We start from the raw sequence: 57,671 nt of genomic DNA, 5'->3' as shown, positions 1-57,671 counted from the left end.
CGTAAGTCAGGATGGTTGGCAGAGTACGTGCGGTGAATGGTTCATACTCATCACCTAGAAACAATGGAATCTGCGAGGTTTGATAACCGTAGCAAAGACAGAAGAGTAGAAAGATCATTGCGCCGACGCGGTCACGACAGAGCAAGTACTCTTTGGTGAAAAAGTTGGTTGAACGAGGCATATTCAACTCCTAACAAAAGTAAAAAAGACCGCATATGGACGTCAATGAATAAACTAAACCATTAACAATTAAGCATTTCGCTGCTAGTCGAGCCGCTTTGGGTATATAAACAAAGGAGTGTGCATGCCGATTGTCGACAATGTCCATATGCGGTGAAACTTAGAGTGCAAATACATGGGGAAATACCAACCTATGTTATTCATTGAGGTTGGTATCTGAGGGACCCCAATTCGACTGTTACTTCAGGAAGCCTAACTCGCGCATTAAGTCACCCATCTGTTGCTCTTGATCTTCAAGAAACGCGAAGAATGCTTTATCCGCTTTATAGTTGTCGATCCAACCATTGCGGTCTCGAACGACTTGCCATTCGTCGGTGTTATACATTTTAGTAAATGCGGCATTCCATTCATCTAGCTTTTCTTGGCTTGTGCCTGGTGCTGCAAAGAATCCACGCCAGTTAGCAAAGACAGTTTCATTACCATATTCGGTGAGAGTTGGAATGTTAGGCGCAGCTTCTAAACGTTTTGGTGCTGTAATCGCTAACACTTTCACTTGCCCAGACTTAGACATTTCGAGTACTTCACCTAACCCTGTAGAGAGCAGTTGTGTTTCGCCTGAAAGTAGGGCAGCCATGGCTTTTCCACCTGCATCATAGGCAATGTAACGAACTTTGCGCGCATCAAAACCTTCACCTTTGAAAGCCGCTGCTATAACCAAATGATCCATAGAACCACGAGCAGAGCCACCAGCAACCTTCACTTTACGAGGGTTTTCTTTAAAAGCTTTAACGACATCTTCCCAAGAGCTGTAAGGAGAATCGGCTGATGTAACAATGGCGCCATAATCGGCAACCGTTGCGGCAACAGGAGTCAAGTCGCGGAAAGATTGTGGGAAGATCCCACTGAGCGAGCGAACGACGATCGGTGTTGAGTTCACCATGAGTGTATCTTCTTGACGATCAGCCGTTTCAATCAAATGTGCGATTGCTTTGCCACCGCCACCACCAGATAGGTTTTGAAATGATACGGTTTCGACGATGTCCGACTTTATTAATACATCACCAGTACCTCGGGCGGTCATGTCCCAACCGCCACCGGCACCTCCAGGGATAAGAAAGTGCATTTTTTCAATATCTGCAGCAAGAGCGTTGAATGAAAATGAAGCTGCGATGATTGAAGCGGCGAGCGTTGGTTTGAGTACCTTTAACATGTTCACGTTCCTTATGTTAGCGACTCTATTTAGTTGAGCCTTATTGTTTTTGCTCAGTTGTCATGCCTTGTAAGCGTTAAAGCTGAACTTGGTGTAAAGGTTAATTAAGTGTTAAATATCTGTCTGTAAAAGAGATATAAAGAGAATATTGAGCATTTCGGTTATTTTGTTCATAAAGTTCACGGCGAGAAGTTGGTGTTAGGTCACGCGGCTTTACGCTTTGGTAGGCCATAATAAAATGACGGAAAATGAACGAGGAAAAGAGAATGAAAGGGACGTGTTTGTGCGGCGCAATTGAAGTCATCGCTGAGGTTAAAAATGAGGTTAGCCTGTGCCATTGCTCTATGTGTCGAAAATGGTCGAGTGGCGCACTTCATGCGGTGCATTGTGGGCCTAACGTGACGTTTAAAGGTGGCGAACCTAAACGTTATCAGTCGTCAGACTGGGCTGTGAGGGGGTTTTGCGGTGAGTGTGGCACAAACCTTTTCTACCATTTGTTGCCGACAGGTGAGTACATTCTTTCCGCTGGTTTGTTCGATAACCCAGATTTCAAACTCACTTTAGAGATTTTTACCGATGAAAAGCCAGCTTATTATGACCTCAATTCCGCTTCACAAAAGATGACTTCGCAACAAGTATTTGATCAATTTGCACCTAAAGAATAGTTTTTTATCCGATTATTGTTCGACAACTGAGCTTTTAGTTTTTAGATCATAAGCTTAAAGGTTTATAAGTTGTCGACAATATGAGTTCCCCATTCTTTATTTCTGCTAAAAATGGCACTTAATAGGCATTTTAGGCCCATTTAAATTACGACCTTAGTCTAAATTGTCGACAATTTACTTGATTGTCGACACTTTGATCGACTACTTTATATTCAGGTTAAGAAATTGTAGACATTTCGATGTCGGTAACAAGAGTATCTGAATATGAACTCTGAGTTGAAAGCTCGTTATAAAGTGCTGGGTTCTGAGAAAGAACACACCAAATCCGAAACGCTGACCGAAACACTCATTGAAGTCATTGTTAATGGCGACGTGAAGCCTGGCCATAAGATATCAGAGCCTGAGCTAGCAAAGAGATATCGAGTCAGTCGTGGGCCTTTGCGTGAAGCATTGATGCGCTTAGAGGGGCTAGGGCTCATCGAGCGAATTCCTCATGTTGGGGCTAGAGTGACCACTTTTTCTCCGGAAAAGCTGATAGAACTTTATGCCGTTCGAGAAGCATTGGAAGGCATGGCGGCAAGGTTAGCTGCGCGACACATTACGCAAGAAGAGCTCTTAAGCTTGGAAATGCTATTGTCGACACATTCCAAGCATATAGACCAAATGGAAGGCGCGTCTTACTTCCATCAACATGGTGACTTTGATTTTCACTATCGCATCATCCAAGCGAGCAGAAACAGTAAGTTAATATCTCTGCTGTGTGATGAACTCTATCACTTATTACGGATGTATCGTTACCAGTCGCCACGTGCGCAATCTCGCCCGAATGAGGCGCTCACCGAACACAAATTCATTTTGGAAGCCATTCGCAATCGCGATGAAGAGCTTGCAGAAATGTTGATGAGAAGACACATATCAGGAAGTCGAAAGCTCATCCAATCTCAAATTATACATACAGAAAGTTTAGACAAAGACTAGAAGGAATTCGTCATGAGCTTAACACCGGGAGCGAAATTCAGACTCGCCATTGAACAAAATAATCCACTACAAATTGTCGGCACTATAAACCCGTATTGCGCCATGATGGCAAAAAACTTGGGTCACCAAGCGATTTACTTGTCTGGTGGCGGTATCGCAAATGCGTCATACGGATTGCCGGATCTCGGTATCACAACATTAAACGACGTTTTGGTTGACGTTGACCGCATCACTAACGCATGTGATTTGCCTCTTTTGGTTGATATCGACACGGGTTTTGGCGGTGCATTTAACATTGCTCGCACGATCAAAGCGATGGAAAAAGCAGGCGCGGCAGCGGTGCACATGGAAGACCAAGTCGCACAGAAACGTTGTGGTCATCGTCCGAACAAAGCAATAGTCAGCCAGCAAGAGATGGTTGATCGTGTAAAAGCCGCGGTTGATGCACGCAATGATGAAAGTTTCGTGATTATGGCTCGTACTGACGCGTTAGCTGTTGAAGGCATGGACAGCGCAATCGAGCGCGCGATTGCGTGTGTGGAAGCTGGCGCAGACATGATCTTCCCCGAAGCGATGAACAAGCTGGACCAGTACCTTCAGTTTTCAAATGCGCTTGAGCAAGCGACCGGAAAGCACGTTCCTATTCTGGCTAATATTACAGAGTTTGGCGCGACACCGCTTTATGGCTGCGATGAGCTAGCGAAAGCAAAAGTGGACATGGTGCTTTATCCATTAAGTGCGTTCCGTGCCATGAACAAAGCTGCTGAAACGGTCTACAAACATTTGCTAGAAGTGGGTAATCAGGAAGCACTGGTTGATTCGATGCAAACACGTAAAGAGTTGTATCAGCACCTGAATTACCACGACTATGAAGACAAACTTGACCAGTTATTCTCTGAAGGGAAATAGCGGGGAAAAGCAAAAATAGACGGAAGCCCAAGAAAAAGATAATCGGAATTTATCTCATCTAATAACGTGAAATTCGTTTGGCTAAAAACACCCCAGAGAGGGAAAAGTCAGACAGAAAAGGAGTTCAAACAATGTCTCAAACTGCAGAAAAGAAAGCAGAATTAGGTGGCGCAGGCCTTCGTGGTCAAAGCGCAGGAAGCACAGCTTTATGTACTGTCGGAAAAACGGGAACTGGTCTAACTTATCGTGGATACGATATTACTGATCTTGCGAACAACGCACAGTTTGAAGAAGTTGCTCACCTTCTGTTACGCGGTCACTTACCGAATCAACAAGAACTTGATGCGTACAAGACACATCTACTCAGCCTTAGAGGTTTGCCAGCCGAGCTAAAACAAGCTTTAGAGTTGATTCCTGCAAGCGCACACCCAATGGACGTAATGCGCACGGGTTGTTCTGTATTGGGTAACCTAGAGCAGGAAATGAGCTTCGAGGAGCAACTGAAAGCAACCGAACGTATGCTTGCCTTGTTCCCTGCCATCATCTGTTACTGGTACCGCTTTAGTCATGATGGCGTGCGTATCAACACCGAGGATCAGACTGAAGATTGCATCGGTGGTTACTTCTTGCGATTACTTACAGACAAAGCACCATCTGCGCTGCACAAACAAGTGATGCATTGCTCGCTTATTCTTTATGCTGAACATGAGTTTAATGCTTCTACATTCGCAGCACGCGTTTGTGCATCAACGTTGTCAGACATTCATTCTTGTATCACGGCGGCAATCGGTACGCTTCGTGGGCCACTTCACGGCGGTGCGAACGAAGCGGCGATGGAAATGATTGAAGATTGGCAAACGCCCGACGAGGCGGAAGCGAACATCATGAAAATGCTAGCCAATAAAGACAAGATCATGGGCTTCGGTCATGCGATTTATCGTGAAAGTGACCCTCGCAACGCCTTAATAAAACGCTGGTCCAAAGAGCTATCGAAACAAGTTGGTGATACACATCTATATGCGGTTTCTGAGCGTGTTGAATCAGTGATGAAGCGAGAGAAAGGTCTGTTCTGTAATGCGGACTTCTTCCATGCATCGGCTTACCACTTCATGGACATTCCAACCAAACTATTCACCCCAATCTTTGTGATGAGTCGTTTAACGGGCTGGGCTGCACACGTTTATGAACAGCGTGCCAATAACCGTATTATTCGCCCAAGTGCCGATTATACGGGCCCAGATCATCAAGAATGGGTGCCTATCGAGAATCGCTAGCGCGAAGGTCAACGAGGGCATTATATGCTTTGGTTGACCACCTCCTTCCTTTGTCATTCTCTCTAACAGAGGAAGGAGAACCTCTCATCACTGTGTTTCTGGAGCAATGGAAAACCTTGATGAAGGCAAGATGTAAAGACTGAATGGAAGCAAACCATGAACACAAATATTAATACCCAATATCGTAAGCCGCTTCCGGGAACTCAACTGGATTATTTTGATGCACGCGAAGCCGTCAATGCCATTTCTCCTGGAGCCTATGAAACACTCCCTTATACCTCTCGCGTGCTAGCTGAGCAACTGGTCCGTCGCTGTGACCCGAACACATTGACAGATAGCCTGAAACAGTTAATCGAACGCAAACGCGATCTTGATTTTCCTTGGTATCCAGCACGCGTTGTTTGTCATGACATTCTTGGTCAGACCGCTCTAGTCGATTTAGCGGGTCTGCGCGATGCCATTTCAGATCAGGGCGGTGATCCTGCAAAAGTGAACCCAGTGGTTGAGACACAATTGATCGTTGACCACTCTTTAGCGGTTGAACATGCGGGCTTTGACCCTGATGCCTTCGACAAAAACCGCGCGATTGAAGAGCGCCGTAATGAAGACCGATTCCACTTTATTGAGTGGTGTAAAACAGCGTTTGAAAACGTCAGCGTGATTCCAGCTGGGAATGGCATCATGCACCAAATCAACTTGGAAAAAATGTCTCCTGTGGTACAAGCAAAGCAGGGCATTGCCTACCCTGACACCTGTGTGGGTACGGACAGTCACACGCCTCACGTAGACGCTCTTGGTGTTATTGCAATAGGTGTCGGTGGTCTGGAAGCAGAAACCGTCATGCTTGGCCGACCATCAATGATGCGTCTACCAGATATTGTCGGTGTCAAACTGACGGGTAAACGTCAACCGGGCATTACCGCAACGGATATTGTCCTCGCGATTACTGAGTTTCTTCGTAATGAGCGTGTGGTATCTTCATATCTTGAATTCTTTGGAGAAGGCGCACGTGATCTAACGATCGGAGACCGCGCAACGATTTCAAACATGACACCAGAATACGGCGCAACAGCTGGCATGTTTTATATTGATGAGCAGACCATCAATTACTTGAAACTAACTGGTCGAGATGAAGAACAAGTTGCTTTAGTAGAAAATTACGCAAAACAAACCGGTCTTTGGGCAGACGATCTTGATAGCGCAGTTTACGAGCGCGTACTTGAGTTCGATTTATCATCAGTTAGCCGTAACTTGGCTGGTCCGTCAAACCCTCATCGTCGTTTACCAACTTCTGAGTTGGCACAGCGCGGCATTTCTGGAGCGTGGGAAGAGAAAGAAGGCGAGTTGCCAGATGGTGCAGTGATCATCGCTGCTATTACCTCATGTACGAATACCAGTAACCCAAGAAACGTGGTTGCTGCTGGCCTTGTGGCGAAGAAAGCCAACGAACTTGGTCTTGTACGTAAACCGTGGGTGAAATCGTCTTTTGCTCCGGGTTCTAAAGTTGCACGCTTGTATCTGGAAGAAGCGGGCTTATTACCAGAGCTAGAGAAGCTTGGCTTTGGCATTGTTGGTTACGCATGTACAACTTGTAACGGTATGAGTGGTGCGCTGGATCCAAAAATCCAACAAGAGATCATCGACCGTGATTTATATGCAACAGCGGTGCTTTCTGGTAACCGTAACTTTGATGGTCGAATCCATCCGTACGCCAAACAAGCTTTCTTGGCTTCACCACCATTGGTTGTCGCTTATGCACTAGCCGGTACCATTCGTTTTGATATCGAGCGCGATGCGCTTGGCACGGACCAAAACGGCAAACCAATTTATCTCAATGATTTGTGGCCAAGCGATGAAGAGATCGATGCAGTTGTCGGTACTCATGTTAAACCAGAGCAGTTTAAGCAAGTTTACATTCAGATGTTTAAGCTGAATGATCAAGAGCAAAATCCCAACCCGCTGTACGACTGGCGTCCGATGAGTACCTATATCCGCCGACCACCGTACTGGGAAGGTGCGCTAGCGGGAGAAAGAACATTGTCTGGTATGCGTCCATTGGCGATTCTGGGCGACAACATCACCACTGATCACTTATCACCATCCAACGCGATTCTCGCAAGCAGCGCAGCAGGTGAATACTTAGCGAAAATGGGTGTGCCAGAAGAAGATTTCAACTCTTACGCGACTCACCGTGGTGACCACTTAACGGCGCAACGCGCGACCTTTGCTAACCCGAAACTATTTAACGAAATGGTGAAAGAGAACGGTGAAGTGGTTCAGGGTTCTCTGGCGCGAATCGAGCCGGAAGGTCAGGTTGTACGCATGTGGGAAGCGATTGAGACCTACATGAACCGCAAGCAACCACTGATTGTTGTTGCAGGTGCTGACTATGGTCAGGGTTCATCTCGTGACTGGGCAGCAAAAGGCGTTCGATTGGCTGGTGTAGAAGCAATCGTTGCAGAAGGCTTTGAGCGTATTCACCGAACTAACTTGGTTGGCATGGGCGTGTTACCACTGCAATTTAAGCCGGGTGTTAATCGCAATACATTAGAACTGGATGGTACTGAACTGTATGACGTGGTTGGTGAAATCAAGCCGGGTGCAGATTTAGCCTTGGTTATTACACGTAGCAATGGTGAGAAAGTCGATGTTCCGGTCACCTGTCGCTTAGATACCGCTGACGAAGTTCACGTGTACAACGCGGGCGGTGTTCTGCAGCGTTTCGCGCAAGATTTCTTGGCACAATAAGGAGTGCGTATGTCAAATAATACTCCGAATCAAACAAGCCAAATAAAAGTGCCCGCGACGTACATGCGTGGCGGCACGAGTAAAGGTGTCTTTTTCAACCTAGAGGATTTACCTCAAGAAGCGCAAGTGGCTGGAGCCGCACGTGACAAACTGTTGCTACGCGTTATTGGCAGCCCTGATCCTTACGCGAAGCAAATTGATGGCATGGGGGGCGCGACGTCAAGCACCAGTAAAACAGTGATTGTTTCGCGCAGCAGCAGAGCCGATCACGATGTTGACTACTTATTTGGCCAAGTGTCGATCGACAAACCATTCGTCGATTGGAGTGGTAACTGCGGCAACTTGTCTGCCGCTGTCGGTCCTTTCGCCATTCATGCTGGTCTGATCCCACAAGACCGTATTCCAGAAAATGGCATTGTGACGGTGCGTGTTTGGCAGGTGAACATAAGCAAAACGATTTTGATTCACGTGCCAATCGTCAATGGTTTCGTCCAAGAAACCGGAGAGTTTGAACTCGATGGTGTCACGTTTCCAGCGGCAGAGATTCAAGTGGATTTTGTTGATCCTTCCGATGGCGAAGGAAGTATGTTCCCAACGGGCAACTTAGTTGATGATTTGGTGGTGCCGGATGTGGGTACGTTCAACGCGACCTTTATTAACGCGGGCATACCAACCATTTTTATTGATGCTGAATCGATAGGATATCAGGGCACCGAGCTGCAAGACGATGTCAACAACGATGACACAGCATTAGCGATGTTCGAATCCATCCGCGCATATGGCGCGTTAAAAATGGGCCTGATTTCTGATTTAGAAGAAGCTCAAACACGCCAACATACGCCGAAAATAGCGTTTGTTTCTAAACCGAAAAGTTACCTGTCTTCAAGTGGTAAAGCCGTTAATGAGTCGGATATTGATGTGCTCGTTCGCGCGCTGTCGATGGGCAAGCTACATCATGCAATGATGGGAACAGCAGCCGTTGCTATTGCTTCTGCTGCGTGTGTGCCCGGAACGTTAGTGAATTTAGCCGCTGGTGGCGGTGAAAAAGAGTCCGTGACTTTTGGTCACCCGTCAGGAACGTTAAAAGTTGGGGCACAAGCGAAGCAAACTGAGCAGGGCTGGGTGGTGCAAAAAGCCATTATGAGCCGAAGTGCGAGAATACTGATGGAGGGATTTGTGCGTGTACCCTTCTATGTCTTCGATTAAAAGAGACGATCTTTGGATTAAAAGAGCGATCTTTGAGTAGAACGAGAGCAATGTCAGGACATACTGGAGGAAGCAATATGTCTTCATACGAAAAAGAATACTTATGGGCGAAGAATGAACCGGAGAGTTTTTGGCGCGCTCAAGCGGAGAATCTCGATTGGTTTGAATCTCCTAAAACTATCTTGAAATCTGATGAAAACGGCATAGAACGTTGGTTTCCAGATGGTGTAATGAATACGTGCTGGTTAGCATTAGATTACCATTGCGAGCAAGGACGCGGTGATAATACTGCACTCATTTATGACTCGCCAGTGACAGGTCGTAAAGCCACGTACACCTATAGCGATCTACGTGACCAAGTAGCAAAAATTGCTGGCATGCTGTCTGCTCAAGGTGTTGAAAAAGGCGACCGAGTCGTTATTTATATGCCGATGATCCCAGAAGCCGCAATGGCGATGCTTGCCTGCGCGCGTTTGGGGGCGATTCATTCCGTAGTATTCGGTGGTTTTGCACCTAATGAGCTTGCTGTACGAATTGAAGATGCAGAGCCGAAAGTGATCATGACGGCGTCGTGCGGGATTGAGATCAACAAAGTCATTCCATACAAACCAATGGTAGACAAAGCCATTATGGACAGCCGTTGGAAGCCTGAGAAAGTGTTTGTTTTCCAACGTCCAGAGTGCGACGCTGAGCTAAACCAAGAAAGAGACTTAGATTGGCAGCGAGAGTACAAACAAGCGCTGCCACATGGTTGTGTTCCGGTGTTAGCAACCGATCCGCTCTACATACTTTATACATCGGGCACGACAGGTAAGCCGAAAGGCGTTGTGCGTGATAACGGTGGCCATGCTGTCGCGATGAAGTACTCCATGAGCGCAATCTATAACATTCCTCAAGATGGCGTCTTTTGGGCGGCATCTGATGTGGGCTGGGTAGTAGGGCACTCTTACATTGTTTACGCCCCACTGATTCACGGTTGCACTACTATCCTATTCGAAGGCAAGCCTGTTCGAACACCGGATCCTGGCGCATTTTGGCGAGTGTGTGATGAATATAAAGTAGATGCGTTGTTCTCTGCACCAACGGCGTTTCGTGCGATTAAGAAAGAGGACCCGGAAGGCGAGCACTTAAAACAGTACGACTTGTCGAATCTGAAAAACATCTTTATGGCGGGAGAACGCCTTGACCCTCCGACACTGGAGTGGGTTCAGAGCAAAGCGGACAAGCCCGTTATTGACCACTGGTGGCAAACCGAGACGGGCTGGGCCATCGCTGGCAACCCGACAGGTGTCGAAATGATGCCAGTTAAAGCTGGTTCTTCGACGAAGCCCATTCCGGGTTATCAGGTCGAAATTCTGAATGAACTTGGAGAGGCTGTCGGGCCTAACCAACAAGGCTTTGTCGCATTAAAACGTCCGCTACCACCAAGTTGTCTGCCAACGGTTTGGCGTAATCATGACCGTTTTGAAACTGGTTATCTTAGCCAGTTCCCAGGCTACTACGTGTCTGGTGATGGTGGCTATCTGGATGAAGACGGTTACCTGTTTATTATGGGACGTATTGATGACGTGATTAATGTCGCGGGACACCGATTGTCGACAGGTGAAATGGAAGAAATAGTAGGAGGCCACCCAGCGATTGCAGAATGTGCGGTGGTCGGTATCCACGATGATCTAAAAGGTCAGCTTCCACTTGGTTTTGTTGTACTGAAAGACGGCGTCAAAGTGGATGAGCTAGACCTTGAAGGTGAGCTTGTTGGCAAAGTGCGTAGTGAGATAGGTGCAGTTGCTTGCTTCAAGCATGCGTTGGTTGTAGACCGTTTACCGAAAACACGTTCAGGTAAAATTTTGCGTCGAACTATACGTCAAATAGCTGATGGTGAAAAATACACCGTTCCGTCAACGATTGATGACCCAAGTAGCTTGAACGAAATTGAGCGAGTGCTACGACGCTGAGAAAAACTCAATTCTAACTAACCCCTGATCCTCGAACTCTGTTGGTTGGTTCTGCCTCTGTACGTTTATTAAGTGCAGGGGCCTTTTTGTTGTTCAAACAGTACAAACGTATCGTGAAAGCATTTGTGACTTGCCAATACGACGTTTTCCTCACAAACTACAGCCATTCCATTTTTAGTGACCCTTTGTATGACCACGTTTGCGATTAAACCTGCGTGTTTTAGCGACCTAGAGTTGCTCAACGATCTTATGTTCGAGCTTCATGATGAGCATCATCTTCAATCTCCTGAGCTTTTCAAAACGGCAGAGGAGATAGAACAAGAAAAAAGCATTGCTCGATATATTGACGACCCTGAGTGCCTTGTTTACGTAGCAAAACAAGGAGATGAAATTATTGGCTTTATCTCTGGTCACTTCTGTGAACTTATTTCTACCGTCAGCCAGCCAGTTATGATGGGAAGTGTGGATGAGCTCTATGTGCTGCCTGAATATCGAAAACAAGGTACGGCGCAGGCATTGATTAATAAAATTGAGTCAACGTTCTCTGATTACGGTGCAAAACAGATGTTTGTTGAAGTATGGCATTTTAACCAGGGCGCAATATCTTTGTATGAAAAACAAGGATTTGCACATCATATCCACTATTTAAGAAAACCGCTGAACGAATAATCGTATTTAACTTTAATATTGTGATTTAGGTTCATTCGAATTGAAATCATTCAGTTCGTCAATAGACTTTTCTCTATAAGTTGCTCGCAATGTTAATAAATTGATATGCACCCATATTGGTATCGGCGTTTTTGTCTGCTTGTTTATTAGTAGCACGAGGATCGTGCTTACAAAAACAAGAGGACAATATTTTGAAACTAACAAAATCGTTACTTGCTTTAGCCGTTTTGCCAATGTTCGCAAGTGCTGATGATTTGTCACAGACGCAAAATCACACTATCCAACCCCAGATCGTAGGCGGAGTAACTGCCGACCCACGTGACTGGAAATTCTACACCCAAATTGTTAGTCGTTATGGTAACCGATCGTATTGTGGGGCCAGTTATATCGGGAATGGTTACGTCCTGACTGCTGCACATTGTGTTGAGGGTGATTCTCCGAGTCAGATCGCGGTTAAAATCGGTGGCGTTGTTTATAACGGTAGTGATGGTGTTCGTGCAAACGTCAGTGAGATCCATATGCACCCGGCATATCGCCGCGCGACGCTTTCTCATGACCTCGCGGTATTGAAGCTCGACTCTGTGCCTCAAGGTGTTTCTTCAGTTGAGATTGCGAATGGTAGTCTAACGCAATACGCGAGCATCGGAGATTGGCTTAGTGTTGCTGGCTTAGGGCGAACTTCTGAAGGAGGAAGCTCTCCGTCTCGATTGCAAGAGGTTGACGTCCCACTTGTGTCGGATATGACTTGCCGTCAAGCCGGTGGCAACTACACAACGGTTGGAGAAGTGTCATTCTGTGCGGGTATTCCTCAAGGTGGGATAGATTCTTGTCAGGGAGATAGTGGAGGTCCAATCGTCATTAATCGCAGTGGTGTAATTACTCAACTTGGTGTGGTCAGTTGGGGAATAGGTTGTGCTCGTCCTGGTATGTATGGGGTTTATAGCGATATCGCTGCTATGCGCAATTTTGTCGATGGTGTTATCGGAACAGCAACACCACCAAAAGAGAATGTTTCTGTTGGATACACCACTGAACAGACACTGGCATCATTTTATGTTGGGGAGTTACAGCAACATAGCTTTGTTATCCAGAATTCAGGGAACACCACGTTCACTGTGGAAAATGTTCGCGCGTTTGCTTCGGGTGTTACTGATGCAGCTGTTATTGCCAATGATCAGTGCTCTCAGGCAACGTTAGCAATGAATGCAACTTGTCGTGTTGATGTTGAATTTGGTGCTACTCAGAGCGGAGAAGCAAGAGTGGCTTTGAACTTCAACGTTGATAAGACCAGCACACAATACCAAGCGTTAGTATCCTCTCAAGCGAAAACGGTGACAACGCCTCCCACAGATAGCTGTACAACTGTATGGCAAGCCAGCTTAGTGTATCTCAAAGGAGATACGGTTACTTGGAATGGTAAAGTTTGGCAAGCGCAGTGGTGGACTCAAGGTGATAATCCAGCAGACTCAGGGCCTTGGGGTGTTTGGCAAAAAGTAGGCGATGCGAATTGCAAGTCTAACTAACGATCGGGCCAGTGAATTTGATTCGTTGACCATGAGATAAGATTCATTCTTGGTTTCAACGATCAGTACATAGTTATTATAACAGGGGTTTATTGTTTGCGAATAATAAGCCCTTTTTTATTGTGTCAACTATGAGAACCCACAAAATGTGTATGACTTTGTCCTGACGTTATCTTTATATAACTGGCAGAATTGCGATCAACATTTTATGTTTTGTCTGATCTTTGTCAGGTTTGCATTAAATTATTCTCCAGTGAGCGTTGAGATCGGGTTTTACGCGATCAACTCAGTTTGGCATAACTCGTTACTTAATTTTTGTCGAAAAAGATAAGATTAACTGCCATGATTCATTGGTTATCATTATGTTTATTTAAGGTCATATTTTGTGTTGAGACAGCTGTTATTACTCATCCTTTATTTTATTTTGTTACCTGTTTCACCGATCTCTACGGCTAAAGCCACTGCGAGCGAAGTTAAAGGAGCGCTCTGTATTGTTCGCGCTGATGACAAGTTAGTGCTAGTTCATGAAGTATTAACGGATAAGATTTCTCTACCTGGCGGAACCATCATTGATGGTGAGTCTCCACAAGTTGCTGCTCAACGAGAAACGTGGGAAGAAACCGGTATAGTGGTTACGGTTGGAGAGGAGCTTGGCAGAACGGACACTGCGGTTTTTTACGACTGTATATCAGACTCTGACATTATCGCTTTTTCTATGAATAATTCTTTAGGTGGAAATGAACTGCCTATTTGGTTTGCCCCTCATTATGGAGTAGAAGTTGCGTCAGCGATGTTGCTTAGCCCATCTGAATTACCATCATCTTTATATCGTTATCCTGAGCAATGGCCACAAGCCACTCAGTTTTTTGATCAAGCTACCAAGCAATCAGTATCTTATGTGACTCAGTTGATCGAATCCGCGCCTTCATTTCGTCAGGTTGAATTGGCGTGGCTGATAGATTTACAGAGTTGGGTAGGGGCGTTGTCAGAAACGAGTTACGAGGTAGCTAGTCAGATCTCGAAACTGGTTATAGACCTGACAGAACCGACGGTACTACTCTTTCTATTTCCTTTTGCCATGATGCGCTTTGGTAGCCGGTTTGTGTACCGACTCTTTTTTGCAATTAGTGCAACGTCGCTTATGGTGCTTGTCGCTCAACAAGGCTTTTCGTTACCGCGCCCACATGTCTATATACCAATGATGGAGTTAACGCACAGCTTTGGCTTTAGTTTTCCTAGCTTGCCTATCGCTGTGTGGTTTTGTGTTCTGACGTTCTTGTTTCATAGAACCCAGTATTTCGGTTTGAATGGAACAACGGCAGTCTTCGTGTTCATCACTCTTACTGTGGTGTTAGGTAAGTTTTTCCTCGGCAGTGCCTTTATTTTAGATATGTTATTTGGCGCGCTGTTAGGCAGCTTGGTGGCTTGGCATGTTCTTCGACTGGAGACAAATCAAGATGTGAACGTTGATAAAGTTCTAAGCTCAAAAGGCGTCTGGTTCATTATGACTGCGGCAACATCGGTCATCTCTGTCATCTGGCCATTACCTGTGTTTGGTCGCTGGCTAGCAATTTTAATCACTGCATCAGCGTTGGTCATGACATTTAAAGAGTCGAAAGCACATTTAGATACTCGGCAGATGATCTTTGTAACGCTGGCATTGTTGCTTGTTGATCAACTCTATTTGTACTCGGCTAATATCGTATCGTTTAGCGGTTTGTGGTCATTAGTCTTGTCGACGTTACATTATCCATTATTAATGTTGTTATTTATGCTGCTTGCAAGGAAGCTGACTTGTGAAAACCAACCGAGCAAAACGTTGCTAGATTGATGGCTGTATTTGTTATCTATTAGTATTTGAGTAAAAACAAAGCCTTGCATTACAGCAAGGCTTTTACACGTTTAGTCTACGAACAACGCCGCTTGCCTATCTTGGACGGTTAGGGGTGTTAAACGTAAGAAGCTTAACGCAACAGACATGGCGGAAAGGGCTATGCATCGAGCACGAACTTTTCTATAGCTTTAGCGACACCGTGCTCATCATTACTTGCCGTAATGTAGTCAGCGATTTGCTTGGTTTCTTCCATTGCATTTGCCATCGCGATACCAAGGCCAGCGTATTTCAGCATGTGGTGGTCATTTTCTGCGTCACCCATACAGATAACTTCTTCCGGTTTAATTCCCAGATACTCGGCAATTGCGGCAACACCAATACCTTTGTTGCTCGCAGGGTTAAGAAACTCAAGGAAAAACGGAGCGCTTTGAACAACCGTAAACGCTTCGCGCATTTCAGCTGGCAGTGCTGCTATAACTTCTGTTAGTTTGCTTGGCTCTGCAACCATCATAGCTTTGATGATTGGATGATCGTCTTCTAGTGATTCGAAGTTCATCTCGGTGACATTTAAGCCATTTATCTTTGCTTCAATATCGGTGTAAGGGTTGTGTTCGTTGGTGATTAAACCATGAACTTGACTAAAAGCATGGACGTACGCACCTAGCTCTTCGGCTTTTCGCGCCACCAATTTTGCAGCTTTACCATCTATGATTTGCTGGTGGATGATGTCGTTTGTGCCTACGTTCTTGACCATCGAACCGTTGTAGTAAAGAACAAAATCTCGATCGGAATGGATATTCAGTTCGTCGAGCTTGTCTTGCATTCCTTCTAATGGGCGACCAGAAGCGAGAACGACAGTAACGCCTGCTTCTCGAGCTTTTGCGATCGCTTGTTTGTTTTCTTCAGAAATGGCTTTATCACTATTGAGTAGCGTGCCATCCATATCTAGTGCGATCAGTTTATACATCATTTCTTACCTTAAAGTTTTTTGGGAGCTGTCAGTGAATAAGGCTTGGTTTAACGTTAACCAGAAACCTATATTCATTACGCTATGAAACTACAAAATGGTCTATTTTAACAATTAATTTTTGGTTTAAATTGACCTAGACACGCGTGTCCATTATGGTCTTCGCCTCGAAATGTTATGAGTTGAGTGAGTTCTGCGTTGTATAAGCTAAATGAGATGTTTGAAACCATCCAAGGGGAAGGGGTTTTTACTGGAGTCCCTGCTGTTTTTGTTCGGCTTCAAGAGTGTCCGGTTGGTTGCTCATGGTGCGATACCAAACAAACGTGGTATGCAGATGAGAATGATCAACGTCAAATAGGCGATATTCTGGTGAAAACGGAAGACTCTCCGACGTGGTGTGTTGCATCTGCCGAGAACATCGTAGAGCAATATCAACAGCAAGGCTTTAATGCTAAGCATATCGTGATTACTGGTGGAGAGCCTTGTATTTATGATCTGCGCCCTTTAACAAAGGCGTTTGAAGATATGGGGTGCCAATGCCAAATTGAAACCAGTGGCACATCAGAAGTGATTACTTCAGAAAACACGTGGGTGACAGTGTCACCAAAAGTGGCAATGAAAGGTAAATTGCCAGTGCTTAATAGCGCGTTAGAGCGAGCAAATGAGATTAAGCATCCAGTCGGCACCCAGAAAGATATCGACCACCTTGATGACCTTTTAGCAAATGCGAACGTAGCGGCTGAGACTATCATTGCACTACAACCAATTAGCCAGAAGCCTCGTGCTACGCAATTGTGTATTGATACGTGCATTGCCCGCAATTGGCGTTTGTCTGTTCAAACTCATAAATATTTGAGTATTGCTTAGACGAGAGACTCGTCATCATTCGAGGTAGCTTTGCTATCGAAACATTGTCGATATATCTAAACAGTTTATAGCGTTGTAAAAGCTAAGAAGTGTTGACTGCTGTGGTGTGGTGCTATCTTTGGTTCGACAATCGTTTCGCATTTAATTGATGCCACCAATCTGGCGGCATCAAAATGAAGCTCTGTTGGCTGGAGTTTCACGCTGAGATAAAGCGTTTAGAAGCTAACGCAAAAGGTTTCATCCCACCGCTATTACCGCTAACAAAGACTATTTGCTCGCTAAGTATTCTTCTAAGCCGCTTTGTCGCAGTAGGCACGCTGGGCATTCACCACAGCCTTTACCAACGATTCCGTTGTAACATGTTAAAGTATTGTTTTGGACAAACTCCAACATATTGTGCTTATCAGCTAGAGCCCAGGTCTCGGCTTTAGTAAGCCACATTAAAGGAGTCTTAATATTGAAGGCTTTATCCATACCTAAGTTGCAAGAGAGATTTAGAGAGCGAATAAAGTTGTCTCGGCAGTCAGGGTAACCACTAAAGTCTGTTTCGCAAACTCCCGTAATGATGTCTTGAATGCCAAGCTGGTAAGCATGGATACATGCGTAAGTAAGAAAGAGAATGTTTCTCCCTGGAACGAATGTATTGGGTACGTTAGCGTCGCTTAAGTCATTAGATACCGGAATGTTGTCTCTTGTCAGCGAGCTTATCGCTAACTCATTAATTGATTTTACATCCAGGACTTTGTGGCTTTTGATGTTAAGTTGCTTACCTAATTCGATAGCGATATCTATTTCATCTGAATGACGCTGGCCATAATCAAATGTTATAGCATGAACCTCATCATATGTATTTAATGCATCGATTAAGCAGGTCGTAGAGTCCTGCCCACCGGAAAAAACCACAAGTGCTTTTGTTGTAGCCATGTTGAACCCTTAGTTATGCTCTTTGATTCTTTGGTATTGATACGTATTCTTAGGCGTTTAATCCCAATTACGTACTCGACTTCGTGGCGATTGCGTCCGCAATCAGCTGGGCTGTGCTCTCAAGCACTCTTTGCTTGTCATCATTTGACAGCTTGTGGAGATTCACCGCAAGTTCAGCGGTGATTTCATCTTCACAAAAAAAATAGTTTAGAGGCACGTTTAGCTCATCTGCGATAAGTTTGAGCGTTTTTACGTCGGGAGTATGGCGCTCCCTTTCGTATTGATTCATCCTTGCACTTGCAGAACTATCATCCATGCCGATACGGATGCCCAGTGCTTTTTGGGACAGATTCGCTTGTTTACGCGCATGCTTAAGGCGGGCTGGGAGTGGGTTATTAAACAACACTTAAAGTTCATACGAAGGACTTGGATGACTAAGATTATCTTAGTTTTTCTGATTTTTGTATACTAAGTAATGCTTAGTTATTGCCGAGGTCGCCAAGGCCGTGTCTGTATAACTAAAAAAGATTTCGCATCTTTAGGTTGATTAAGTGACGTTGAATCTACTTCTTCAAAAACTGCCGTATGAAGGAGCGGGAGGAGCGAGTAAGGGCACGAGAAACCGCAGCGATTTGTAGAGCAGAATTTGCTCTTCACATAAACGTAGTCGTCTAAGTTGAAGAGCAATATTGTTCTTGATGATCAACTATATACTTAAGTAAATAACTGTGTCGCACAATAGATCAGAGCTGCTGCTAAGCTCATATTGATGACTTTTCCATATCTCTGGAATTGCGATTGAAGTAGCTTTCCTGCAACGGCCCAAACTACGTTGCTAAGAAGTGCGATCAAAGCAAGAATGAGGCTAGTCGCTAAGATCCAGTAGATATTCTGAGTGTGGGGCAGTACGAACGTAGAAATAGAGGTAATTCCATAAAGAATGATTTTCACATTAACGAACTGCAAACCGAAACCTGTTAAGAAACTGATACCTTTAGAATTATCCGATGAAGTTTTGATCTCACTCGTAGCAAGCCCCCAAGCCAACCAAACAATATAAGCTGCTCCAATCCATGTTAGCCAAGGTGTAATCACGGGCAAGAGGCTGATCATGTTATACGTGAAAGCGCCACAAAGTAGCATCAAAACAACATAGCCACAAAACATCCCCGAAATCACTTTTGTTGAGCGTTTTAGTCCATATTGCGTCGCGATGCTGAGCGATAAAATGTTGTTTGGCCCTGGTGTAAATGAAGTAATGATTACGTAAGTAAAAAATGCGGTGTAGATCGCGGTCATCTCTATCTCTCCTGTTTTTACTGCACTATACTTCGCTACAATTGATTAAAAAATTGAATAAATTAAAACTTAGACTTTTAATTTATTGAACTGTTGGTTGTGGAGTCTAGTCATGAATCTAAAACGCTTTCTTACTTTTAAAGCTATTGTTGAAGAAGGATCGTTTCTAAAAGCGTCACAGAAGCTTTATTGCACGCAATCAACCGTCACCTTTCAAATCAAGCAGTTGGAACAAGATCTGTCTCTGCAGCTGTTCGAAAAAATAGGGCGTAAGATGGCTTTGACTCAAGCAGGAGAAAAGATACTGCCTTACGTCTATGAACTGGCGCGAGTGATGGAAAATATTGAGGGAACAGCACAGCAAGAAAACTCGGAGCCGACCGGTGAATTGAAAGTGCTGATTGCTGAGACTCAACTTGCTTATAAGATGGCTAATGTTTTAAAAGAGTTCAGGATCAGAGCGCCCAATGTCAGACTCTCTCTGCAATCACAAAATTGCTATCAGATTCGAGATGAGTTGATAGCGGATAAAGCTGATTTAGGTGTGTTTTATCGAGTAGGTAATGACGATACGCTCAAGGTCCACGAGTTTGAGCACGAGCCACTGGTATTGGTTGCTTCACCGCTTTTAAAAGGGCTAGATTTAAAGAAGAGAGAGCAACATATTGATTTAGGGTTTATAAGCAATGGCCCTAAGTGCCTTTTTCGACAGATGTTTGAGAGCATTATTCAAGAGCGTGATATTAGCATCGACAACATGATCGAACTTAGCAGTATTAATACGATCAAAAATTGCGTTGAGAGTAATATTGGTATCTCTTACTTACCTCGTTTTACGGTTGAAAAAGAGTTGCAAGAGGGCAGTTTACAAGAGCTTGAGTTCACCGAATTTTCACAGATGATCAAGCCACTCTGCGCTTATCATGCTGGGAAGTGTGTGACGCCGGCGATGGAAGTCTTTATTGATTGTATGCGTAACGAGTATGAACGGCTTTCTACTCAGAGTCGGTGATCTTTAATATGTTCTATCTGATATAGTTTCGTTTTTACTCCTTTTTATTTTTTAAGTGGCTACTTCTAATTTATTGATTTTTATTACTTTGTTTTGAATCCGACTGTTGTGGGATGATAAATGGGATCTGATGTGAAGAGCTATTTATTGACGGAAAGAGATAAGATATAAAAACGACGGCGTGTGATAACTAGATTAGATTACATAATTAACAGTGTAATAAATGCCATTCTTTATGGATTATTTTCAACGAGACTTAATTGTTACGGTTCGTTATTATTAACTCGTTAACGCATCCATTGCTAGGAAGTTAACTTACGCATATTGTTTTTTCATCATTTGCAGCAAATATAATTTGCTGCTTTTTTTTAGCCAAAAAAGTTCAAAGCTTGAACTACAAGCTATGAACTTTTATTTATACTTAGTGGTTTTCTACTTTAATAAGTAAAACACCGTTAAAAAGTATCGCGTAACCTAGTAACTCTAAGCTTTCTTCGACCAAGTTTTTCACGTCTCTATTGTATGAGTTCCCCATAAACTCGACCCAAAAATCACCATACCCTGCAAAGCGTGAGAATAAGAAAACAATGAAAAAGCCAATCGTTAATGTCGTGAAGCTAGAATGAGAAATGAAAAGTTTGACCTCATTTTTTATGTTAACTATGTTATTAAAACAAAAATAACAGACCGAGACTATTATAATCCAAGCAGGGTACTTCCATGAACCGTGAGAGAAATACTGCTCTATGTGGTAGTCCATTTCTCTAACGAATATAACCATAAAAAATGAAGACATTATTACTAATATGTGTTTGAGTTCAAGATACTCCTTAGATTTATACAAACACATTAACGATGAAAAAAGCACAAATGCTATTTGAGTCATTTCTATAAGAGAGTTCTCCGATGTGCTTTTGTCCATTTTTACGCTAAAATAAATCGTTGCTAACGTATAAATAACCAAAAAAATAAGATAAGATATTTTATATACTAACAAACTAGTGACCGAGGTGTGTTTTTCTTTAATATACATCGTAACTTGTATAGGTGATGGATTTGTTAGTATTATAAATCAAGAATTTTTTATATTTAGTGAATTAAGCGCCATTTAGAATGGAACTTAATTCACCTAACATTAAACTTCGATGGATCTTAAACATTTCTGTTTTAAATTATTGATTTTATTTGATTTTCTGTTAATTTTGATTAAATAGAATCAACTAGCTTTTATTGAAATGCTTTTCCCATATTGGTGGTATGCCAACTTCTTCTTGAACGATATCAATGAATGCCCTAACCAATGGTGATTGCTGACGGTGTGAGTACATGGCATAAATATCACCAAAATCTTGAGTTTCATATTCTGGTAAAAGTTGAACTAAATTAGAAGACTCTAGGTTGTTAGGAAGCATAAATTGACCTATAAGTGCAGCGCCCAGACCTGACTTTACGCTTTCAATTATTAGCTCAGCTTCATTTACCATGTATGACCCTGATATTGGGTATGTATCTAAACCATCTGATTTTGCTTTGTCGTAGAATTTAAGTTTATCGACAATAAAATTACCATTTGAATAAATAATAAAAGGTAGCTTAACTAACTCATCAGGCGTTTCTGGGTTACCATGTTTTTCAATTAAATTTCGAGAAGCAATGATTGCAGTCGTATTTTTTGCTAATTTTCTTGCTACCATTGATGAATCCCTCATAGGTCCGATTCGAAAAGCAATATCAAAATTACTTCTAATCACGTCTACATGAAGATCATCTAGCATTAGTTCAACACTTGCTTTTGGGTACTTATGTAAAAACTTCTCTATCGAAGGTTGTAGATAGAGTTTTCCAAATAATGTTGAGCTTGAAATTCGTACTTTCCCTGAAGGCTCAGTCTGAAAGTTCTCCGCTATTTGTTGAGTATCATCAAGGAGTTGAGATATTTGGTCTGCTTTTTCAACTATTTGCTTGCCGACTTGTGTTAATGAAAGAGAGCGAGTTGTTCTGTTTAATAGCCTAACGCCTAAGTGCTCTTCTAACTGCTTGATGTGTTTAGATAAAACAGAGCGGTCGATATTCATCCCATCTGCTGCTTTTGCAAAAGATCCAGCTTTAGAGACTTCTAAAAGCAGGTGTAGTTTATTTGCTAAATCCACAATGTTTATCCAAGTTAGATATTAGCGTATTAGTTTCATGTATAACTGCTGCTCTGTCTAGAAATTATTAATATACTTAATAACCAAAAGAAAAGGGAGCAATAGCTCCCTTTAGTATGAATTTAAATGAGTATTTATATTATGGTTATAGTGTTTGACGTTTTTTGTTTCGACTCACTAACATGTAAAAAACAGGTGTGAGTAGTAATCCAAATACCGTTACGCCTACCATACCCGAGAATACGGCAATACCCATTGCTTGTCGCATTTCCGCTCCGGCCCCTGTACCAATCATTAATGGAATAACACCAGCGGTAAATGCAATTGATGTCATTAGAATCGGTCGAAGACGTAAACGACATGCTTCCAAAATCGCTGATAAGGTATCTTGGCCATTGTCTTTAAGTTCTTTAGCGAACTCCACCATCAAGATGGCATTTTTACACGCTAGAGCCACAAGGACAATCAAAGCAATTTGTGTGAATATATTGTTGTCACCACCAATGAACCAAACACCTGCTAGTGCAGAAAAAATGGTCATAGGAACGATCAAAATGATAGCGAATGGCAGTTTTAAACTCTCGTACTGCGAAGCTAACACCATGAAAACTAACAAAACAACAAGTGGGAATATATACACCATCGTGTTACCAGCCAAAATCTGCTGGTAGGTTACATCAGTCCATTCATAAACCATTCCCTCTGCTAGGTTTTGATCCAGTACTTCCTCAATAGCCGTTTGGGCTTGGTCAGAGCTGTAACCAAAAGCAGGACTGCCGTTTAGTTCTGCACTAGGGTAGCCGTTATAGTGCATCACGCGGTCAGGCCCAATCGTGGGTATGATCTCCAGTACAGCGCCGAGAGGAACCATTTTTCCGGCAGCATTTCTTACTTTGTAATTAAGTATTTGGTCAGGTTCGAGACGATAGTTCATGTCTGCCTGGGCATTCACTTTGTATGTTCTACCAAACATATTGAAGTCATTGACGTATAATGATCCTAAATAAACTTGAAGCGCATCAAAAACCTGCTCTAGAGGAACACCTTGCAGCATCGCTTGTTCACGATCTATTTGGATGTCCATCTGCGGCACTTGTATACGAAATGTGGAATATAATCCCATCAGCTCGGGTCTTGTTGATGCCTCACTTATTACCAAGTTCAATTGCTTGAAGAGCTCATCAAACCCCTTGTTCGCACGGTCTTCGATTTGAAGTTTAAAGCCGCCAGTAGAGCCAAGTCCTTGGATTGGTGGTGGTGGAAAAATCGCAACGAAGGCTTCATCAATGATTGAAAAGCTCTTATTCAAAGATGCAACAATCGCATTTGCTCCGAGAGTTGGATCATTTCGTTTATCGAAGTCCTCAAGCGTAACAAAAACGATGCCACTATTCGGACTGTTAGTAAAACCATTGACCGATAAGCCTGGGAAAGAAATGGTTTGTGCTACGCCAGGTGTTGCCAGCGCGAGGTTTTCCATTTCTTTAATAACGGACTCTGTTCTATCTAAACTTGCTGCATCTGGAAGTTGGGCGATCGCAACTAAATACTGCTTATCTTGTTGAGGAATGAATCCTCCAGGAACCGCTTTGAATAGAGAAACCGTTCCCCCGAGTAAAGCAATGTATACCACCACAACAACAAGGCTAAAACGAATCAGCTTCTTGACCAGAGCTTGATATTGGTTCGAGCTATACTCAAAAATTCTATTGAATGGCGCAAAAACATACTTACCAAAAACCGCATCCAAGAGTTTGGTTAGCCGATCGGGTTTTGCGTTCTTATCTTGTAATAGCAGTGCTGATAAAGCAGGCGATAACGTCAACGAGTTAATTGCTGAAATAATCGTCGAGATCGTAATTGTTAGTGCGAACTGCTTATAAAACTGACCGGATAACCCTGTAATAAAGGTTGTCGGGATAAACACCGCACATAACACTAATGCAATTGCAATAATTGGCCCGGTAACTTCGGTCATTGCTTGTTTCGTTGCTTCTAGTGGTGCAAGACCATTATGGATGTTCCGTTCCACGTTTTCGACGACGACAATGGCGTCATCGACGACGATGCCTATGGCGAGAACAAGTCCAAACAACGAAAGTGTGTTAATCGATACTCCGAGCATTTGCATTACAGCGAACGTACCGATTAATGAAACAGGCACCGCAATGATAGGGATGATAGACGCGCGCCATGTTTGCAAAAACAGAATAACTACGACAACAACAAGTACAATTGCCTCTAGCAGAGTATGAACCACCGCGTCTATCGAACCACGAACAAAGACGGTCGGGTCGTAGGCTATTTCATATGAAACTCCAGTTGGAAAGGCTGCTTGTAAACGGTCCATGGTTGAACGAACCTGATTAGATAGCTCAATAGCATTAGCACCAGGGCGTTGGAATACGGGCATCGCCACCGCTGGTTTACCATTTAACAAGGCGCGCAGTGCATAAGAGTTTTGACCTAGCTCTACGCGTGCAACGTCTTTAAGACGCGTCAAAGCCCCTGTTTCGTCAACTTTTACTACGATGTCGTTGAATTCATCAATATTCTCCAAGCGGCCCTTTACGTTCAACAAAACTTGGAATTGGTTTTCATTAGCGGTTGGTTGCGCACCTAATGAGCCTGCTACCACCTGTTGGTTTTGAGATCGGACGGCGGAGACAACGTCCATTACGGTTAGATTTCTAGAAGCGAGCTCATCTGGATTTAACCACAAGCGCATTGAGTACTCATCACCACCGAAAAGGCGCACATCACCAACGCCTCCGAGCCGAGCTATCTCATCTTTCAAGTTTAAATTAGCGTAGTTAGCTAAATAACTGACTTCACGGCTAGAATCTGGAGAATATATATGCACAACCATAGTGAGATCAGGAGAGGCTTTTTCGGCAACAACTCCTAACCGTTGGACGGCTTCTGGTAATCGGGGCAAAGCTGTAGTGACGCGGTTTTGAATTTGAACCTGAGCTTTGTCCAAGTCCGTACCTAAAGCAAAGGTTACGGTCAATGTCATTCTGCCGTCACTGGTTGCCTGCGAAAACATATATAACATGTTCTCTGTACCATTAATTTCTTGCTCCAGAGGCGTAGCAACTGTTTCTGCGATTACTTTTGGGTTCGCACCAGGATAGTTTGCTGTAACTACCACTGTAGGAGGGACAACCTCTGGATATTCACTCACAGGCAACTGTAAAAGTGAAATTGCGCCTACTATTAATATCAATAGCGATAACATAGAGGCAAATATGGGTCTTTGAATAAAAAAGTGTGCAAATTTCATTCGGTTGTCTTCTTAGTCTTGAGCTAAACGTTTGTTTGGCAACGATGTTGAGTTTGAAGCCATAATCAATGAAGTATTGCTAATATCTAGCGTGACATTTTTTGGTGTGACTTTGCTATTTGGGCCAACTTTTGCTGGGCCATTTACCGCAATAATTGAGTCGGCGTTCAAGCCATTCTCGATAGCACGAAATGTTCCGTAACGTTCGCCTAAGGTTACGATGCTGTATTGCAACGTATTCTCTTCATTGAGTGTTAATACAAAGCGGTTTTCTAGATCTGTGCCAATAGAACGCTCTGGAACGAGAACTCGTTCAACTGGTTTGGTTGTTGATATCTGAACTCGGCCAAACGATCCCACTTTTAAGTTTGATTTTGTTGCATCGAATACCGCTCGAACCTGCAAAGTACCGGTGTTTTCGTTGATGGAGTTGTCGACAAAGTCAACGCGTCCAAAAAACTCCTGCCCATTTTGTCCAGATAGTTCAAGACGAGTAGGTAAGTTAGAGTCGGCATTGATTGTCGAGAAGTAACGGTTCCAAGTTCGCTCATCGACATCAAAGTATGCATATACCTGATCGTTAGAGACAATGTTTGATATAACGCTTTGATTTGCGTTTACATTGTTTCCTTTAGTAATGAATGCTCTTGAAATAGTGCCGCTAATAGGGGCATATATCTTCGTAAACTCAAGATCTAACTTTGCGGATTCTAACTGAGCACGCAAAGCCATTAGTTCTGCAGAGCGTTGCTTTACTGCGGTATCTCGGGCCTCTGCTTGTTCCGCTGAGATGGCTTTTCGCTTAACCAGTTGAGCGGCTCTCTTTTGTTCGTTTGCTGCTTGCTCTAGCGCAGCTCGAGCACTCTTAACTTGCGCTTCAAGTCGTGAGACCTGAGCTTTGAAGGTTCGATCATCAAGAGTGACGAGTAAGTCGCCTTTGTTGACACTCTGTCCGTCTTTGAACTCTACCGTTTCAATAACTCCGGAAACGCGTGGCATTAAAGAAACTTTCTCTGGTGCTTGAAGCCTTGTTGTAAAGGTGAACCACGATTGAACGGGCTCATAGATGACTTTGGAGACGTCTATCGTAGGTAAGGGAGTATTAGGTTGTTTGGTTATCTCTTCGTCTGCACAAGCAGCTAAAACGGATAAAAGGCCAATGCCGAAAACTTTCTTTAACATTTGTCGCGCCCTAAATGATTCTGTTCATACTAAAAGGAACGGCATTGTATTCATTGTACCTATGGGTAAATAGGCCCTCAGCGAACATAGAGTAGTGATAAAAATGCACGATTAAATATTGGTCAAAATGCTCACTTTTTGGTTTGAAAAAGGTCAGTTTAGGGTTTTAAAGACGTGGAGTATTATTAAATGTAATAAGCGATAATAGATAGGAATAACTAAACAGAAGCTAAAGATAGCGACGAAAATTAAAGTGTTTTTAATTCGTGCATTATTTGCAATTCACTGATGCAATTTGAACCATAAAAAATTGAAATTAATTTTGTAAAATCCATTTCCCATCACATAAAGAATAAAAACTAAATAAGGAATTGTGCAGTGGATCTCGCAAGCCAACTTGAATTACTACTGGATGTCTCTGAATACGGAACTTTTGCTAAGGCTGCTGACAGAAATCATATAGATCGTTCAGCTTTGTCAAAACAGATCAAAAAGCTAGAGGATGAATTGGGCTTACGGCTGTTAAACCGTTCCACGCGTTCGCTATCCCTGACCAATGCAGGTGTTGAGATGGTGGCGCAAGCCAAGAAAGTAAGAGAGGTTCTAACCGAAACTCGTAGTATTGCTGCTACATTTCAGGATGAACCGAAGGGTAACTTGAAAATATCAAGCTCCACTTTCTTTGGCAGAGCATACTTAAATCAGGCAGTTAAAGAGTTTATAAAACAGTACCCAAACATTACTGTAGAGCTGCTGCTCGATGATAATCGAGTCGATGTTATCCACGAAGGTTTTGACGTTGTGTTTCGTATCGGACCAATCCGAGAGTCCAATATGATAGTACGTAAGTTGGCAAGTAATAATATGGCACTGGTTGCATCGAAGAGTTTTATTGACAAGTATGGAACCCCGAGCTCTCCAGAAGAGCTTATAAAAATGCCAGCAGTAATATACTCGAATGCTAACTTTAAGGCGGATAAGCTACGTATAGCGCCAAGCCAGTCATCAAGCGACGTTAGAACGTATAATATCAATGGGCAGTACTTCGTGAATGAAACTGAATTAATGCTCGATGCCGTAAAATCTGATCTAGGGTATGCTTTAATTGGGCAGTTCTTTCTTCAGGAGAGTTTGAGTAAACAAGATCTTGTACAGTTGCTTCCTGATTATAATCTTCCCGCAATAGGGGAAATATATGCAATGTATACTCACCGAAATCAACAACCATTAGCCAAACTGTTCATTGATACTGTTCAAAAAATAATAGGAACGCCTCCTGTTTGGATGGATTATCTCGACTAATATGAGTATTAGGACATAATGTTTTAGATTGAGGGCTTGTTTATATTTATCCATAGAATATGGTTGAATTTGCACTTTAAAAATAATTGCCACTGTTCATAATTTCACTCGATTCAAACAACACAAGTAGTGGTAATTAAATGAAAATGACAAGAACGTCGATCGCAATCGCAGCACTTTTCTCTGCAAGTGCTGCAAATTCAGCCGTAGTTTATGAAGATCAAGAATCAGTGTTAAATATTCATGGCCGAGCGCAAGGGATGTATTATTTCTCTGATGATAAAAATGCTGACGGAGATAATAGCTACATTCGTGTAGGACTTTCAGGTGAGTCTAAAATAAATGAAGATCTTTATGCCTTCGGCTTATATGAGTTGGAATTTAAGTCTAATCGCAGAGATGCTGATGGGATTGAAGATGATGAATTTGATATCCGAAAAGGCTATGTAGGAGTTGGTGCAGATTACGGAACAGTAAGTTATGGACGTCAATACGGTGCGGTCACTTTAGTATCTGACTACACGGATATTTTCCCGGAGTTTGGTAATGAAGCTGCTGGCGTAAGTGCGGATCTATATGGTACCGGTCGCTCCGATTCAGTATTTAAGCTAACAACAAGCTATGAAGGTTTGAATATTCATGTTAGCTATCAGGCTGAAAACGATGAAGTGTCAACAGATGCAGCCTCTTATGGTGCGGCGGCGGACTACAAGTTGCCATATGGCTTCAAAGTTGCGCTTGGTTACAACGAAGGTGAAGGGCAATCGGGTGCAGAAGATGCAGAGCTGCTAACGGGTGCTATTGCATTTGAATACGACAAGTTTTATGCCTCTGTTTTATACAGTGATGGTGAAAACTGGGCTAAAGATGGTTCTGAAAGTAATATTGATTACACCGGTATTGAAGCAGTTGCCACTTATGAAATAACAGATAAGCTTTGGGCACTTGTTGGCTATAACAATCTAGAGCGTGATGATGAAGACGTCGTCGATTACTACTCACTAGGTGCAGAGTACGATTTGACTTCTAATTTTAAAGCACTAGCAGAATACAGAATTACAGATGTAGACAATGAAGACGATATTCTTGCAATAGCTGCGAGATATTCATTCTAAAAAATTAATAAATATAAAAAGCCTGAAACTATTTTCAGGCTTTTTTATTTATCGGTGTAATTTTATAAGTGCTGATTTTCATCCATATATAATGGATTATATTGATCGTTACTTGTTAAAGTGTTTTGGATATAATTGTTTTGTTAGCTAGTCCACTGCTAGTTTTCATTTTCATATTTTTTGAATGATGATTTTTTCTTTGGCAACAAGAAGTATCTTGTTGCCTTTTTTTATTTTTACGTCTTATGGTTAATTAAAACAAAAATAGTTTTTTATATATTGCTATAAACGAGAAAAATATAACGACAATTGTCAATCTTAGGTTGAGTTAATCTTCATAAAAAAGTGAACTCAATTTCAAGGGTCTTTTTCATTTAAGTGATGTGGAATCCATATGGCGAACCAAGTGAATGATAAAGCGCCAAACGACGAAATGTATCTCAATGAAGATTGGAAAAATTATTTTTATGTAAACGATAGAGGTAGGGATTGATACTGTTTATGTAAGGAGAGAGCGATTTATGAAAAGCAGTCGTTTCAATGTGATTAGACACCTTTACTTTCCTAAAATAGGAAGGGCTCTAAGAAAGTAAAGGTGCAGATGATTTTTTAGTTTTTACCGCCGTCACTTGTTCTGAAGTGATAATCGAAGTTTATGATTGCACGATATTTAACTTCATCACGGTTAAGTGCGTATTCTTCAACTCTCACCTTACTATCATCGATTGCAATATCACGAGGGAAACCGCTTCCAATGATGTTTAGACGATTTCTAAGTTCATGTTTTGATAGCGTTTGGTATTCATCGACAAGATCAAACGCAGAGCTATAAGCGGCATCTTTTGTCGTAAAGTCATTGAGAACAACTTTGTTTGTAGAGTGTTCGACATGAATACCAGCAGTAGCAGATAAACTGAATAATAATAGTGATGAGAGCGTCATTAGTTTTTTCATATAGTCACCTTTTTATTTGTATTACAAAGTCAAGATGTCCAACGAATCCTTGTTAATATCTCTCGACAAAGGTGATAGTGCCATTATAGAAATGTGCTGTACATCACATTTGTGACCATTGACTATGGAAGAATTGTCAACAATAAAACTCAAGCACTTTTGACATTACGGTCAATGTGAAAAAGCGAATATCTGTATGGTTTCGTTAATAATTAAACCACTCTCGGAAACGCTGACTATTCAGTTAAAGCGTATGTTTCTTGTCGTTATAGTGACCTGCCTACAACTTAATCACTTAATGCATGCAATTCAATTGCAATGGCTTGGTATAGATTTTCATTCAGATCTTCCAGCGTAGTAACGATCCTACAAATTCTGGTGATTAAAAAGTCATTATTTGTGGTTTTTTATTCTATTGTCGTGTATAAAAAAACTTTACAACAAATGATAAAGGAATATCCATGAAAAAGTTATTGTGTTTTGCTGCACTGGGGTTAGCTGTTTCGACGACGGTTCATGCAGACCCAATTTTAGACGACATCAAAAGTACAGGGGAGCTAAAAGTCTGCTTTGATTCTGGGTATATGCCTTTTGAAATGACAGCAAAAAATGGGCAGTACATCGGGTTTGATATCGATTTGGGTAAGCAAATGGCGCGTGCCATGGATGTTAAGTTTGTGCCGGTAAACACTTCATGGGATGGCATTATCCCAACACTGTTGACTGGTAAGTGTCACATGATTATGGGCGGGATGACTATCACACCTATGCGAAATACTCAGGTGAATTTCGCTGATCCCTATGTGGTTATTGGTCAATCCATTCTCGTAGATCTCAAACATGAAGGTAAAGTGTCTAGTTACCGAGATCTCAATAGTCCAGAATATGTTGTTGCAACTAAGCTTGGGACAACGGGTGAGCAAGCGGTAAAACGATACCTTCCGAAAGCTAAGATAAATCTATACGAAACTCAGTCTGAAGCGGTACTTGAGGTTGCCAACGGAAAGGTAGATGCGTTTGTTTATGACTTTCCTTACAACTCTATTTATGTGGCGGAAAACAAAGGGCAGTTAATGCACTTGGCTAAACCGTTTACTTACGAGCCTTTGGGTTGGGCTGTGCCGCAAGGAAATCCAGATACGCTCAACTTCTTAAACAACTATTTACGTCAAATTAAGGGCGATGGAACTTACGATCGCATTTACGATAAGTGGTTTAACGACGATAAATGGTTAAAGCAAGTCAAGTAATCATATTGTTATTGTAGAGGAGCGGTTAGCTTCTGGCTTGGTTCATCGCCAACCAAACGGTTCGCGCTGTGAAGCTAACGCTTTTCTTTATTCAAATACCCAACCAACTTTAATCAAAGTCATTCTCGGAATCACATGCAAAATAACTTTAAATCCCTATTGTGGAACGCTGTTTTTGTTCTTGTTTTGCTATCAATTTGCGGTCTTGTCTATCTGTCAGGTAAGCGAATCGATTACAGCTGGAATTGGGAGCGTGTCCTTCCTTATATTGCCACTAACGCTGCTTCATCCATTACCGCGCCTGTCGATGGGAACATCATTCTCGACGAGAATAACCAACTGGCTCTGGAGAGTATTCATGGTGATATTGTTCTTGAACTAAGCCAATATAAGTCTGTCGACGTCTATGAAGGTGATCTTATTTTTGAAGGAGATACCTTAGCAACTATAAAAGAGTGGCGCTCTGGCCCAATTTTAGATGGTGTTGTGACGACCATTAAAATCTCACTCTGGTCACTTATCATTGCTCTAGCGTTGGGCTTAGTTGTCGGACTAATGCGTATATCCAGCAATCCGGCATTAAAAAAGCTGGCGCTTGTGTATGTCGAGGTTATTCGTGGAACGCCTCTTTTAGTACAGATTTTTATCGTTTACTTCTTTATTGGTACTGTGCTTGACCTTGAGCGTTTTACTGCGGGAGTGATAGCGCTCTCCGTGTTTACCGCCGCTTACGTCGCAGAAATTGTGCGGTCAGGAATCCAGTCAATCCCAAGAGGACAAATGGAAGCGGCGCGTTCACTAGGAATGAATTATCCCAAAGCGATGATTTATGTCATTTTACCTCAAGCGTTTAAGCAGACATTACCTCCCTTAGCCGGGCAGTTTATCAACCTGATAAAAGATTCCTCACTTGTCTCCGTGATTTCGATTACTGATCTGACAAAAGCGGGCAGGGAAGTCGTAAGTGGTAGTTTTGCCCCATTTGAAGTTTGGTTTACCGTAGCGGCCCTTTATTTGCTTCTGACTAGTACCTTATCTTGGGCAATACAAACGTTAGAAAAGAAATTGGCAGCAAGTGATTAATGGTGGAGTCATTAATGGAATACATTATTTCAGCAAAAACAATTAATAAAATTTACCCTAATGGCTGCCATGCGCTCAAGGACGTATCGGTAAATGTAGAAAAAGGGGAAGTGATTGTCATCGTAGGACCGTCAGGTTCTGGTAAGTCAACATTCTTACGGACGATCAATCAATTAGAGACAATAAATAGTGGGTCTATTATCGTAGATGGTATCGATATGTACCACAAATCTACGGATATCAATAAACTACGCGCTGATGTGGGCATGGTATTTCAAGGCTTCAACCTTTTTCCACATAAAACGGCGATAGAGAACGTCATGTTAGCACCTTTAAAGGTTTCTAAACGTGACCCTGAATCGGTGAAGAAAGAAGCAAAAGATTTGCTTTATAAAGTCGGTCTGTCGGAGAGAATGGATAATTATCCTAATCACTTATCAGGCGGACAGCAGCAGCGCGTCGCAATCGCTCGTGCGTTAGCAATGAAGCCCAACATTATGTTGTTTGATGAACCCACATCAGCACTAGACCCTGAAATGGTTGGAGAAGTTCTTGATGTGATGAAAGATTTGGCCAAGGACGGAATGACCATGGTAGTGGTTACTCATGAAATGGGTTTCGCAAAAGAGGTCGCTGATAGGGTGTTGTTTATGGAAGATGGTGAGCTTTTGGTTTCTGACTCTCCTGAGCGATTTTTTGATAACCCCACCAACCCTAGATTGCAGAAGTTTTTATCTAAAGTCTTATAATAAAAAGAAAATTTGATTGAGGGCGAGTCCCTCAATCACTTCATGCACTATTGTGGCTCGTAACGCTCGCCTCGCCGAGAGACATAGATAATGGGCTTTTTACTCGAAGTTAATGGCGATAACATTAGCTTGGTCCGAATGAAAGGTCTGGTAAATACTAGAGTGTTTAATCAGCCATTAAGTCTTTGTTCACTTTAAACATAACAATTTCATTTTGAATTGATAAAAATTGTGTTTGAATAGAGTTTATGGATGTTTGGCGGTATGGATGTCTAAATGAAGAAAGTAACAATTTTAGATGGTGGCATGGGGCGAGAGTTAGAACGTATTGGCGCCCCTTTTTCTCAGCCGCTTTGGAGTGCACAAGCGCTAATTGAATCACCACAATATGTAAAAATGGCACATGAGAATTTCATAGACGCTGGCGCAGAGATTATCACTGTCAACAGTTATGCATGTGTTCCATTTCACTTAGGCGAGGAACTCTATGCAAAACGGGGGACTGAGTTAGCAAAATCTGCAGCTAAAATTGCCAGAGATGTAGTCACCAGCTCTAACGATAGAGTGCTCGTTGCGGGTTCTCTTCCTCCTGTAATGGGGTCTTACAGGCCTGAATTATTCGAGCCGAAAAGGGCACTGGAAGTGGCTTCTGAGTTATTTGAAGCTCAAGATCAATATGTTGATATTTGGTTAGCTGAGACCGTGTCTAGCCTCGCTGAAGTTGAAGTTCTATCAATAATTTTAGCCAAAACAGATAAGCCCAATTATCTTGCTTTCACCTTAATGGATGAGCCTAACTCTTTGCCTCGCCTTCGCTCAGGGGAATCTCTTAAAGTCGCGGTTAATACGCTGTTGAAAACAAATGTTTCAGGTATCTTTTTCAATTGCTCTATTCCTGAAGTTGTCGAGCAAGCGATCATAGATACACAAGCAGTATTGAGTGAGTCAGGTAGAGAATTGACGATAGGTGTTTTCGCAAATAGCTTTGCTCCGATAAAGCAAGCGCACCAAGCCAACGAGACCATTCAGGAAGTTCGTCATTTCTCTCCGACTGAATATCTTGAGTATGCTAAAAAGTGGCATGCGCAGGGAGCAAGCATTATTGGTGGTTGCTGTGGGATTGAACCACGTCATATTAAATTGCTAGCGACTTGGAGAGACACTCTCGAAAACGCCTAATTTTGGTGAAGCGCAGGGAAGTATGGCAAGAGGTTTTGTTTTTCATTCATCGTTATAGACAAAATAAAGGTCTTTCATATCTGGCAAAGTAACAAGATGCTTTAACTTGCTCATTACTTTGCCAGTTTGCCTCGAGATCTTTATTAATTATTTTTGGTTCAGATTAACGACAATCTTTCCAACTGTTCTCTGATTTCGCATGTCCAAGAGTGCGTTACCTACATCTTCTAAGCCGATGATCTTCAGTTTCGGTACTTCCAATTCTCCATTTTCTAATAGCTCAGACACTTCCTTTCCGGCATTAACGATACTTGCAAACCCTCTCTCGCCAAAGACATGACCAGAGCCCAAACTTATTTGATGGAAGCCCAAGCCTTTTAAGAAGGCATCTGGATATTGAGAAGGGTCGACAGTCTTGACGAGCTCCACCATTTCGCCCTCAAAGGTTAACACCGAGGCTGCAATTCGGTCGTTATCACCGCCTACACAATCGAGTGCAACCTCAACGCCATGATTTCCGGTAATGTCCATTACTCGCTTAATTACATCTTCATGATGATAATCAATCATATGGGTTGCTCCTAACGAGGACAAATATGCGTGATTAGCTTCTGAACTAGTAGCAATGATCTGTTCAACACCAAATGTCTTTGCTAACTGAATAGCAAAGCTTCCAACGCCGCCAGCACCTCCGGCGATAAAAATGCTGCTTCGATTTGAAATATCGAGCTTGTCTACCAAAGCGCGATATGCGGTCCAGGCTGCGCAAGGTGTGGATGCTGCCACTTCAACCGGAACCTGAGGGTGCTTTATGAGCGTTCTTGAATCATGGATAGCAAATTCAGCGAATCCACCGTGATGGCGCCTCATGTTGCCGTGATACAACACTTTATCGCCAACCTTCCAATCAACGACCGCATCGCCTACAGAGACTATTTCTCCTGATACGTCTAACCCGCCAACAAAATTGTTATCCATGTTAGTGACCATGTCTGACCAATAATGAATTTTTGCATCGACAGGGTTCAAACCAACAGCGTTAACTTTAACCAATACATCAAATTGGGTTTCTAGTTTTGGTGTAGGTAATTCGGATAAAGAGAAAGTATCGTTATCTCGTTGGTAAGTTATCGCTCTCATAGGTTTTCCTTATTATTAAGAATGGTCGAAAGTCATACTAACTCAGAGGGTGTTGCTGCAATAATTATGGTTTTTTCTTATTTTGATAATTTTAGGTTATGTTTGATAAAAAGGAATCGAGATGCTCTGAAATTATCATCGACAACCAGTCTGCATAGCTAACGACATGTAACTTTATGATAAGTAATGACTAGTTTTATTATTCCATTTTTATGGAAATATTCTGTTGATTTTTTGTTTTGTGATTCTATAATTCCAGAAATATCGAAATAAAGGCTTATCTATCAGGTAAGCTCGTTAGCGAAAAATGACTAGGAGAGTAAATGTGAATACAGAAATTATAACTATGGCTAAAGAAGCGCTGGATATGTTTGCGTTTCTAGCAACCGAACTTATCATCTTATTTCTGGCAATTAGCTACATTGTCGGTGTGTTGCAAGATTTTCTAACGCCAGAAAAAATTCAATCTATTCTCAGCTCGAAAAAGGGTAAAGGTTACTTCATTGCTGCGTTGCTAGGTTCGATTACGCCTTTCTGTTCGTGTTCGACCATTCCTTTCTTAAAAGGCTTGTTGCGTGCAAGAGCAGGTTTTGGACCTATGATGGTGTTCCTATTTGCAAGCCCGTTGCTTAACCCAGTGATTATTGGCTTGTTTGTGGTGACTTTTGGTTGGAAAGTTGCGGTATTTTACTTTGCTATCGCGATGTCAGTATCAGTGGTAGCAGGCTATGTACTTGAAAAACTAGGGTTTGAACGTTACGTCAAACCAGAAGCATATCAAGCGGTAGGTTCTTCTTCGTGCGGTACTTCTTGTGGCGATTCAAGCAAGAAAAAAGAAGAAGCGAGACCAGCATCAATCTGTGGTACCAGCGCCTGCAATGAACCTACGCCAGTTGCGGCGAAAACATCTTGCTGTGGTGATGCACCAAAACCTGAACCTAAAGTGGAAGTGTCTTGCTGCTCATCAGACGGTAGTGCAACAGCGACAGTCGTGGAAGAGAAAGAACCTAGCCGCTGGGTACGTATTTGGCAATCAACTTGGAAAGACTTTAAGCAAGTGTTCCCTTATCTCATGATGGGCATTGCGATTGGTTCATTTATCTATGGCTTCATCCCGACGGAGTTCATTGCGGAGTTCGCTGGTGAAGCGAAGTGGTACGCGATTCCGGTCGCAGCAATCATTGGTATTCCATTGTACATCCGTGCAGAGGCGGTCATTCCACTTAGCGCGGCACTAGTACAAAAAGGTATGGCTCTTGGATCTGTTATGGCGCTTATTATTGGTAGTGCTGGCGCAAGTCTTACAGAAGTGATTTTGTTGAAATCAATTTTTAAGAACCAAATGATCGCTGCCTTCCTAATCGTTATCTTAACGATGGCCATGGGAGCGGGTTACTTATATAGCTGGGCTTTTTTATAAAAATAACCCTCGGGCGATTGCTCGAGGGCTCTGTTTTTGTTGCCATATAGGGAAAGGGAAGTTTCCTATACCGCGCAGGCTATAAAAAGATAAAGAGGTTACTCGTAAATACTATAGGAGAAATACTTGCTGGCGATGGTTTTATGCTTACCGCTCTGGATCAATTTTTGTATTCCGCTATCGAGTAATGCTTTTAATTCTTTGTCTTGTTTTCTCACTGCTACGCCAATGCCACGGCCGAACCACTTTTCCTCTGTAAACGCTGGTCCAGTAAAGTGATAGCCTTTACCTTGTGCAGTTTCAAGAAAACCAGCACTTAAACCGATTGAGCCGCCAAATACAGCATCTAACCGTCCATTGAGTAGATCGGTAAATGCCTCATCGAACGTACCATAACGACGAATATCAATATCTGGATACAAGGCAGAAAGGTACTTATCACCAATTGTGGCTCTTTGAACTCCAATAGATAAACGATTTAGGCTGCCATCATCCATATTGATTTCTCTATCATTTTTCATTACAAAACGAGTCGGTACTTTTGCATAAGGGACGGTGAAATCGACTTTCTTTTCTCGTTCTTCTGTGATTGTCATTGCAGCAATAATCGCATCGTTCTTGCGACTAAGGAGAGAAGGGATGATGCCATCCCAATCCATTTTTGAGATAACGCACTTTACTTCTAACTCTTTGCATAACGCGTTAGCGAGGTCGACTTCAAACCCTTCTAGCTTTCCCTCTTTTGTCGTCCAGCTAAATGGAGGGTAAGCCCCTTCAACAGTGAAGCGAATTTGTTTCCACTCTTTCGCATGGCTGAAAACTGAAAATAAGCTAATAAACAATACGACTATCCATTTCATAAATGTTTCCTTGTAACTATTTGGAAACCAATGTTTAACACAAAGTAAGCAAATATCAATGAAAGTGCATATATGTGTGACCTTTCGCCCGCATTGTGTGAGCGAAAGGTTTTACGTGTATTACAGCTTATCTTCAATAGTTACGAGGGGAACTCTCGTTGAGACAGCGTGAAGTGCAATGTTGTGAATCATTTCATCGACCGTGGTACAGCTATCCATTAAGATCGAAACATCATACTTGTCCGCAGATTTTGAGATAGCAGTATGTGTGACGCAGTTTTGTGTCATCATTCCGCATACAAGTAACTCTGTTACATTTTTGCTTGCCAATACTTCTTCTAAACGTGTTCCTTCAAAGCTATCTGCGAAGTGCTTTACCACGATTTCGGAATTCGGCGCTAAAGCAAGAACTTCTGGGTGAATATTGGCACCGTCGCTGCCTTCATTGAAGAATGGGGCAATACCCATGGCAGGATCGGCAATATGCTGAATATGAATCACAGGAATGTTTTGCTCATTGGCTTTAGTTATTGCTCTCTTAACATTGTCTAAAGTTGATTCTGTATTCCATAAAGGAAACTTTCCTTCTGGGAAATAGTCGTTTTGCAAATCAATTACAAGTAGGGCTTTTTGAGTCATTTTCTTTTCCTTTTATTGAGGATCATTGCGGTACGAATAATATAAAGACTTTTAGCCACCTTCTTTAGAGTCTAAAATGACACAAAAGAGTCAAAAAGCGACACTTGAAGATAAATGAAAATAGCACTCGTTAATTACCCAGATAGCTCGCAAGCCTCCGTATATGGTTTAAGCGAACTCTTCGAGATGGCAAACCGTGCGGCGGCTAAATTGGGCGTTGATGTGCACTTTGAAGTAGAGATATTGGAGCACTGGTCAAACACGCACTTCGATGTGAAAACAGCGGTAATGATTCCGCCTAGCGGCACTGGTCAATATTACTTAGAACCAGAGCCAGAGCTACTCGACTGGTTAAATGTCCAATATAGTAAAGGTGCGATTTTAGCCTCCGCCTGCGCTGGTACTTTTATTCTTGCTCAAACCCAGTTGTTGACCAATAAGTCTTGTACAACACACTGGGGCTTGGCTCCTTCATTAGCGAGTCAGTTTCCCGATATCCACGTAAGACAAGAAGCCATCCTTATTAACGAAGGAACGATCATTACGGCTGGGGGTATGATGTCATGGGTGGATTTAGGCTTGGAATTGGTTTCCTTATTTGCGTCACCGGCAGTAATGCGCCTGTTAGGAAAAATGTTGGTTATTGATACTGGTCCGAGAGAGCAACGCTTTTATCAACAGTTTACCCCAAACTTCCAACATGGTGATGAGGTAATTGTTCAACTACAGCACTATATAAACGATCATTATCAAGGAAAACTGAGCAATAAAGAGCTTGCAGAGTTGAGTTGTTTAACAGAAAGGACATTGCAGCGACGCTTTAAAAAGGCGACAGGTTTCAATGTTAACCAATACATACAAAGCTTAAGAGTCCAAAAAGCTTGTGATTTACTTGAGTCGACAACCCTAACATTTGACGCAATATCATTTAGAGTGGGTTACCAAGATGTGAGCGCGTTCAGGAAAATATTTAATAGGATCGTAGGTTTAACACCAAAGTCGTTCAGATCTCGGTTCTGTTCATAAACGCCAGAAGTAAGATAATGTTGGTATTAAACATTTATAAACACCGCATATTTTTACAAGCTGGCTTAGCGTGATGAAAAGGGATAACAAGCTAAGCCAACCGTAGCGATCTTCTAAGTATTGAGAACTTTTTAGGATGCTTAAAGTGTTCTTAAATTACAACGACTTGTATAGACCGCTGTTAATCGAAAAGCTATGTGATTTCCAAAACCAGTTTTCCAGTATGTTGCTTGCGTGAAAATACTTCTTGCGCTTGACCTATCTGGTTTAAGGGAAATGACTCCGCGACTAAGGGACGAATTGCGTTCTGTTCGATATAGCGAACCAAGTTACCGAATACTTCTGGTGCCAAAACGGTACAGCCAAATAACGCTAGGTCTTTAAGGTAAAGAGTTCTTACATCCAGCTCGACAATTGGGCCGCCGATGGCGCCGGAAACAGCGTATCTTGATCCTGGCTTTAGTACCTGAAGAAATTGTGGCCACTGCTCTCCTGCGACCAAATCAATCACTACGTCAACGCTGTTTTCTCCGAGAGTCGCCGGCAAATTTGCATCGCGAGGGATAACTTGGTTTGCTCCTAATGCCGTGATCTGTTCCTTTTTTTCTGGGCTGGCGATAGCAATGACGTATGCTCCACGCGCCTTCGCCAGTTGGATTGCGGCAGAGCCAACACCACCGGATGCCCCTGAAATCAGTAGGGTATCGCTCGCTGTGACATTAGAGCGGACAAGCATGTTCTCGGCCGTTGAATAAGAACAAGGGAAGGAGGCCAAGTCGATATCCGATAAACTACTATTCACTGCATATGCATGTTCACTGTCAACAACAGTGAACTGAGCAAAGCCACCATCACATTCTGAACCGAAGTACCAAGGCGAGCTAAGTGCTTGACTGTTGAAGCGCGTAATACATGGTTCGATGAGCACGCGCTGGCCGACTCGTGATGGGCAGATATTCTCACCAACAGCGACGATGGTACCGCATACATCGGCACCTTGGATTCGAGGGAGAGATAGCGCGTCTCCTGACCAACTTGCATCCATGCTATTGGCGTCGTTTTTAGAATACCATGCTGTTCGGGTATTGATGTCGGTGTTATTGACTCCGGCGGCGGCAACTTGGATCAATACATCATCAGGTGAGGGGACTGGCACAGGTAGATCATCGCGGTAACGAAGCATATCTGGCCCACCATGACCGATAAGTTGGACGCCTTTCATGACTTTCGGGATTGTGGTCATTGATTGTTCTCCTTCATTAGTTCTAGCAGAGTGTGTTCAGCGGATACAAAGGCAGCGTGACCGAGAACCGGCCATGCGTTGGATAGACCTTCATGTAACAAGAAGAGTGTGGTTGCGAGGTCTTCTCGCTGACTTAGTTGGACCATAAGCTGACGAACCGCCAATTTGTGTTGTTTTACTGCTTGATTAATAGATAGATTTTCTGGATAGGCTGCTAATGCATTGATGGACATACAGCCATTCGGTGCAAACTCCTTCATCCAATCCTCGAGGCGAGTGAATAGGTGTAATACAGCCGGTGTTCCATTGGCAGGGGCGTCTTCGAGCAAAAAACTCAAATACCTTTGATGGCGATGCTCGAGAGCTGCAACAATCATCGCTTCCTTGGAGGGGTAGTATTTGTACAGGGTTCTCAGGCTGACTTCGCAGGCGTTTTTGAGTTGGGGTACGCTCGGCTCGGCGAAGCCATACTGACTGAATGCTTTTTCTAGGCTTGCTGCGATTTTTTCTTTCACTATTTGATACACCAGGTAGAACGTTTGTTTTACCTAAGGGTAGAATAAACTTTCTACCTCAGTCAATGGTGTATTTAAACTCTGTATTGAAAGCCCGACGTAATGCCGGGCTAACTTAAGTGATTTTTATCGATTTGGAACGTGAATCAGTGTGCCGTTGCGGGCTGCTCTCCACGCTTGTCTAGCATTCCGCTGAAACGGGTTAGTAGTAGAGCACCTAATACTACGATCGCGCCAATCCAAGGTGTGTGCATCAGCCCAGCATTGGCCACGATAAGGCCACCGCCCCAAGAACCCAGTGCAATACCTACGTTAAATGCAGCAATGTTGAGACCAGAAGCGACGTCGACTGCATCAGGTGAATATTTCTCTGCTAGTTTGACAACATAAACTTGAAGTCCTGGAACGTTACCAAAGGCAAAGGCACCCCAGACAAGAATGGTCACTACTGCAGAAATTGGATTAAATGCTGTGACACTAAACACGAGCAATACCACAATTAGGCCCGAGAAAATCGCTGTCAGAGCTTTGATTGGCCCCATAGAGTCGGCCATCTTTCCGCCCCAGATGTTGCCGAATGCGACTGATAAACCATAAACCAACATAATTAGGCTGATAGCGCTAGAGCCAAACCCCGAAACTTCTTCCAAAATAGGAGCCAAGTAAGTGAAGGCTGTGAACGTACCACCGTAACCGAGCGCGGTGATTGCGTACACCAAAAGTAGACGAGGTTGAGTCAAGACTTTTACTTGCGATGACAGCTTGGTTGCTGGTGGTTGTTTCAGATTACTCGGCACTAGCAGAGCGCTTCCTATCAGTGCGATGATTCCAAGGCTCGCGACGATTAGGAAGGTTGCCTGCCAACCAAATGTCTGGCCAATCCAGGTGCCAAGTGGCACGCCCGTCACTAGAGCTACGGTGAGACCGGTAAACATAATAGCAATTGCGCTAGCGGCTTTTTCTTTTGACACTAGGCCAGTGGCGATAGTCGAGCCGATCGAAAAGAACACACCGTGTGCAAGCCCGGTCAGTATCCTTGCTGTAACTAGTGTGTTGTATCCAGGTGCTTGCCAGGCTAACAGATTGCCAAGAACAAACAGTGCCATAACAGAAAGCAGAACGTACTTTCTTTTCCAGTTACCAGTCAGCGCTGTTAAAACGGGAGCACCAACCGCGACACCAAGTGCGTACAGGCTAACTAAAAGACCCGCTGAAGGTAATGATACGTTGAGGTCGGAGGCCATAGTCGGTATCAGACCGACAATTACAAACTCCGTGGTTCCAATAGCAAAGGCGCTAAGCGTCAATGCAAGTAAAGCTAAAGGCATAACAACTCTCTCTTATAATCATTGAATATGAATGGATAAACGAATAGCCCGTTTCCATGTCGTGTATTATTAAAGAGTTATTCGTTGCGAAAAATGGTGTTTATTACAAAATACTTTTGTTATAAATGATGAAAATGCGCAGTTAAGAAAGGGGGTGAAATGTTAACCCGATCAGATGAATTAGAGATTCTCATGGCAGTTGTGGATAGTGGCGGATTTTCTTCCGCTGCTGATGCACTAGGTATTCAAGTCGCTAGGGTATCTCGTGCGGTTAGTAAAGTTGAATCACAGTTGGGGGTAACGTTGCTGAATCGCACGACGCGCAGAGTCGAAGTTACTGAGGAAGGGCATCAGTTTGTTGAAGTGGTTCGCTTAGGTTTACTACAAATACAGCAAGCTGAAGAAGAGATCATCACACGAGGTGAATTACCCAAGGGACGCTTAAGAGTTGATGCCGCTAGCCCATTTGTTTTACATCAACTCGTGCCTTTAATTCAGCCATTTAAAGAGGCTTATCCTGATATTCAACTCGATCTTACCTCTAATGAGGGTTTTGTGGATCTATTGGAAAAAAGAACCGATGTGGCGATACGTATTGGACGATTATCGGATTCAACACTGCATGCTAAACCTTTAGGAACAAGCCCACTATTTATCGTTGCCACGCCTGGTTATTTATCTAAACGAGGTTTCCCTGAAGCGGTGAGCGATTTGCGCAGTCATAACTTGATCGGTTTTTCTGGCGCTAAAGTGTTAAATCAGTGGCCATTACGAGGGTTTGAGATGATAGAGCCTGATATCCTATCCAGCAGTGGTGAAACGGTTAGACAGTTAGTGCTGGCAGGGAACGGCATTGCATGTTTATCTGGCTTTATGGTGAAAGATGATCTTGATTCTGGACGGTTAGTGGCATTGTTTGAATCGGAAAAAATCACAAATACTGGACGAGAACAGGTCAATGCTGTGTTCTACAAATCTTCTTCAGTCTCTAAGCGTATTTCCGCGTTCATCGACTTTATTCAACCAAGACTTACTTTAAAATAACACTATTATTGTTGTTTTAACAAAAGAGTTTTGTCGTTATTGCAACTTTTGTTTTTCCAACTGCCAAGCCTAGCGTGCCACCCCTTAGTAAGGTGGCACATATTTTTATTTGCTCTTAGTTAAAGCGTGGCAACACGTACTGAGCGATCTGTTCCATTGATTTATCAATTGGTTGGCTGTTACGACGGAAATGCAACCCGATGTGATTGACTCCTGCTTCTTGCATTTTTTCTAGCTCATCGCTCAAGCCATTGACTCCGGCCTGGATACCAAAATGATGCCGAACGACTGGTGCATTTGGGTTATCGACTAAATCAAGATGAATAAAGCTGGCGTAGGGTTTGTTTCCCGCTACGGAGCGCCAAAGTGCAACGCGGTGTTCATGATCATCAGGTGTGCCTGGGTAGGCGAGCCAGCCGTCTAGGTTTTCTCCTATCCATTGTGGACTTTGCTGCGCTAACCCTGCGACATAGATAGGAATATCAGCAAACTCGGGTAATAACTGTAGATCGTTACCCAGCTTATCATTTTGCGTATCTTTCAAAATCTCTACACTTTCTCGAAAAGCTGAGCCACGGCTGTCAAAGTTGGCATTAAAAACGGGATATTCACTAGGGCGGTCTCCACTAGCCACACCGAGTATCAGGCGGTCACCACTTAACTCGTTGATGGTCGCAGCGGCTTTTTTCACTAGCCAAGGTTGTCTTAACGGTAATACTATCGCTGCTGTCCCTAGTAGAATGTTGTCGGTGCACGCAGAGAGATAGCCAAGATAACTGAACGGTTCATAAATTTGTGCCGCGTCTCCAAAGTTAGGGTCGTACAACGGGACATCTCTCACCCACGCTACGTTAAAGCCTAACTTATCGGCTAACATAATACGCTGTTTATGTGCACTCATGTCTGGTACGCCGAACGGTTTTCGTTGGAGCAGGCGTTTTTTCTGGCCTTCTTGGGTCCAGTCATTATCTAGGGGGAGCTCAACCCCGATGGTGAATCTGTTACTTAAATCTTTATGCATTATGAAGCCTGACTATTACTGTGAGTACTAGGAGGCAAGGTGCCTCCCTGATATTCAGGACACTATGAGATTTTTGTTGTGAGAAAAAGCGGCAAAAAGACAAAAGTGTTTTGCCACAAACAGCGGTGGTCTTTAAAGGAACTGGTGGTTCTCTACCTTGATTTCTTGCTTGATGAAGTCAATAAAAGAGCTGATCCGGCGTGAGGTACTGGCATTTTTGTAATACACCGCATGAACGGGCTGTTCGACATTATGCGTGTGTTCACTAAGCACGCCCACTAAGCGACCAGCTTGTCGGTCAGAGTAGGTCATAAAGTCAGACAGGCAAGCTATCCCCGCACCATGTAAGGCTAAACATCTTAGCGTCTCGCCATTATCAGATCTTAGGCTACTCATAATACGCAGAAGTTTGTTCTTATCATCCATGATCGGCCATTCCTTAAGATACTCCGGCTTGTTGAATCCAAGTAGCTTGTGATTGAGTAACTGATCTATTGAGGTTGGAGTACCATGTTGTCTTAAATACTCTGGACTCGCGACGATTCGAATCCGACTTTTACCAAGAAATATCGCGCGCATGGTTGAGTTTTGTAGCTCACCGATACGAAAAGCAATATCGGTTTTTGTTCCCAAAAGGCTAATATTTTCCTCATTGGAATTGAGATCGATTTCGACTTCCGGATACAAGCTCTGATATTTAGCAATGTGCGGCGTTAGTACGTGCAGTAAGAAGGGGGTAGCTGCGTTTATTCGTAGGAGGCCAGAGGGCTTATATTTCTGGCTTTTCAGTTGTGCTTCGGCATTCTCTACTGCTTCTACAATATGTCTGACTTTATCGAGATATATCGTTCCTTCGTTAGTAACATCTAACTTACGGGTTGTGCGATTTAACAAAGTCGTTTCGAGTTTGGCTTCTAGCCGAGATACCGATCGACTCACCGCCGAGACGGTCATCGATAACAGTTCAGCCGCAGAGCTGATTGAACCCGTATCGACCACGGCCATAAAGGTGCGCATTTCATCTAGAGTAGCTTTCATTGTTGAATATATTTCAAATTAGATTTGAGTATTGTTAACTTTACGGAAAGTTTCTTGCGGCGTAAAGTTTTGCTTCGAATCAACTATAAAATCGATAATTCAGGAGATTTAGATGAAAGTACCATCATTTGGCGTCGGCACGTTTCGTTTAGAGGGTGAAGTAGTTAAGGATTCAGTCCGTGATGCGTTAGAAGTGGGTTACCGCGTAATTGATACTGCACAGATTTACGGTAATGAGGCAGAAATCGGTGAAGTATTGACACAGTCCGGTATTGCACGTGATGAGCTATTCATTACGACCAAGATCTGGGTTGATAACATGAACACGGAACAACTCATTCCAAGTCTAAAAGAGAGCTTAGAAAAGCTAAATACAGATTATGTGGATTTGACCTTGATCCATTGGCCTGGCAATAATAATAACTTGAACGAATACATGGCTTCATTACTTGAAGCTAAATCGCAAGGGTTAACCCGTAATATTGGCGTATCCAACTTTAATATTGACTTGTTGCAACAAGCGATAGAAGTGGTCGGTAAAGAGAATATTGTTACTAACCAAATCGAGCTTAGCCCTTATTTGCAAAATCGTAAGTTGGTCAGCTTCATGCAGGAAAACGATATTCAGGTAACGTCTTACATGACCTTGGCATATGGGAAAGTACTTAGGGACCCAACTATTGCAGGTATTGCTGAGGACTATCAGGCCACGCCAGCTCAAGTCGCACTTGCTTGGGCTTTGTCAAAAGGTTACGCGGTGATCCCGTCTTCAACTAAACGAGAGAATTTGGCAAGTAACCTGAAAGCACTTGAACTTAATCTGAGTGAAGAGGCGATCGCTAAGATAGATGCGCTGGAAAGAAATGGCCGCGAAGTAAACCCTGAAGGGTTAGCGCCTGAGTGGGACGATTGAGTGAGTTTCACGGGAAATCATTGCCTAAATGATGCCGCTGCAATCGCTGACTTCCTCAGCGCTTGACGGTGGTACAACACCATAGACGATAACGGCTAGCTTGTCTGACGATAGCGCGTGCTTTTATCTTTTTGGCCTATTGGTTTATTGTATTCTCCCGGCCTTCAATTTGGCCGGGAGACGTCATTTAGAGATCATTTACCAGTCAATTGTAGAGCCATCAAATACGCGGAAGCTTCCGGATTGCTCAAGTGTTAGCTGTTCTGCGACCGAAACAATACCAGCAACACTTTCCTCGGCAGAAAAGGTTGCGTCCTCACCGCCCATATCGGTTTTTACCCAGCCGGGATGAACTGCGACAGTTTTTACTCCTCGTGATTCGAGATTGCGTGCTGCTGATACTAGAACCTGATTAAGCGCTGCTTTAGATGCTCGATAACTGTACATGTTACCTGAACTGTTATCGCTTAAACTCGCAACTCGGGTTGAGATTCCCACGATGGTTTTGTGCTGACTTTTCGCAACGTTGTCTTGTAGGGCTTGAATTAGCAGGGCAGGTGCGACGGTATTTATGTTTAGTACTTCTAGCCATTTTTTCTGGGTCATTTCGCCAAGCTTTGCACACTCTTCGCCTAATACACCTGCATTAAGAACTAAATGATCGAGCGGACGATCCGCTAATTGAGTGGCTAACTGATCGATATCTTGTTGGTTAGTGACGTCTAGAGCCATCAGTTGAAGTTGATTGGATTGGGTTACTAGTTCATTGAGCTGCTTAGCATTTTCTGGTGAACGACAAGTTGCGATAACTTGCCAACCTTTTCCAAGGTAGTGGCGGACAAATTGCAAGCCTAAGCCACGGTTAGCGCCAGTGATTAATACAGTAGACATCGCTTCTCCTACGTTGTTGAGTTGAACAACGACCATATTAGAGGCGACGTATAAGCATGTAATCAAAACAGTATAAAAATGGCCTAGGATTCGACATTGTCAAATCTAAAATTTGAGAAAGATTCTTGCAAAGTGTTTTAGCCTAGTGACCGTCAGTTCGGAGGCAGCACCGCTAACACCTGCAACAGCAACGACTTTACCATCCAAGTAAAGGGGGATCGCTAAGCAATTGAGGTTTGGCTCTGCCTCTTCTAAATCGAGTGCGTAACCTGATAATACAACCTGATTAAGTTCAGTTTCTAACGTGGGGGATATTTGGTTTTCAAGGCGTAATGTTCGACGAAGCTCATCATCAAAACTAAGAAAAACTTTGCCGATCGCAGATGTTGTGAGTCCTTCTCGTTTCCCTCTCGGGCTACGGATAGTAAGAGGGTTATCCTGCTCTATAGCATCGATATACAAGTACTCTTTAGCGCCACTTTGTACAGCGAGGTAAGCTGTGTTGTTAGTCATTTGGGCCATTTTTTTCAGCAATGGAACAAAATGTTGTCGGATAGCTTCGTTTTTTTGTTCAATCGGCTTAGACAGTTCATAGCATCTAAACCCTAGGCTGTAGCTATGGTTGTGTTTGGATACATATCCAAGAGAGTGTAGAGTCGCAAGTAACCCGTGAACAGTCGTCTTATTTAACTGGATCGCATTACTGATAGTCTGTAATGATAGGGGAGATTCACTCATCGAGAGCAACTCGAGGATTAGAAAACCTCGCTCTAGAGACTGAATGTTTTTTCTTGCCTTGGGCACAAAGACTCCTTGATGATGATGTTGCATCTGAATGGCTTACTGATGCTTCCACCTATAACAAACCACTACGCTGGTGGTTTGGTTTTATTAGAGAATATACTCAGCACTTAAACTGATCGGCTCGTTGTATGCGTCCACAAGGGAGTTTTTTCCTTGCTTCTTAGCATTGTATAACGCTTGGTCTAATATCGAATAGAGCTCATCAAAGTTGGTGAGTGGCATTGAGGTTGATAGATAGGCCAGACTCGCAGATATATTCAATTGATGGTTATTAAGCGAATGTACACTCTTTTCTGAAATTGTTTTATGCAGACTTTGTATTCTAAAGGGAACGTCAATCTCATCGACGTTTTTCAATAGCAAGATAAACTCTTCTCCACCTAAACGACCCAAGTACTCTCCCTTATTAAGTTTAGCTTTAAGCGCTTTGCACACCTGTTGTAGTACTAAGTCGCCAGTCGGATGACCATACTGATCATTAATCGCCTTAAAGTCATCTAGATCGATTAATGCTAGAACGTAGCGGAAGTCTCCTTCAGCTTTGGAGGTTTGGCTTTTAATCGTCTCTATAATTGCCGCTCTGTTTAATGCACACGTTAAGCTGTCTATTTTGGCTTTTAAGCGTGTTTGTCGCTGAACCATCAATGCCAGAGCGAGGAGAACCAATAAACAGAAAACAACAAAATTATAAGTGCGTTGTTGATCTGTGAGTTTTTCAAACTGGTACTGACTTAGAAGAGTTTCGTTGTTCAACTGCGCGACTTGTAGATCATATTCATACTCTTTTTTAGTGAGATCTAGTGCCTCTAACGCCTTGATATTACTCGCGTCTCGGTTCGTTAGTTCAATCGTCGAGTAGGCCTTGTGATGCTCCAGCGCCTTTTTGTAATCATTTTGAGCTTGGTATGCTTTTGAGAGGAGTAATTGGGCTTGCGCTTGCAATAAGGGCCTAGCGTTTTTTACCGCTAATCTTAACGCTATTGTAGTGTGTTCAATCGATTTTTCGGGTGTATGGTTCTTTAAATATGCCAATCCAGCAGCCAAATGACCCTCTGTTTCAAGGTGCGTATTCTCATAAGTTTGGGCAATGTTTAATGCTCTTCCAATGTAATCTACCGCGGTATCTAATTGCCCAGAATCGGCCAAAGCAGCAGATAACCCTAAATAGGTCAACCCTTGCCCGTATGGGTAATGAAGTTGTTCGAGAATCGTCAATGCATTTTTGTAGTGGCTGATGGACTTATCGAGTTCTTTGGATTTTCTGTACATCGCTCCTAGACTATGTTCGACTTGTGCAACTTCAAGAGGTGTCCCTTCATCTTGGCGAACCAGTAGGGCTTGAATGAGATATTGCTCTGATTGTTCAAATTGCCCCAGCTCTGCAAGTAAATTGCCGACGTCATTGTAAATCCCTGAAGGATCGCTTTGCGTCGACATGTTGGCCATCAACTGTCGATACAAACTTAAGGCTTTTTCATAGTCACCGCGGTAATTGTAGTTATTTGCTATTACGCGCAAAGCAAGATCAACAGGGAAGTTTTCTTGATGCTTATGATTTAAGTGGCTCTCTAAGGATGAGCAATAAAAGTTTGCTTTGTGATAACGACCTTGTTGATTCAGCGTATAACAAAGTTGATAGTTCATCAGAGCCTTGCCTTCGGAATCGGATATTTTCTTCATTGTCTGTCGCAAAGAAGAAAAGCTATCTACTGAGGCCTCGTAACTACCATGCTTACGTTCCTTTAAGGCAAGAATATATTCTGATTCTAATTGAGAAAAACGGTTGTCTAAGACTTGACTGCTGCCGTAGTAAGGCTGATTTATGTTTGACATATATTCATAAATCAATCCACTTACGTAGAGCTTTTCGCTGTCCGATTTCGCTGTATGGTAGCGATCTTGAAGCATGCTCAATGCCGACTCAGGGTTGCTTCGTAGTGTGGTTTGGTAGACAGAGTGCCACTGTGTGATATTTTGGTTTGGTTCAATATCTTGAGTGTCGCTTGCATATACTGGAGTGAGCAAAAGTGACGCAAGCAAGGGATAGAGCACGCGCATGTTTAAACGAGCCTTTAATTTAAGGTGCCTTTAAAGTTGAGTTATCATAGCGCTTTTAACGCATCAGCGTTGTGATTAAGTTGGGTGTACTAAGAAAAAGAGTAGTAAAACTATGCACTTGGTCGAGATATTGAAAGAAGAGGCATAAAAAAGAAAGACCTCAACATAAAGTTGAGGTCAGAAATCTTTAATCAATGTAAAGCTTTGCTAGATCTTGAGGTTCCATTTCTTTGCCTTCTAACTGATCGTTCCAGTTAGTTCCAACAAGAACACCATCTTCAGCAAGAGTCAAAAGCCAATCTTCAACAAAGATATCTAATGGGATTTCTAGTACAGTAAAATCTGCCCATTCTTCAACATTATGTGCTTCTGCATCTTCTTTAGAAGACCAGAAAGGCATGACTTCGCTGTTTTCGAATTCAGTTGAATCGCAAGATAGCCAACCTTCTTCATTGCGTAAACCCCAAACCAATTGGTTTTCTTTCGTTTCTGCAACAAAAAGGTCAAGGTTCGCTTGGATATCTGATGTAAGTTTGCTCATTTCAAAACTCTCGTTGTTATGACGTGGCTAGAGTAACACTAAAGTGCCGATTCCTAAAGCATAATACGGTTGTCGAAATGAGTAAAAATAAAGGAGCCGAAGCTCCTTTTCTGAGGTTAAGTATTCACTCGTTTTTGTTTGCTTTGTGCTTGCAGAGCAAACAAAAACAGGTACTTTACCTTTCTGGAAGAGTTGTGAATATTGTCCACTCTCTTTTTATCTCGCCTTTGTAACCAACGACTGATGCGGTGACTCGACGATTTAAAGCATGGCTGACTTCATCGCTCCCTTGCTGTGCTAAGTGAGTGTCACCAAAACCAACAATGCGGACTCTACTCGGTTCGATGTCGTAGCTTAGTAGGGCTTCACGGACATTGCGTGCTCGTCTTTCAGAAAGATCTTGGTTATGCTTCGAACCACCAACTTTACTAGCATAGCCGTGCAGCTCTATCGAAGTAGTAGGGTACTCTTTTAAAAAGTCGGAAAGCTCTCGAACTTGTCTTCTGAAGACTGGATTGATCTCATCAGAGTCGTTAGCAAAAAGTATCCGCACTTGCATGTTATCTGATGCTTTAATGTATTCTCCACAACCGTCGTTGTCGACCTCTGAGCCTTCAGGTGTACCTGGGCACATATCTCGAGCATTGATGACACCATCGTTATCGTCATCTTGCAAATCTGCTATTTGTTCTGCATTTGGTACAGGACGATACTCATATTCGTCTTCAGCAACAACGTGTTGAGTGATGGCGAGCATACCCAATGCAAATAGAATCTTCACTGGTTTCATGATCAGTACTCCACCTTTTCATTCCATTCTGTAGGTACATCGACACGCAAGGCATTTAACAATTGGCCAGTCGCGTTCATAACGCGGTACTTGGCGTACTGCTCTGAGTATCGAGCATCCAAGTAGTTCTTTCTCGCTTCGAAAAGTTCGTTTTCAGTATTTAACAAGTCCAGCAGAGTGCGTTTTCCAATGCGATACTGCTTTTCGTAGGCGATGACAGTTTCAGAGGCCGAATCTACGTGATCCGCTAGGAACTCTTTTTGTTGAAGTGTTAAATCTAACGCACTCCAAGATAGACGAAGGCCTTCTTCTACTTGGCGGTATGCACGTTCTCTTAGGTCTTTTGCTTTATTTAGTTGGTAGGCAAAACTTTCAGCGTTGGCTACGTCACTACCACCGTTAAAGAGGTTGTAACGCATACGTAACATTGCTGTTGTCTCTTCGCTGCTTCCTTCGATACCGCTTGCATCATCACGCCATGTTTGAGCCGCTTCTACCGATATCGTTGGGTAGTAAGTTCCCTTAGATTGCTTGTATTGGAACTTTGCAGAGTCCACATCAGCTACCGAAATTTTGATTACTGGATGTGACTCGAATGCCAAGTCAATCGCTTCATCGATGGTGTAGGGAATAAAGTTTTGGTCCGCTCTTGGGAAAATCAATCCTTGTGGTGACTGTCCGACAAGGCGTGTAAAGGTGGTGTGGCTGTCATATAAGTTGTTCTGAGCTGCCACCAAGTTACCGTGAGCCTTTGCTAAACGAGCCTCTACCTGGGTTAGGTCTGCTGTAGAACCGATACCTGAGTTAACTCGCTTTTTAATGTCTTCATAGATCTTCTTATGCACTTTCAAGTTATTCTCGGAAAGTGTAAGAATTTCATAAGCTTTTACTGAGTCTAAATAAACTTTCGCGACCTCTAAAGCGGTGTCTTGGGCATCAGCTAGAAGTTGATAACGGACCGATTCAGCATCAGCTGCTGTTCGATCCATATCATTAAGTGTCGCTGAGCCATCCCATATTAGCTGGGTTAGTGTCACGGTGGCTTCTTTTCTTGTCAGATCGGTTGAATCTCGCCCTGACTCTGCAGGTTTGATTCCTTCGTAACCGATACCGGCATCTAAGTCTACGGATGGGAGGTAAGCACCACCAGATGCTTCATTCACATACTGCTTGCTAACGAATTCATTGAACGCACTTTTGATGTCAGGATTGGTTTTTAATGTGTTTTCAACCGCTTGCTCTAGCGTTTGCCCAAAAGCATGACTAGCGGTGAACATACCAATACAAAAGGCGTTGGCACGAGTCCACTTCACTGTGATTCTCCTAGATAATGGTAAAAATTCTCGAGGTGATAGGGCTTATAAGTGGAATACTTATAAGGGCGTCAATAATTTAGCGCACAATAACATTAATATGCGATGAAGTAACCTGTTGATTCGCTGTTCATTTGTTTCAATTTTGATAAATCAACCTACTAAATCTGCCTAAAAATTGAATTAAGATCTCAAATTAAACATGGAGGTAATGGCTAGAAACGAGAGTCCAGATTTTAATAAAATAAAACACTTATGCATCTGGATTCTTATTGATGTATGACACATAATTACTTTATTGAGCATCAAATTGCTGTTATTGCACTATATATTCGGGCAATATATAGCAAATTAGTATTGTTAGTCAAAAACTTGACAGTTATTTAGGGTTAAGGTTTATATGGATCGTACAGCATTAGTGCCACTCGGTAATCAAGTCGTCGTAATAGGTTTGGATGGGCAGCTGAGAGTCCTTGCAGAAGGACAGCAGCCTCTACCAGGTGAAGTGATAGTGGCAATGACAGATGCTGCGCCTCAAGACCTGAAAATTCAGCTTGCTCAAGAGCAAGGTTTAAAAGATATTTCAGACGATGTAGCACAGATTATTAGTGCTATTGAGCAAGGTCAAGACCCTTCTGCTATTGATGAAGAACTCGCACCTGCAGCGGGTGAAAATAGTGGCTCCAGTTTGCAAAATAGTGCCACGATTGTACGAGATGGTACTGAAGTGCTAGCCTCAACAAACTTTGAAACTATTGGCCTAGAATCCCTCGGCTTATCTGAAACACAAGCGTTGACCTTAAATGACTTCTTCACAACAGGTATCGAGACAAGTGGGGATGGCTCAAGTAAGCCACTTACTAATTCTCCAGTGACATTAAGCGCTGTTGAGGAAGATAGCGATCCAATCACGATAACTACTGAAGAATTACTATCGAATGTCAATATTGATGATGCCGATACTCTTGTCATTACAAACGTCACTATTGAGAGTGGGAATGGCACCTTAATTGATAACAGCGATGGCTCTTGGACTTACATCCCAGAAGCTGATGATGACACTGAAGTGTCATTCTCCTATGACATCATTGATGATGATGGTGGTGTTATTAATGGCACTGCTAACTTAGATATTACGCCTGTTAATGACGCGCCAATAGCAACTAATGATGCGATTCAAACTGACGAAGATTCCCTGGTTGTAATTGATGTGCTCGCTAACGACAGTGATATTGAAGGTGATGATTTAATCATTACCTCTGCTTCTGTACCAGAAGAGCAAGGTATCGTTGAGATTATCGATGGTAAGCTTGTTTTCACTCCGGCTGAAAATTTCAACGGTAATGCAACGATTAGCTACACCATCTCAGATGGTGAGTTAGAGGATGAAGCTCAAGTTTCGGTAACAGTAAACTCAGTTAACGATGCGCCTATTGCCTCTAATGATACAACAATTACAGAGGAAGATAGCTCAGTAACGATTGATGTCCTGCCAAACGACACCGATATTGATGGTGATAAGCTGTCGATTGAATCGGCTTCCGTACCTGAAACACAAGGTACAGTTGAGATCGTTGATGGCAAACTGGTCTTCATACCGGCTGAGAACTTCCATGGTGATGCCGAAATCACTTATACCGTCACCGATGGTTCGCTGACTGACCAAGCGACGGTCAACGTCACCGTGAATGCGGTGAACGACACGCCTGTGGTTGAAAGCAACATTGCAGACCAAACCTTGGCGGAAGATTTCACGCCATACAGCATCGATCTAAATACTGCTTTCAGCGATGTGGATAACGTGGATGGTGAGTTAACGTTTAGCGTCTCAGGCAACAGTAATGTCAATGTCTCAATAGAAAATGGCATTGCTACGTTCACTCCAACCGCGGACTGGAACGGCTCAGAAGCATTGACCTTTACTGCTACCGATCCAAGCGGTGAAAGCGTTAGCCAAACGGTGAACTTCACAGTGGCGCCTGTGGCGGACATCGTGGCAGATAAAGCGACGGTTGTGGAAGACACGCCGACCATCATTAAGGTTTTAGGTAACGACACGTTTGAAGGCGACGATAAAGTGGTGTCGCTGGATAGCAATAACGGTCCAGCGAACGGCACGGTCTCGGTCAACCCGGATGGCAGCGTCACTTACACGCCAAACGACAACTACCACGGTGCAGACAGCTTTACCTACATCGTTACCTCCGGTGGGGTATCGGAGTCCACCACGGTGAACATCGATGTCACGCCAGTGAATGACGCGCCAGTGGCGACCAATGACAACGCCGTTACTGACGAAGACACGCCAGTGACGATTGATGTCCTGCCAAACGACACCGATGTGGATGGCGATAAGCTGTCGATTGAATCGGCTTCCGTACCTGAAACACAAGGTACAGTTGAGATCGTTGATGGCAAACTGGTCTTCACACCGGCTGAGAACTTCCATGGTGACGCTGAAATCACTTACACCGTGACCGATGGTGCACTGACTGACCAAGCGACGGTTAACGTCACCGTGAATGCGGTGAACGACACGCCTGTGGTTGAAAGCAGCATTGCAGACCAAACCTTGGCAGAAGACTTTACGCCATACAGCATCGATCTAAATACGGCTTTCAGCGATGTAGATAACGTGGATGGCGATCTGACCTTCAGCGTCTCTGGCAACAGCAACATTCAAGTGGCGATCGTCAATGGGATTGCTACGTTCACTCCAACGGCAGACTGGAACGGCTCAGAAGCATTGACCTTTACGGCTACCGATCCAAGCGGCGAGAGCGTTAGCCAAACGGTGAACTTCACAGTAGCGCCAGTGGCGGATATCGTGGCAGATAAAGCGACGGTTGTGGAAGATACGCCAACCATCATTAAGGTCTTAGGTAACGATACGTTTGAAGGCGACGACAAAGTGGTGTCGCTCGATACCAATAACGGTCCAGCTAACGGCACGGTCTCGGTCAACCCGGACGGCAGTGTCACTTACACGCCAAACGACAACTATCACGGGGCAGACAGTTTTACCTACATCGTTACCTCGGGTGGGGTATCGGAGTCCACCACAGTGAACGTCGATGTGACGCCAGTGAATGACGCGCCAGTGGCAAACGATGACGCGGCAACAACACAAGAAGATACCGCTGTTACGATTGATATCTTGCCAAACGATACTGACATCGATGGTGATACATTACGTATTGACTCGGCGTCTGTGCCGAGTGACCAAGGGACAGTTGAGATTGTTGATGGCAAACTGGTGTTCACACCGGCTGAGAACTTCCATGGTGACGCTGAAATTACTTACACGATTACTGATGGTGCACTGACTGACCAAGCAACGGTCAACGTCACCGTGAATGCGGTGAACGACACGCCTGTGGTTGAAAGCAACATTGCAGACCAAACCTTGGCGGAAGATTTTACGCCATACAGCATCGATCTGAATACGGCCTTCAGTGATGTGGATAACGCCGATGGCGAGTTAACGTTTAGCGTCTCTGGCAACAGCAACATTCAAGTGGCGATCGTCAATGGGATTGCTACGTTCACTCCAACGGCAGACTGGAATGGCTCAGAAACCCTAACCTTTACCGCCACCGATCCAAGCGGTGAAAGCGTTAGCCAAACGGTGAACTTTACGGTTACCCCTGTAGCGGACATCGTGGCAGACAACGCGACAGTTGTGGAAGACACGCCAACCATCATTAAGGTCTTAGGTAACGATACGTTTGAAGGCGACGACAAAGTGGTGTCGCTGGATACCAACAACGGCCCAGCCAACGGCACGGTCTCAGTCAACCCGGATGGCAGCGTGACCTACACGCCGAACGATAACTACCATGGTACAGACAGCTTCACGTACATCGTCACGTCGGGTGGGGTCAGTGAGTCCACCACGGTGAACGTCGATGTCACGCCAGTGAATGATGCGCCAGTGGCGACCAATGACACGGCGATTACTGATGAAGACACGCCAGTGACGATTGATGTCTTGCCAAACGATACTGACATCGATGGTGATACGTTAAGCATTGATTCGGCGTCTGTGCCGAGTGAGCAAGGGACAGTCGAGATTGTTGACGGCAAATTGGTCTTCACACCAGCTGAGAACTTCAATGGTGATGCCGAAATCACTTACACCGTCACCGATGGTTCACTGACCGACCAAGCGACGGTCAACGTCACCGTAAATGCGGTGAACGACGCGCCTGTGGTTGAAAGCAGCATTGCAGACCAAACCTTGGCAGAAGACTTTACGCCATACAGCATCGATCTGAATACGGCCTTCAGTGATGTGGATAACGTGGATGGCGAGTTAACGTTTAGCGTCTCTGGTAATAGCAACATTCAAGTGGCGATCGTCAATGGTATTGCTACGTTCACTCCAACGGCAGACTGGAACGGCTCAGAAGCATTGACCTTTACGGCGACCGATCCAAGCGGCGAAAGCGTTAGCCAAACGGTGAACTTCACGGTTGCGCCTGTGGCGGACATCGTGGCAGACAACGCGACGGTTGTGGAAGACACGCCAACCATCATCAAGGTCTTAGATAACGACACGTTCGAAGGCGACGACAAAGTGGTGTCGCTGGATACCAATAACGGTCCAGCTAACGG

The 57,671-nt window shown here is 43.4% G+C and carries 47 protein-coding genes (1 of these 47 running past the window's edge); 23 read left to right on the top strand and 24 right to left on the bottom strand.

All coding sequences use genetic code 11. From position 1 onward, the window contains the following. Window positions 1-181: the 5' end (the start) of a tripartite tricarboxylate transporter TctB family protein gene (locus R7F07_RS17145; protein WP_171343283.1), read on the bottom strand. 314 nt of this gene lie to the left of the window's left edge; the window shows 181 of its 495 coding nt (coding positions 1-181); it begins with the start codon at window positions 179-181; the stop codon falls past the left edge of the window. Between the two features lie 237 nt (window positions 182-418). After that, a complete protein-coding gene (locus R7F07_RS17140; RefSeq protein ID WP_005388181.1) occupies window positions 419-1,390 on the bottom strand; it encodes a tripartite tricarboxylate transporter substrate binding protein in 972 nt (323 codons plus the stop codon). Window positions 1,391-1,656: 266 nt separating this feature from the next. Here R7F07_RS17140 and R7F07_RS17135 point away from each other — a divergent pair, with 266 nt between their 5' ends. The 10 genes from R7F07_RS17135 (at window position 1,657) to R7F07_RS17090 (ending at window position 15,148) form a co-directional block, all read left to right on the top strand. Further along, window positions 1,657-2,055 (top strand): GFA family protein, encoded by a 399-nt coding sequence (locus tag R7F07_RS17135; RefSeq protein WP_017821694.1) that lies wholly within the window; start codon window positions 1,657-1,659, stop codon window positions 2,053-2,055. A 264-nt stretch (window positions 2,056-2,319) separates the two neighbouring features. Next, entirely contained in the window at window positions 2,320-3,033 is a 714-nt protein-coding gene (locus R7F07_RS17130; RefSeq protein WP_171343284.1) for a GntR family transcriptional regulator, read from the top strand. A gap of 12 nt (window positions 3,034-3,045) precedes the next feature. Continuing rightward, window positions 3,046-3,942: a methylisocitrate lyase gene (prpB, locus tag R7F07_RS17125; protein WP_005388185.1), complete on the top strand. Its 897-nt coding sequence runs from the start codon at window positions 3,046-3,048 to the stop codon at window positions 3,940-3,942. Window positions 3,943-4,073: 131 nt separating this feature from the next. After that, entirely contained in the window at window positions 4,074-5,216 is a 1,143-nt protein-coding gene (gene prpC, locus R7F07_RS17120) for a 2-methylcitrate synthase (RefSeq protein ID WP_005377283.1), read from the top strand. Window positions 5,217-5,372: 156 nt separating this feature from the next. Then, window positions 5,373-7,964: a Fe/S-dependent 2-methylisocitrate dehydratase AcnD gene (gene acnD / locus R7F07_RS17115; RefSeq protein ID WP_136976232.1), complete on the top strand. Its 2,592-nt coding sequence runs from the start codon at window positions 5,373-5,375 to the stop codon at window positions 7,962-7,964. A 9-nt stretch (window positions 7,965-7,973) separates the two neighbouring features. Further along, the gene (gene prpF, locus R7F07_RS17110; RefSeq protein ID WP_054575019.1) at window positions 7,974-9,170 is read left to right on the top strand and encodes a 2-methylaconitate cis-trans isomerase PrpF; all 1,197 of its coding nucleotides are present in this window, start codon (window positions 7,974-7,976) and stop codon (window positions 9,168-9,170) included. A 77-nt stretch (window positions 9,171-9,247) separates the two neighbouring features. Then, window positions 9,248-11,125, top strand: a complete 1,878-nt coding sequence (locus tag R7F07_RS17105; protein WP_170890264.1) for a propionyl-CoA synthetase — start codon at window positions 9,248-9,250, stop codon at window positions 11,123-11,125. 189 nt (window positions 11,126-11,314) lie between these two features. Beyond that, on the top strand, window positions 11,315-11,794 hold the full coding sequence (locus R7F07_RS17100) for a GNAT family N-acetyltransferase (RefSeq protein WP_005377290.1): 480 nt from the start codon (window positions 11,315-11,317) through the stop codon (window positions 11,792-11,794). 191 nt (window positions 11,795-11,985) lie between these two features. After that, a complete protein-coding gene (locus R7F07_RS17095) occupies window positions 11,986-13,317 on the top strand; it encodes a trypsin-like serine protease (RefSeq protein WP_171343285.1) in 1,332 nt (443 codons plus the stop codon). Between the two features lie 385 nt (window positions 13,318-13,702). After that, window positions 13,703-15,148, top strand: coding sequence for a bifunctional NUDIX hydrolase/phosphatase PAP2 family protein (locus tag R7F07_RS17090; RefSeq protein ID WP_171343286.1), 1,446 nt, complete (start codon window positions 13,703-13,705; stop codon window positions 15,146-15,148). Window positions 15,149-15,308: 160 nt separating this feature from the next. Here the strand turns inward: R7F07_RS17090 and R7F07_RS17085 are convergent, their stop codons facing one another. After that, the gene (locus R7F07_RS17085) at window positions 15,309-16,118 is read right to left on the bottom strand and encodes a Cof-type HAD-IIB family hydrolase (protein WP_054866167.1); all 810 of its coding nucleotides are present in this window, start codon (window positions 16,116-16,118) and stop codon (window positions 15,309-15,311) included. 216 nt (window positions 16,119-16,334) lie between these two features. Between R7F07_RS17085 and queE the strand changes: the two genes are divergently transcribed. Further along, on the top strand, window positions 16,335-16,985 hold the full coding sequence (gene queE, locus R7F07_RS17080) for a 7-carboxy-7-deazaguanine synthase QueE (RefSeq protein WP_005377296.1): 651 nt from the start codon (window positions 16,335-16,337) through the stop codon (window positions 16,983-16,985). Window positions 16,986-17,252: 267 nt separating this feature from the next. Here the strand turns inward: queE and queC are convergent, their stop codons facing one another. The 3 genes from queC to eamB form a co-directional block, all read right to left on the bottom strand. Next, window positions 17,253-17,909: a 7-cyano-7-deazaguanine synthase QueC gene (queC, locus tag R7F07_RS17075; RefSeq protein ID WP_005377298.1), complete on the bottom strand. Its 657-nt coding sequence runs from the start codon at window positions 17,907-17,909 to the stop codon at window positions 17,253-17,255. 67 nt (window positions 17,910-17,976) lie between these two features. After that, the gene (locus R7F07_RS17070; protein ID WP_005388200.1) at window positions 17,977-18,315 is read right to left on the bottom strand and encodes a helix-turn-helix domain-containing protein; all 339 of its coding nucleotides are present in this window, start codon (window positions 18,313-18,315) and stop codon (window positions 17,977-17,979) included. A 308-nt stretch (window positions 18,316-18,623) separates the two neighbouring features. Further along, entirely contained in the window at window positions 18,624-19,208 is a 585-nt protein-coding gene (eamB, locus tag R7F07_RS17065) for a cysteine/O-acetylserine transporter (protein WP_171343287.1), read from the bottom strand. 112 nt (window positions 19,209-19,320) lie between these two features. Here eamB and R7F07_RS17060 point away from each other — a divergent pair, with 112 nt between their 5' ends. Beyond that, entirely contained in the window at window positions 19,321-20,220 is a 900-nt protein-coding gene (locus R7F07_RS17060; RefSeq protein WP_171343288.1) for a LysR family transcriptional regulator, read from the top strand. Between the two features lie 1,220 nt (window positions 20,221-21,440). On the opposite strand, the gene R7F07_RS17055 is transcribed toward R7F07_RS17060, so the two are convergent. The 3 genes from R7F07_RS17055 to R7F07_RS17045 form a co-directional block, all read right to left on the bottom strand. Next, complete coding sequence (locus R7F07_RS17055; RefSeq protein ID WP_005377305.1) at window positions 21,441-22,370, bottom strand: LysR family transcriptional regulator; 930 nt, start codon at window positions 22,368-22,370, stop codon at window positions 21,441-21,443. Window positions 22,371-22,515: 145 nt separating this feature from the next. Next, window positions 22,516-25,656, bottom strand: a complete 3,141-nt coding sequence (locus R7F07_RS17050) for a multidrug efflux RND transporter permease subunit (protein WP_318110542.1) — start codon at window positions 25,654-25,656, stop codon at window positions 22,516-22,518. A 12-nt stretch (window positions 25,657-25,668) separates the two neighbouring features. After that, window positions 25,669-26,838, bottom strand: coding sequence for an efflux RND transporter periplasmic adaptor subunit (locus R7F07_RS17045; RefSeq protein ID WP_053304410.1), 1,170 nt, complete (start codon window positions 26,836-26,838; stop codon window positions 25,669-25,671). A gap of 378 nt (window positions 26,839-27,216) precedes the next feature. On the opposite strand from R7F07_RS17045, the gene R7F07_RS17040 reads away from it, so the two are divergent. Next, the gene (locus R7F07_RS17040; RefSeq protein WP_017821684.1) at window positions 27,217-28,140 is read left to right on the top strand and encodes a LysR family transcriptional regulator; all 924 of its coding nucleotides are present in this window, start codon (window positions 27,217-27,219) and stop codon (window positions 28,138-28,140) included. Between the two features lie 140 nt (window positions 28,141-28,280). Continuing rightward, window positions 28,281-29,255, top strand: coding sequence for a porin (locus R7F07_RS17035; protein ID WP_017634771.1), 975 nt, complete (start codon window positions 28,281-28,283; stop codon window positions 29,253-29,255). 609 nt (window positions 29,256-29,864) lie between these two features. Here R7F07_RS17035 and R7F07_RS17030 read toward each other — a convergent pair. Further along, window positions 29,865-30,209 (bottom strand): DUF3316 domain-containing protein, encoded by a 345-nt coding sequence (locus R7F07_RS17030; RefSeq protein ID WP_005377323.1) that lies wholly within the window; start codon window positions 30,207-30,209, stop codon window positions 29,865-29,867. A 461-nt stretch (window positions 30,210-30,670) separates the two neighbouring features. Between R7F07_RS17030 and R7F07_RS17025 the strand changes: the two genes are divergently transcribed. From R7F07_RS17025 to R7F07_RS17010, 4 genes are all read left to right on the top strand, one after another. Continuing rightward, on the top strand, window positions 30,671-31,459 hold the full coding sequence (locus tag R7F07_RS17025; RefSeq protein ID WP_054579515.1) for a transporter substrate-binding domain-containing protein: 789 nt from the start codon (window positions 30,671-30,673) through the stop codon (window positions 31,457-31,459). A gap of 135 nt (window positions 31,460-31,594) precedes the next feature. Beyond that, window positions 31,595-32,542: an amino acid ABC transporter permease gene (locus R7F07_RS17020; protein WP_005377325.1), complete on the top strand. Its 948-nt coding sequence runs from the start codon at window positions 31,595-31,597 to the stop codon at window positions 32,540-32,542. A 14-nt stretch (window positions 32,543-32,556) separates the two neighbouring features. Further along, window positions 32,557-33,291, top strand: coding sequence for an amino acid ABC transporter ATP-binding protein (locus R7F07_RS17015; RefSeq protein ID WP_170893395.1), 735 nt, complete (start codon window positions 32,557-32,559; stop codon window positions 33,289-33,291). A 276-nt stretch (window positions 33,292-33,567) separates the two neighbouring features. Beyond that, entirely contained in the window at window positions 33,568-34,470 is a 903-nt protein-coding gene (locus R7F07_RS17010; RefSeq protein ID WP_171343388.1) for a homocysteine S-methyltransferase family protein, read from the top strand. Window positions 34,471-34,617: 147 nt separating this feature from the next. On the opposite strand, the gene R7F07_RS17005 is transcribed toward R7F07_RS17010, so the two are convergent. Continuing rightward, the gene (locus R7F07_RS17005; RefSeq protein ID WP_171343389.1) at window positions 34,618-35,610 is read right to left on the bottom strand and encodes a zinc-binding dehydrogenase; all 993 of its coding nucleotides are present in this window, start codon (window positions 35,608-35,610) and stop codon (window positions 34,618-34,620) included. Window positions 35,611-35,956: 346 nt separating this feature from the next. Here R7F07_RS17005 and R7F07_RS17000 point away from each other — a divergent pair, with 346 nt between their 5' ends. Further along, complete coding sequence (locus R7F07_RS17000; protein ID WP_250154655.1) at window positions 35,957-37,030, top strand: permease; 1,074 nt, start codon at window positions 35,957-35,959, stop codon at window positions 37,028-37,030. 98 nt (window positions 37,031-37,128) lie between these two features. On the opposite strand, the gene R7F07_RS16995 is transcribed toward R7F07_RS17000, so the two are convergent. Both R7F07_RS16995 and R7F07_RS16990 read right to left on the bottom strand, forming a co-directional pair. After that, window positions 37,129-37,890: a transporter substrate-binding domain-containing protein gene (locus R7F07_RS16995; protein WP_086046774.1), complete on the bottom strand. Its 762-nt coding sequence runs from the start codon at window positions 37,888-37,890 to the stop codon at window positions 37,129-37,131. A 120-nt stretch (window positions 37,891-38,010) separates the two neighbouring features. Then, window positions 38,011-38,529 (bottom strand): cysteine hydrolase family protein, encoded by a 519-nt coding sequence (locus tag R7F07_RS16990; protein WP_005377333.1) that lies wholly within the window; start codon window positions 38,527-38,529, stop codon window positions 38,011-38,013. 114 nt (window positions 38,530-38,643) lie between these two features. Here R7F07_RS16990 and R7F07_RS16985 point away from each other — a divergent pair, with 114 nt between their 5' ends. Further along, a complete protein-coding gene (locus tag R7F07_RS16985; RefSeq protein WP_171343391.1) occupies window positions 38,644-39,555 on the top strand; it encodes a GlxA family transcriptional regulator in 912 nt (303 codons plus the stop codon). A 193-nt stretch (window positions 39,556-39,748) separates the two neighbouring features. Here the strand turns inward: R7F07_RS16985 and R7F07_RS16980 are convergent, their stop codons facing one another. The 3 genes from R7F07_RS16980 to R7F07_RS16970 form a co-directional block, all read right to left on the bottom strand. After that, window positions 39,749-40,798 (bottom strand): alcohol dehydrogenase family protein, encoded by a 1,050-nt coding sequence (locus R7F07_RS16980; RefSeq protein ID WP_171343392.1) that lies wholly within the window; start codon window positions 40,796-40,798, stop codon window positions 39,749-39,751. Beyond that, window positions 40,795-41,316 (bottom strand): TetR/AcrR family transcriptional regulator, encoded by a 522-nt coding sequence (locus R7F07_RS16975; RefSeq protein WP_170897349.1) that lies wholly within the window; start codon window positions 41,314-41,316, stop codon window positions 40,795-40,797. Before R7F07_RS16975 ends, R7F07_RS16980 begins: the two co-directional genes overlap by 4 nt. 143 nt (window positions 41,317-41,459) lie before the next feature. Next, window positions 41,460-42,641, bottom strand: coding sequence for an MFS transporter (locus R7F07_RS16970; RefSeq protein WP_171343393.1), 1,182 nt, complete (start codon window positions 42,639-42,641; stop codon window positions 41,460-41,462). A gap of 159 nt (window positions 42,642-42,800) precedes the next feature. Here R7F07_RS16970 and R7F07_RS16965 point away from each other — a divergent pair, with 159 nt between their 5' ends. Next, entirely contained in the window at window positions 42,801-43,685 is an 885-nt protein-coding gene (locus tag R7F07_RS16965) for a LysR family transcriptional regulator (protein ID WP_171343394.1), read from the top strand. 115 nt (window positions 43,686-43,800) lie between these two features. Here the strand turns inward: R7F07_RS16965 and R7F07_RS16960 are convergent, their stop codons facing one another. Both R7F07_RS16960 and R7F07_RS16955 read right to left on the bottom strand, forming a co-directional pair. Continuing rightward, the gene (locus tag R7F07_RS16960) at window positions 43,801-44,706 is read right to left on the bottom strand and encodes a TIGR03571 family LLM class oxidoreductase (RefSeq protein WP_086046771.1); all 906 of its coding nucleotides are present in this window, start codon (window positions 44,704-44,706) and stop codon (window positions 43,801-43,803) included. A gap of 132 nt (window positions 44,707-44,838) precedes the next feature. Then, on the bottom strand, window positions 44,839-45,744 hold the full coding sequence (locus tag R7F07_RS16955; RefSeq protein ID WP_005377343.1) for a LysR family transcriptional regulator: 906 nt from the start codon (window positions 45,742-45,744) through the stop codon (window positions 44,839-44,841). Window positions 45,745-45,856: 112 nt separating this feature from the next. Between R7F07_RS16955 and dkgB the strand changes: the two genes are divergently transcribed. Next, window positions 45,857-46,657, top strand: coding sequence for a 2,5-didehydrogluconate reductase DkgB (gene dkgB / locus R7F07_RS16950; protein WP_171343395.1), 801 nt, complete (start codon window positions 45,857-45,859; stop codon window positions 46,655-46,657). Between the two features lie 198 nt (window positions 46,658-46,855). Here dkgB and R7F07_RS16945 read toward each other — a convergent pair whose 3' ends face one another. The 6 genes from R7F07_RS16945 to R7F07_RS16920 form a co-directional block, all read right to left on the bottom strand. Beyond that, on the bottom strand, window positions 46,856-47,548 hold the full coding sequence (locus R7F07_RS16945) for an SDR family oxidoreductase (protein ID WP_171343396.1): 693 nt from the start codon (window positions 47,546-47,548) through the stop codon (window positions 46,856-46,858). 105 nt (window positions 47,549-47,653) lie between these two features. Further along, on the bottom strand, window positions 47,654-48,352 hold the full coding sequence (locus R7F07_RS16940; protein WP_104979219.1) for an IclR family transcriptional regulator: 699 nt from the start codon (window positions 48,350-48,352) through the stop codon (window positions 47,654-47,656). An 87-nt stretch (window positions 48,353-48,439) separates the two neighbouring features. Beyond that, the gene (locus R7F07_RS16935; protein WP_170897342.1) at window positions 48,440-50,410 is read right to left on the bottom strand and encodes a diguanylate cyclase domain-containing protein; all 1,971 of its coding nucleotides are present in this window, start codon (window positions 50,408-50,410) and stop codon (window positions 48,440-48,442) included. Window positions 50,411-50,597: 187 nt separating this feature from the next. Next, entirely contained in the window at window positions 50,598-50,951 is a 354-nt protein-coding gene (locus R7F07_RS16930; RefSeq protein ID WP_005377352.1) for a DUF2750 domain-containing protein, read from the bottom strand. 175 nt (window positions 50,952-51,126) lie between these two features. Further along, on the bottom strand, window positions 51,127-51,741 hold the full coding sequence (locus R7F07_RS16925) for an OmpA family protein (protein ID WP_171343397.1): 615 nt from the start codon (window positions 51,739-51,741) through the stop codon (window positions 51,127-51,129). Between the two features lie 2 nt (window positions 51,742-51,743). Beyond that, entirely contained in the window at window positions 51,744-53,054 is a 1,311-nt protein-coding gene (locus R7F07_RS16920; RefSeq protein WP_017635971.1) for a TolC family outer membrane protein, read from the bottom strand. Window positions 53,055-53,454: 400 nt separating this feature from the next. Here R7F07_RS16920 and R7F07_RS16915 point away from each other — a divergent pair. Next, a partial coding sequence (locus R7F07_RS16915; protein ID WP_318110541.1) for a tandem-95 repeat protein occupies window positions 53,455-57,671 on the top strand: 4,217 nt, incomplete at its 3' end.

The sequence above is a fragment of the Vibrio sp. YT-16 genome, assembly GCF_033337405.1.
In the GTDB taxonomy this organism is placed as follows: Bacteria; Pseudomonadota; Gammaproteobacteria; order Enterobacterales; family Vibrionaceae; genus Vibrio; species Vibrio alginolyticus.
The sequence above is the reverse complement of the archived record's forward strand: the minus strand, read 5'-3'. Positions and strand labels throughout refer to the sequence as shown.

Bases quoted from the DNA above. Each gene is read 5' to 3' on its own strand.
- R7F07_RS17140 (WP_005388181.1), bottom strand. From the start codon at position 1,390: ATGTTAAAGGTACTCAAACCAACGCTCGCCGCTTCAATCATCGCAGCT.
- R7F07_RS17135 (WP_017821694.1), top strand. From the start codon at position 1,657: ATGAAAGGGACGTGTTTGTGCGGCGCAATTGAAGTCATCGCTGAGGTT.
- R7F07_RS17130 (WP_171343284.1), top strand. From the start codon at position 2,320: ATGAACTCTGAGTTGAAAGCTCGTTATAAAGTGCTGGGTTCTGAGAAA.
- prpB (WP_005388185.1), top strand. From the start codon at position 3,046: ATGAGCTTAACACCGGGAGCGAAATTCAGACTCGCCATTGAACAAAAT.
- prpC (WP_005377283.1), top strand. From the start codon at position 4,074: ATGTCTCAAACTGCAGAAAAGAAAGCAGAATTAGGTGGCGCAGGCCTT.
- acnD (WP_136976232.1), top strand. From the start codon at position 5,373: ATGAACACAAATATTAATACCCAATATCGTAAGCCGCTTCCGGGAACT.
- prpF (WP_054575019.1), top strand. From the start codon at position 7,974: ATGTCAAATAATACTCCGAATCAAACAAGCCAAATAAAAGTGCCCGCG.
- R7F07_RS17105 (WP_170890264.1), top strand. From the start codon at position 9,248: ATGTCTTCATACGAAAAAGAATACTTATGGGCGAAGAATGAACCGGAG.
- R7F07_RS17100 (WP_005377290.1), top strand. From the start codon at position 11,315: ATGACCACGTTTGCGATTAAACCTGCGTGTTTTAGCGACCTAGAGTTG.
- R7F07_RS17085 (WP_054866167.1), bottom strand. From the start codon at position 16,118: ATGTATAAACTGATCGCACTAGATATGGATGGCACGCTACTCAATAGT.
- queE (WP_005377296.1), top strand. From the start codon at position 16,335: ATGTTTGAAACCATCCAAGGGGAAGGGGTTTTTACTGGAGTCCCTGCT.
- queC (WP_005377298.1), bottom strand. From the start codon at position 17,909: ATGGCTACAACAAAAGCACTTGTGGTTTTTTCCGGTGGGCAGGACTCT.
- eamB (WP_171343287.1), bottom strand. From the start codon at position 19,208: ATGACCGCGATCTACACCGCATTTTTTACTTACGTAATCATTACTTCA.
- R7F07_RS17060 (WP_171343288.1), top strand. From the start codon at position 19,321: ATGAATCTAAAACGCTTTCTTACTTTTAAAGCTATTGTTGAAGAAGGA.
- R7F07_RS17050 (WP_318110542.1), bottom strand. From the start codon at position 25,656: ATGAAATTTGCACACTTTTTTATTCAAAGACCCATATTTGCCTCTATG.
- R7F07_RS17045 (WP_053304410.1), bottom strand. From the start codon at position 26,838: ATGTTAAAGAAAGTTTTCGGCATTGGCCTTTTATCCGTTTTAGCTGCT.
- R7F07_RS17035 (WP_017634771.1), top strand. From the start codon at position 28,281: ATGAAAATGACAAGAACGTCGATCGCAATCGCAGCACTTTTCTCTGCA.
- R7F07_RS17030 (WP_005377323.1), bottom strand. From the start codon at position 30,209: ATGAAAAAACTAATGACGCTCTCATCACTATTATTATTCAGTTTATCT.
- R7F07_RS17025 (WP_054579515.1), top strand. From the start codon at position 30,671: ATGAAAAAGTTATTGTGTTTTGCTGCACTGGGGTTAGCTGTTTCGACG.
- R7F07_RS17020 (WP_005377325.1), top strand. From the start codon at position 31,595: ATGCAAAATAACTTTAAATCCCTATTGTGGAACGCTGTTTTTGTTCTT.
- R7F07_RS17015 (WP_170893395.1), top strand. From the start codon at position 32,557: ATGGAATACATTATTTCAGCAAAAACAATTAATAAAATTTACCCTAAT.
- R7F07_RS17010 (WP_171343388.1), top strand. From the start codon at position 33,568: ATGAAGAAAGTAACAATTTTAGATGGTGGCATGGGGCGAGAGTTAGAA.
- R7F07_RS17005 (WP_171343389.1), bottom strand. From the start codon at position 35,610: ATGAGAGCGATAACTTACCAACGAGATAACGATACTTTCTCTTTATCC.
- R7F07_RS17000 (WP_250154655.1), top strand. From the start codon at position 35,957: ATGGCTAAAGAAGCGCTGGATATGTTTGCGTTTCTAGCAACCGAACTT.
- R7F07_RS16995 (WP_086046774.1), bottom strand. From the start codon at position 37,890: ATGAAATGGATAGTCGTATTGTTTATTAGCTTATTTTCAGTTTTCAGC.
- R7F07_RS16990 (WP_005377333.1), bottom strand. From the start codon at position 38,529: ATGACTCAAAAAGCCCTACTTGTAATTGATTTGCAAAACGACTATTTC.
- R7F07_RS16985 (WP_171343391.1), top strand. From the start codon at position 38,644: ATGAAAATAGCACTCGTTAATTACCCAGATAGCTCGCAAGCCTCCGTA.
- R7F07_RS16980 (WP_171343392.1), bottom strand. From the start codon at position 40,798: ATGACCACAATCCCGAAAGTCATGAAAGGCGTCCAACTTATCGGTCAT.
- R7F07_RS16970 (WP_171343393.1), bottom strand. From the start codon at position 42,641: ATGCCTTTAGCTTTACTTGCATTGACGCTTAGCGCCTTTGCTATTGGA.
- R7F07_RS16965 (WP_171343394.1), top strand. From the start codon at position 42,801: ATGTTAACCCGATCAGATGAATTAGAGATTCTCATGGCAGTTGTGGAT.
- R7F07_RS16960 (WP_086046771.1), bottom strand. From the start codon at position 44,706: ATGCATAAAGATTTAAGTAACAGATTCACCATCGGGGTTGAGCTCCCC.
- R7F07_RS16955 (WP_005377343.1), bottom strand. From the start codon at position 45,744: ATGAAAGCTACTCTAGATGAAATGCGCACCTTTATGGCCGTGGTCGAT.
- dkgB (WP_171343395.1), top strand. From the start codon at position 45,857: ATGAAAGTACCATCATTTGGCGTCGGCACGTTTCGTTTAGAGGGTGAA.
- R7F07_RS16945 (WP_171343396.1), bottom strand. From the start codon at position 47,548: ATGTCTACTGTATTAATCACTGGCGCTAACCGTGGCTTAGGCTTGCAA.
- R7F07_RS16935 (WP_170897342.1), bottom strand. From the start codon at position 50,410: ATGCGCGTGCTCTATCCCTTGCTTGCGTCACTTTTGCTCACTCCAGTA.
- R7F07_RS16930 (WP_005377352.1), bottom strand. From the start codon at position 50,951: ATGAGCAAACTTACATCAGATATCCAAGCGAACCTTGACCTTTTTGTT.
- R7F07_RS16925 (WP_171343397.1), bottom strand. From the start codon at position 51,741: ATGAAACCAGTGAAGATTCTATTTGCATTGGGTATGCTCGCCATCACT.